Genomic DNA, 54132 nt, shown 5'->3' on the forward strand with positions numbered 1-54132 from the left:
GGTTTTTCTTTTGTTTCTTCCCCCGCCTTTTCCAAGAACGAAAACCCCGGGCCTCCCGGGTGCGCAAAGGCCCCCCCCCCGCCGTGGGGGGGGCGGAGGGGGGCCGGGGCCCTTCGGACGGGAGGGACGCGGGCGTCAGGCCTTGGTGACGTCCTCGATCTCGTCGTCGTCCTCGCGACCGGGGGTCTTGAGGTTGAACTTGGTGATCGCGAAGCGGAACAGGAAGTAGTACAGCGCCGCGAAGACCAGGCCGATCGGGATGATCAGCCAGGGCTTGGTGGCCAGGTTCCAGTTGAGCCCGTAGTCGATCAGGCCGGCCGAGAAGCCGAAGCCGTCGTGCACGCCCAGGCTCCAGGTGATGGCCATCGAGAGGCCGGTGAGCAGCGCGTGGATCAGGTAGAGCACCGGGGCGATGAACATGAACGAGAACTCGATCGGCTCGGTGACACCGGTCACGAAGCTGGTCAGCGCGACCGAGATCATCATGCCGAGCACGGCCTTGCGGCGCTCGGGGCGCGCGGTGTGGGCGATCGCCAGGGCGGCGGCCGGCAGGCCGAACATCATGATCGGGAAGAAGCCCGACATGAACTGGCCGGCGGTCGGGTCGTTGTGGAAGAAGCGCGGGATGTCGCCGGTCCAGGTGTGGCCGGAGGCGTCGGTGAAGCTGCCGACCTGCTGCTGGAAGAAGGTGTTCAGGAACTGGTGCATGCCGACCGGGATCAGCGCGCGGTTGGCGACACCGTAGATGCCGGAGCCGGCGGCGCCGAGACCGGTCAGCCAGTCGCTGGCGTGGGTCAGGCCGGTGCCGATCGGGCCCCAGGCCAGACCCATGACGACGCCGAGCAGGGTGCCGACGAAGGCCATGATGATCGGCACGAGGCGGCGGCCGTTGAAGAAGCCGAGCCAGTCGACGAGCTTCTTGCGGTGGTACTTCTGCCAGATCACGGCGCTGAGCAGGCCGACGACGATGCCGCCGAAGACGCCCGGGTTCTGCGGCTTTCCGGCCGGCAGTGCCGCGGTGACGGTGCCGTCCATCGGGAAGACGGTCAGCACGTTGTGGAAGACCAGGTAGCCGACCAGGGCGGCCAGCGCGGTGGAACCGTCCGCCTTCTTGGCGAAGCCGATCGCGACACCGACGCAGAACAGCAGCGGCAGGTTGCTGAACACGGCGTCACCGGCGGTGGCGAAGACCTCGGCGACCTTTCCCCAGCCGAGTCCGTCCTTGCCGAAGACGTCGGGCTGGCCGAGCCGGAGCAGGATACCGGCGGCCGGGAGGACGGCGACCGGCAGCTGGAGGCTGCGGCCGATCTTCTGCAGGCCCTGGAGGACGTTCTGGCCGAACTTCTTGGCGGGGCTTGGCGCGGCCGGAGCCGTGGCGGGCGCCGGTGCCTGCGCAGACTGACTCATGGGGGTGGGTTCCTAACGGCATGGCGGTCGGTCGGGGGATGGGCACAGGGGGCCAACCGCGAACTGGTCTACACCACGGGTGGTGTAGACCAGTTTCTAGCACGGGTGGAGAAGGCGGGGAACCCGGAAAGCGCCGTCGCGGGGAAGCGCTATGAAATCGAAACCTAGTCGGGGAACGGCGATCTTGATTACGTGTGCGATGGGGATTTTGGCTATTTGCGCAACAAAAAGAGCCCGCCGCCGCCGGGGTCGCGGTGGCGGGAGCTGAGAGTGACCGCGGTGTCGCAGATCCGCCTGACCGGGGCTTCCCGCCGTCGCGGTCGGTCGCCGCCGAGGAGCGCTTCGTCGGTGGCCGTATCGCGGCCGAATTGCCTTTCGAACGTCAGCCGGGCAGGGAAACAAGTCCTTTCCCGAAATGCCGAAGGCCCCCGACCGGCGGGTCCGGAGGCCATTGCGGGGTGCTGCCCGGGGCGCTCTGTTTCAGGCTTTGGTGACGTCCTCGACCTCGTCCTCGTCCTCGCGCCCCGGTGTTTTCAGGTCGAATTTGACGATGATGAACCGGAAGAGCGCGTAGTACACGACGGCGAAGCAGAGGCCGATGACGATGATCAGCCACGGCTTGGTGGCCAGCCCCCAGTTGATCACGTAGTCGATCAGGCCGGCCGAGAAGCTGAACCCGTCGTGCACCCCGAGCCCCCACGTCACCGCCATCGAGGCGCCGGTCAGCAGGGCGTGCACCGCGTACAGTGCCGGGGCGATGTAGGCGAAGGAGTACTCGATCGGCTCGGTGACACCGGTGACGAAGGACGTCAGGCCGACCGAGAGCATCAGGCCGTAGATCTCCTTGCGGCGGTGCAGCTTGGCCGAGTGCGCGATCGCGAGCGCGGCGGCGGGCAGCGCGAACATCATGATGGGGAAGAAGCCGGACAGGAACTGTCCGGCCGTCGGGTCGCCCGCCAGGAAGCGTGGGATGTCGCCGTGCACCATCGCGCCGTCGGCCTTGGTGAAGTCGCCGAACTGGAACCAGACGAAGGTGTTCAGCAGCTGGTGCATGCCGATCAGCAGCAGCGCGCGGTTGCACACGCCGAAGATGCCGGAGCCGCCCGCGCCGAGGTCGGCGAGGTCCTGCGAGAAGTCGTTGAGGCCGCGGCCGATCGGCGGCCAGATCCAGAGCGCGAGGACGGCGATCACCAGGCCCACCAGGGCGGTGATCATCGGCACGAGGCGGCGGCCGTTGAAGAAGCCGAGCCAGTCCACCAGCTTGGTGCGGTGGAACCGGACCCAGAGCCAGGCCGACAGCAGGCCGATCAGGATGCCGCCCAGCACCCCCGGATTCTGGTACGTCGCGGCCGCGATCTTCGCCGACGAGTAGTCCACGCACTGGCCGGTCCAGGCGTCCGGGACCGGGACCGTCCCGCCCTTGCAGTGCTCCGGGAAGGCGTGCAGGACCCTGAAGTAGACCAGGAAGCCGACCACGGCGGCGAGCGCGGTCGAGCCGTCCGCCTTCTTCGCCATGCCGATCGCGACGCCGACGCAGAACAGCATCGGCAGGCCGAAGGAGGAGTCGAGCAGCGCGCCGCCGGCGGCGGCGAAGACCCTGGCGACGTTGTCCCAGCCCAGGCCGTCCTTGCCGAACACGTCGGGCTGGCCGAGCCGGTTCAGGATGCCCGCCGCCGGGAGCACGGCCACCGGCAGCTGCAGCGAACGGCCCATCTTCTGGAGGCCGCCGTAGAAGGAGTGCCACCACGTCGTCTGCGGGGCTGTGGCGCCTGCCGAACTCATCCTTCGCCTTCCGGGAGCAGTTGCCGGCCGGTGGCCCCCTGCGGGACCCTCGGGCGGGGCTCAGGAACGCCCGGGGCCGGTTCTGCGTTCATCGGAGTACACATATATTGGTGTAGACCACCATCGGACGCAGGTCGCACTCCGGGACTCCGGCCCCGCTGATCGTCATCCTCGGGCGGCGATCGGGAGCCTGCCCGCCGGAGTGGGCCAAAAGTGGCCTAACGTGGCAAACCGGACCTGCGCGGGTGATGCTGGTCGCGCTGCCCGGCAGCACGACCGCAGCTGAACCCGCGTCAGCCGCACGGACCTCGCCGCCCCGCGGCCGAGGGACAACCCCCACAGCACAGCGCACGACGGCACCCGGCAGAGCGGCCGGCGAGCCGAGACAGAGGGAGAAATCAGATGGCCAGCAAGGCTGAGAAGATCGTCGCCGGTCTGGGCGGAATCGACAACATCGAAGAGGTCGAAGGCTGCATCACCCGCCTGCGCACCGAGGTCAAGGACGCCGCCCTGGTCGACGAGGCCGCCCTCAAGGCCGCCGGCGCCCACGGCGTCGTCAAGATGGGCACCGCGATCCAGGTCGTCATCGGCACCGACGCCGACCCGATCGCCGCCGACATCGAAGACATGATGTGAGCTGAACCACCCGGGCCCACCCATCGAGCCGCGAGGCTCACTCACCGAGCCACCCAGGCTCACCCACCGAGCCACCCGGGCCCACCCGCCCGGCCCGCCACCCCACCCGAGGGAACGGCGGGCCGCGGCGCACCCGGACAGCGGGCCCCGGCGCACCGACACCGCCCCGCCACCCGAAGCCACTACGCTCAGTGCCTATGTCACGCATCGACGGCCGCACCCCCGAACAGCTCCGCCCCATCACCATCGAACGGGGCTGGAGCAAGCACGCCGAAGGCTCCGTCCTCATCTCCTACGGCGACACCAAGGTGCTGTGCACCGCCAGCGTCACCGAGGGCGTCCCCCGCTGGCGCAAGGGCAGCGGCGAAGGCTGGGTCACCGCCGAGTACTCCATGCTCCCGCGCGCCACCAACACCCGCGGCGACCGCGAAGCCGTCAAGGGCCGCATCGGCGGCCGCACCCACGAGATCAGCCGGCTCATCGGCCGCTCGCTGCGCGCCGTCGTCGACCACCGCGCCCTCGCCGAGAACACCATCGTCCTCGACTGCGACGTCCTCCAGGCCGACGGCGGCACCCGCACCGCCGCCATCACCGGCGCCTACGTCGCCCTCGTCGACGCCGTCGCCTGGGCCCGCGACAAGAAGCTCCTGCGCGCCAAGGGCCAGCCCATCACCGGCGGCGTCAGCGCCGTCAGCGTCGGCATCATCGACGGCGTCCCCATGCTCGACCTCCAGTACGAGGAGGACGTGCGCGCCGAAACCGACATGAACATCGTCTGCACCTCCGACGGCCGCTTCGTCGAGGTCCAGGGCACCGCCGAAGGCGCGCCGTTCGACCGCGCCCTGCTCGACCAGCTGCTCGACCTCGGCAGCCTCGGCTGCGCGGAACTCGACCAGATCCAGCGCAAGGCCCTCGAAGGCTGAACCGGCGCGGGCCCCACAACCGTGATCCAGGTCGGACGCCCCGCCGCCCGGCCTGCTGTACAGGCCGGGCCCGGAGACCGTACGGTTCCCGCAGCACCCCGCTGCGGGAACCGCGCACCCCCCGGCGCGCGTCCCACACCACGGAACCCGCGCCCCACAGGAGGACCGGATGCCGTCCAGCATCGCCCGCCCCGCCGCCCTCGCCGTGGCCGGACTGATCGCGATCCTCCCGCTCAGCATGGTGAGCTGCTCCGCCGCACAGAAGGCCATCGACTGCGGCAACACCGCCGTGAAGATCACCGGCGACATCGCCGACGTCACCAAGGCCTACGACAACGCCAGCAACGACTCGGCCGCCGCCGGGAAGGCGCTGCAGAAGCTCAAGACCGACCTCGACCAGGTCGGGAAGAACTCCAAGAACACCGACGTCGCCAAGGCCGTCACCGACCTGCAGAAGCAGGTCGACAACGTGCAGCGGGCCGCCGACAAGAACCAGGTCCCCGACCTCAAGCCGCTCGGCGACGCGGCCGGCAACCTCACCTCGGTCTGCACCGGCTGACGGCCCCTCGACGCCGGATAGGGTGGGCGATATGTCCACCCGCCTGATCCTCGCCACCCGCAACCAGCACAAGGTCGCCGAGCTCCGCGCCATCCTCACCGGCGCCGGCCTCGACGTCGAACTCGTCGGCGCCGACGCCTACCCCGAGATCCCGGACGTCCCCGAAACCGGCGTCACCTTCGCCGAGAACGCCCTGCTCAAGGCCCACGCCCTGGCCCGCGCCACCGGCCTGCCCGCCATCGCCGACGACTCCGGCCTCTGCGTGGACGTCCTCAACGGCGCACCCGGCATCTTCTCCGCCCGCTGGTCCGGCAAGCACGGCGACGACCGCGCCAACCTCGACCTGCTGCTCGCCCAACTCTCCGACATCGCCGAGCCGCACCGGGGCGCCCACTTCTTCTGCGCCGCCGCCCTCGCCCTCCCCGACGGCACCGAACGCGTCGTCGAAGGCCGCCTCCTCGGCACCCTCCGCACCACCCCGGCCGGCGACGGCGGCTTCGGCTACGACCCGATCCTCCAGCCCCTCGGCGAAACCCGCACCTGCGCCGAGCTCACGGCGGACGAGAAGAACGCCATCAGTCACCGCGGCCAGGCCTTCCGCGCCCTCGCGCCGGTGGTCAAGGACCTCATCGGCTGACGCGCCGTCCGCGGAACGCCGAAGGCCCTCCCCGAGATGCTTCTCGGGGAGGGCCTTCGAACCTTAGGTGTAAGGCTAGTGCGGCCTGAGGGATTCGAACCCTCACGGGGTTTCCCCCACCGGATCCTAAGTCCGGCGCGTCTGCCTGCTCCGCCAAGGCCGCATGGCCTCCAGTCTAGGGCTTCACTTCCGGTGGGAACAGCGAGATTCAGCGCGGCGCCGTGCGCCTGTTCCTGTTCCGTTCGCGGCGCGCATCCGTGACGGAGCGGCAGTTCGGGCACTTCGGACACCGGGGCCGGTGGATGTTTGGCTGCTGATTACCAATTGGTACAGACCTATTGACCTATGTGGTTCAGACCACATAGCTTCTGCGCCAATTGGAATCCCCCACGTGCGTGCTCTCCCACAGGCACGCGCCGACACTCTCTCCCGGAGGACCGAGTGTTGATCCGAAGCACTGCCGAACGGCGTCCCACCGCCGTTCGGCGACGTAGGAGTCCGGCGGGCCGGGCTGGTGCGGCCTCGTTGGCGGCGGCGTCGCTGGCCGGGCTGCTGATGGCGACGCTGGGTGCGGCGCCCTCGCAGGCGGCGGCGGCCGTCGACAATGCGGCCTGTCGGCCGGACGGGCTGTACCAGACCCCGGGGGTGGACGTCCCGTACTGTTCCGTCTACGACACCGGCGGGCGCGAGAAGATGGGCGCGGACCACCAGCGCCGCATCATCGGCTACTTCACCGGCTGGCGCACCGGCAAGAACGGCGATCAGCCCTACCTGGTGAGCGACATTCCCTGGGACAAGGTCACCCATCTCAACTACGCCTTCGGGCAGGTCGGCGGCGACAACAAGCTGTCCGTCGGCGCGGACGGCCCGACCAACGAGGCGACCGGGATCTCCTTCCCGGGAGTGCCCGGGGCCGAGCTGGATCCGACGTTGCCGTACAAGGGCCATTTCAATCTGCTGACGAAGTTCAAGAAGCAGTACCCGAACGTCAAGACGCTGATCTCGGTGGGCGGTTGGACCGAGACGGGCGGCTACTTCGGGGACGACGGCAAGCGGGTGAACTCCGGCGGCTTCTACTCGATGACCGTCAACCCGGACGGCAGCGTGAACCAGGCGGGCATCGACACCTTCGCGGCCTCGTCGGTCGACTTCATCCGCACGTACGGTTTCAACGGTGTCGACATCGACTACGAGTACCCGACCTCGATGAAGGACGCCGGGAACCCGCTGGACTGGCAGCTCGCCAACTCCAAGCGGGGTTCGCTGGCCAAGGGTTACGCGGCGCTGATGAAGACGTTGCGGGAGAGCCTGGACAAGGCCGGTGCCGCCGACGGCAGGCACTACCTGCTGTCGGTCGCGGCCCCGTCGTCCGGCTATCTGCTGCGCGGCATGGAGACCTTCCAGGTGGCGCAGTACCTGGACTACGTCAACATCATGTCGTACGACCTGCACGGCGCCTGGAACAAGTACGTCGGTCCGAACGCCTCGTTGTTCGACGACGGCAAGGACGGCGAGTTGGCGGCCGCCAACGTGTACGGCACCGGGCAGTACGGCGGCATCGGCTATCTGAACGCCGACTGGTCGTACCACTACTTCCGCGGCGCGATGCCCGGTGGCCGGATCAACGTCGGCCTGCCGTACTACACCCGCGGGTTCAAGAACGTGCAGGGCGGCACCAACGGCCTCTGGGGTACGGCGTCCGCGACGACCTGTCCGGTCGGGGCCGGTCTGACCTCCTGCGGGGACGGCGCGGTCGGCATCGACAACATCTGGAACGACAAGGACGACGCGGGCAAGGGGTCCCCGGCCGGGTCGAACCCGATGTGGCACGCGAAGAACCTCGAGAAGGGCATCCTGCCCGACTACCTCGCCAAGTACGGGGTGACGGACACCGCGCTGCAGGGCACCTACGCCCGCAACTACAGCTCCGCCCTGGTGGCGCCGTGGCTGTGGAACGACACCAAGAAGGTGTTCCTCTCCACCGAGGACGAGCAGTCGGTGGGCGCAAAGGCGGACTACATCGTCAACCAGGGCGCCGGCGGCGCGATGATCTGGGAGCTCGCGGGCGACTACAAGTGGGACGCCGCCGCGAACGGCGGCAAGGGCGAGTACGTGCCCGGTTCGACGTTGACCTCGCTGATGTACGACAAGTTCAAGTCGGCGGCCCCGTACGGCGCGACCCGTTCGACGGTCGCGCTGCCGCAGCAGACCCTGCCGGTCGACGTGTCGTTCACCAACTTCGCGCTGGGCGACTCGAACTACCCGATCAACCCGAAGCTGCACATCGTCAACAACTCGACGCTGACCCTGCCGGGCGGCACCGAGTTCCAGTTCGACTACGGCAACTCGGCGCCGGGCAATGCCAAGGACCAGTCCGGGTTCGGGCTGCAGGTCATCCGGCAGGACAATCCGGGCCCGGGCAACGTGGGCGGTCTGAAGGGCACCTACAACCGGGTGTCGGTCAAGCTGCCGGGCTGGCAGTCGCTGGCGCCGGGCGCCTCGGTCGACATGGACTTGGTCTACTACCTGCCGGTGTCCACGCCGTCGAACTGGACGGTGAACGTGGGCGGCACGCTGTACGGGATCAAGGGCGACCTGACCCGGGGCGCGACCGACGGCGGTACGACCCCGCCGACCACGCCTCCCAGCACGCCGCCGACGACCCCGCCGACGACCCCGCCGACCACGCCTCCGACCACTCCGCCCACGACGCCGCCGACCACGCCGGCCGGTTGCGCGGGTGCGCCGGGCTGGGACGCGGGCACCACCTACGCGACGCCCACCAAGGTGTCCTGGAAGGGCCACTACTACCAGAACAAGTGGTGGACCAAGGGCGACGACCCCGCGGCCAGTGGCGCGTGGGGAGTCTGGAGCGACCTCGGGGCCTGCTGAGCTGACAGCGGCCCGTCGAGGTGAGGGACGGCGGTGGCGGCGCACCCGGTCGGGGGGTGTGCCGCCACCGCTTCGCCGTGTCGGGGCGGGCCGGTCAGGCCTCGATCTTGAGGTCGCGCAGCAGCTTGGCGACGTGGCCGGTGGCCTTGACGTTGTAGAGCGCGCGCTCGACCTTGCCCTGCTCGTCGACGATGATCGTGGAGCGGATCACGCCCAGGTAGGTGCGCCCGTAGTTCTGCTTCTCGCCGTAGGCGCCGTACGCCTCCAGGACCTTGTTGTCCGGGTCGGAGAGCAGGGTGACCTTGAGGTTCTCGGTCTCGCGGAACTTGCCGAGCTTCTCCGGCTGGTCCGGCGAGATGCCGATGACGTCGTAGCCGGCGCCCGCGAAGACCTCCAGGTTGTCGGTGAAGTCGCAGGCCTGCTTGGTGCATCCCGGGGTGAGCGCCTTGGGGTAGAAGTAGACGACGACCTTGCGGCCCGCGTGGTCGGCGAGGGACACCTGGTTGCCGTCGGCGTCGGACAGGCTGAAGGCGGGCGCGGTGTCGCCGGGCTGGAGACGCTCAGTCATGGGTGGACTCTCCTGGTGCGTGCTGCTGTGACGGGCGGTCGTACCACGGCAAACCTACCTCCGATGGTGGGTGGGGCCGCGCGGCCGTGCGCGGCAGCTGACACACTGGGTCAGTCGCACAGATCGCAACGGATCGCACAGATCAACATCGGCAAGTGAATGGGGTGGCCCGAGTGGGCGAGGCGAGCACGCAGGACAAGTCGGCGCGGACGACCGCCCAGATCGAGGCGGACATCGAGAGCACGCGCGGCCGGCTGGCGGAGACCCTGGACGAGCTGGCCGTACGCGTTCACCCGAGCACGATCTCCGCCCAGGTCAAGGCCAGGGCGGCGGCCGCCGTCGAGGAGAAGGCCGGCCGGGCGTACGTCGCCGCCAGCGGCATGGTGGACAAGGTCAAGGCGCAGTTCGTGGACGAGAAGGGGCAGCCGCGGCGGGAGCGGATCGTTCCGGCCGCGCTGGTCGGCGTGGGCCTGGTGCTGCTGGTCGCCTCGTCGCGCAAGCGCCGCAAGGGCTGACGCGGGAACACGCGTACGCGGGAAGCGCGGGTACGCGAGCACGCGGGTACGCGGTTGAGGGCCGGGCGCGGTGCGCGCCCGGCCTTCCGTATGCCGGGCCAGCGTCACGCTCCGCGCCCGGGAGCGGTACCTTCGGGACCGTGAGTACGAACGACGAGACCCGCTCCGACCACCCGCACGATGCCGTCCGGCACGACCGGCTGGGCGAGAAGCTGCCGATCCGGATGCTGCACGACCGCGTGCTGGTGCGCATCGAGGGCGGCGAGGGCGAGCGCCGCTCGACCGGCGGCATCCTGATCCCGGCGACCGCGGAGCTGAGCAAGAGGTGCACGTGGGCGGAGGCTGTCGCCGTCGGCCAGAGCGTGCGCTCGGTGGAGCCGGGCGACCGGGTGCTGTACGACCCGGAGGACAAGCTGGAGGTCGAGGTCCGGGGCGCCACCTACGTGCTGCTGCGCGAGCGTGACCTGCACGCGGTGGCCGCGACCCGCTTCGGTGACACGGAGGGTTCGACGGGGCTGTACCTGTGAGCGTCGGGCTGTACCTGTGAGCGCGGAGCGCCTGCGGTACTTCTTCGAGGCCGGGGTGGTCGGCACCGCCCTGTGGCCGGACGACGTGGACAGCCCGTACGGCTACCCGGCCGAGCTCGACCGCCTGCCGATCAGTACCGCGCTCGCGGCCGAGCTGGACGGGCTGTCCTCCCGGTTCCAGTCCTCGCTGGACTGGGACGACCCGGGCGGTCCGTCGCCGTGGTCGCGGGACGAGGAGGTCCGCTTCGACGCCGCCGCCCGGGCCGCCCTGGAGGCGCTGCGCCGGGAGCTCGGCCCGGGGTGGACGGTCGTGGACGGGCTCCGGCCGGTCCGGTGAGCGGTCGCCGGCCGGGGGGTTTCGGGTCGGCCGGGGGGTGAGGGTCACCCGGGGGCGTTCAGGCCAGCAGGGTGCCGCCGTCCACGGTGACGACGGTGCCGGTGGCGAAGTGCTGCCGCATCAGGTAGACGTACGCCTCGGCGGCGTCCTCGGGGTCGCCGATCCGGCCGAGGGGGAGGCCGGCGGCGGTCGCGGCGTAGAGCTGTTCGCGGTCGGTGTCGGGCAGGCCGGACCAGAGCGGGGTGCGGATCATGCCGGCCCGGACGGCGTTGACCCGGATCGGCGCGAGTTCGACGGCCAGGGCCCGGACCAGGGACTCGATCGCGCCGCAGATGCCGGCGGCGACGCTCCAGCCCGGTCCGGGCCGCAGGCCGGCGGTGCCGGAGGTGAGGGTGATCGAGCCGCCGGGGCGCAGCCGGGGGGGCGGCGGCGCGGACGGCGTCGAGGGCGCCGAAGTAGCGCAGGGTGAAGAAGCGGCGGGCGGCGTCGAGGTCGAGGTCGTCCAGGGGCATGAGGGCGAGTGGTTCGCCGGCGGTGAAGACCAGGTGGTCGATGGGGCCGAGGCGGTCGAAGAGGGCGGCGACCTGGGTGCTGTCGGTGAGGTCGGCGATCTCGGCGGTGGTTCCGGTGGGGAGGGTGGCGAGGGCGCGTTCGGCGCTGTCGGTCCGGCTGGAGGCGACGATGACCCGGTCGCCCTGGCGGGCGGCGAGGTCGGCGGTGGCGAGGCCGATGCCGGAGGTGCCGCCGAGGACGACGATGCGCTGGTCGGTGAGGGTCATGGTGGTGCCTTTCGGGCTTCGGGGTGTCGGGGTGCCGGCGCGGTTCCGGAGGAGCGCGGTTGGGGGAAGGTGCTTCGATCCTGTGTCGCGCGGGTCGGTGTCGTCCAAGACTTGTTCCGTCCGCTGTCATACCCTCGGGGTATCAGCGGAGGTCGGAAGCGGGAGGGCGGGCGATGGACGTCGATCTGCGGAAGCTGCGGTACTTCGTCGCGGTGGCGCGGCAGCTGCATTTCGGGCGGGCGGCGGCCGAGTTGCACATCGCGCAGCCGGTACTCTCCCGGCAGATCCGGGCGTTGGAGGCGGAGTTGGGTGCCCAGCTGTTCCGACGGGATCGGCGGTCGACCGAACTGACGTGTGCGGGGCGGCAGTTGCTGGAGGATGCGCCGCAGTTGCTGGCGGCGGCGGAGGCGTTGCGGCGCCGGGTGGGGCGGTCGGCGGACGACCGGGCGCGGTTCGTGGTGGGGTTCATGCCGGGGATCACGGTGACGGCCGTCGCGCGGGCGATGTGCGGGCGGCATGCGGGGTTGGCGGTGGAGGTGGTCCGGACGTCCTGGCGGGACCAGGCGCAGGTGGTGCTGGACGGCCGGGTGGACGTGTCCTTCGTGCGCTTGCCGGTGGACCAGCGGGGTCTGGCGTTGCGCCCGTTGTTCGCGGAGCCGCGGGTGGCGGTGCTGCCGGCGGGGCACCGGTTGGCGGGTGAACGGTCGGTGGTGATGGCCGAGTTGGGCGGCGAGCGGCTGCTGCAGGATCCGGATGCGGTGCCGGAGTGGCGGGATCTGCCGGTGCCGGGCGGGCGGCGGCCGGAGCGGGCCCGGCCGAGTGCGGACACCGTCGAGGAGAAGCTGGAGTACGTGGCGGCGCACGAGGGCATGGTGGTGCTTCCGTTGTCGGTGGCGGCGTTCTACACGCGCTCGGACGTGGTGCACGTGCCGGTCTCCGACATCGCGCCCAACCGGGTCTGCCTGGCTTGGGCGGCGGGGCGGACGTCGCCGTTGCTCGTGGAGTTCGCGGAGCTCGCGGCGGAACTGGCGGCGGGTGGCGCGGAGCCCGAACTGTCGGCGGTCGGGGCTAGGGTCCGGGTATGACGAGGCGTGTGCCGGTGATCGGTGATGGTGAGCGTCGGGCCCGACTGGGGCGGCGGCAGTTGCTGGCGCCCTCGGTGCGGGCGGCGCGGGTGGAGGACGTGGCCGACGCGGTGGTCGGGCTGCACGCGACGGACGCGGCCACGGTGTATCTGTCGGCGTGCGCGCGGCTGGCCGAGCCCTCGGCGGCGGCGGTGGAGCGGGCGCTGTACGAGGACGTCTCGCTGGTGAAGCTGCTGTCGATGCGGCGGACGATCTTCGCGGTGACGGAGGGCTTCGCCCCGTACGTGAGTTCGGCGGCGGCGCGGGCGATCGCGGCCAAGGAGCGGGCGACGCTGCTCAAGCACCTGCGGGACCACGCCGAGGGCTGGGACGAGGGGCGGCTGGCCGCGACCGAGCGGGAGGTGCTGGCCGCGCTGGCGGTGCGCGGCGAGGCGACGACCAAGGAACTCGGCGATGACGTCCCGCAGTTGCGCGAGACGATGCTGATGTCGGCGGGCAAGGCGTACGAGGCGAAGCAGAGCGTGGGCAGTCGGCTGCTGCGGCTGCTGGCCTCGGACGGGCACGTGCGGCGCTGTCGTCCGCGCGGTTCGTGGCTGAGCAGCAGCTACCCGTGGGCGCTGGTGCCGCAGTGGCCGGAGGTGCCGGTGCGGGAGGCGAAGGCGGAGGTGGTGCGCCGCTGGCTGGCCGCGTACGGTCCGGCGACGGTCGAGGACGTGAAGTGGTGGACGGGGTGGACGTTGAGGGACGTCCGCAGGGCGCTGGCGGACGTCGGCGCGCAGGACGCGGAGGTGTCGGGCGGCGTGGCCGGGCTGGTGCTGCCGGGCGATGACGCGCCGGTGGCGGAGCCGGAGCCGTGGGCGGCGCTGCTGCCCGCGCTGGATCCGGCGGTGATGGGCTGGCGCGGGCGGGACTGGTACCTGCGGCCGGAGGACGTGCCGGCGCTGTTCGATCGGGCGGGCAACGCCGGGCCGACGGTGTGGTGGTGCGGTGAGGTGGTGGGCGGCTGGGCGCAGCGTGCCGACGGCGAGGTGGTGTGGCGGCTGTTCCGGGACGTCGGGGCGGAGGCCGGGCAGGCGGTCGCGGCGGAGGCGGAGCGGTTGGCGGGGTGGCTGGGGGAGGTGCGGGTGACGCCGCGGTTCCGGACGTCGGTGGAGAAGGAGTTGGCGGCGGGGCGGTAGTGCCCGGTCCGGTGGTCCGGTCGGCGCCTACGGTGTCGGGGTGGCCGCCGGCCGGGTGGCGGGGCCGCCGGTGGCGGTGGGCGGGTCGGTGGGCCGGGGCGGCTGGGTCTGGGTGGGCCGGGCGGTGGGGCTGGGCTGTTCCTGGCTGGCGGTGGGCTTGGGCTTGGGGGGCTGCGGGCTGGGGGTGGTCGGGTCGGGGGCGGGGCCGGTGGCGGCTGGGGGGCCGCTGGGGGCGTGGGTGGGGGCTGTGACGAGCCCGGGGATGGTGGCGCTGGGCGCTGCGGTGGGGCCGGAGCCGTGGGTGAAGGTGGGGCCGGTGTTGGGGGAGGTGCTGCCGGTGGCGGTGGGCCAGGTGTCGGTGCCGGGGTTGTCGTGGCCGGTCTGCAGGTCGAACTGCTGGGTGGGGGTGCCGTCGAGGGCGGCGGTCATGTAGGCGGTCCAGATCTTGGTGGGGATGGCGCCGCCGTTGATGCGGGTGAGTCCGGCGGTGCCGGCCAGGGGTTCCTTGGCGTGGGTCTTCGGGTTTTCCCGGAACAGGCCGATGGTGGTGGTGAGTTCGGGGGTGTAGCCGGCGAACCAGGCGGAGAGGTTGGCGTCGGTGGTGCCGGTCTTGCCGGCGGCGGGGCGGCCGAGGTCGAGGGCGGCGGCGCCGGTGCCGCGGGGGCTGACGACGTCGCGCAGGACGTCGGTGACGGCGTCGGCGATGGCGCGGCCGATGGCGTCGGTGGGGTTGTGCTCGGGGGTCTTGGGGACGTCGATGGCGCCGCCGGGGTTGCTGCGTTCGAGTTTGAGGACGGACCACGGGGTGTGGGCCTGGCCGTGGTTGGCGAGGGTGGCGTAGGCGCCGGCGAGGTCGAGGGCGCTGGGGGTGGCGGTGCCGAGGGTCATCGAGGTGTTGGCCGGGTCCATGCCGCGGACGCTGTCGGGGATGCCGAGTTTGACCGCGGTCTCCCGGACGCGGGCGAGCCCGGCGTCCACGCCTTCCTGCGCGTACACGGAGTTGACGGACTTCACCATGGCGTAGCGCAGGCTGATGCTGCCGTAGTCGACGTTGTCCTCGTTGGGCGGCGCGTACGGGGTGGGGCCGCCGGTGACGGGGCGTTCGCTGGTGCCGTCGTAGTGGGACTCGGTGGTGATCGGGCGGCCGTCGAGGGTGTGCTGGGCGAGCAGGCCGGCGGTGAGGTCGATCGGTTTGAAGGTGGAGCCGATCTGGTTGTCCTGGCGCAGTGCGTCGTTGTAGGGCTGCTTGGCGTAGTCGGGTCCGCCGTAGACGGCGACGACGCGGCCGGTGGCGGGTTCGACGGAGGCGCCGGAGACCCGGACGTCGGTGTCGGTGGTGGGGCGGGCCCTGGGGTCGAGTTCGTCGGTGAGTTCGGTCTGGACGGCCTTGACGAGGGCGTCCTGCTTGGGCTTGTCGAAGGTGGTGGTGATGCGCCAGCCGCCGGCCTTGAGGGTGGCGGCGTCGATGGTGCCGGAGGAGATCAGGTAGTCGTCGGCGACGCCGACGAGGTAGCCGGCCTGGCCGGAGAGGCCGGTGGCGGGCTGGGGGTCGATCGGGTCGGGGAAGGTGGCGGCGGCGCGGTCGGCGGTGGTGAGGAAGCCGAGCTGGACCATGCCGTCGAGGGTGTAGTTCCAGCGCGCGATGGCCTTCTCGCGGTTGGCGGGGGTGGCGGTCTTGACGTCGTAGAGGCTGGGGGCCTGCAGCAGGGAGGCGAGGTAGGCGCTCTGGGTGAGGGTGAGTTCGGAGACGTCGACGCCGTAGTAGGCATGGGCGGCGCTCTGGATGCCGTAGGCGCCGCGGCCGTAGTAGCTGCTGTTGAGGTAGCCGGCGAGGATGTCCTTCTTGTCGCGCTGCTGGTCGACCTTGAGGGCGATGAGGAGTTCGCGGCCCTTGCGTTCGATGGTCTGGCTCTGGGTCAGGTAGTAGTTCTTGACGTACTGCTGGGTGATGGTGGAGCCGCCCTGCATGCCTTTGCCGGTCAGGGTGTTCCAGCCGGCCCGGACCATGCCTTTCAGGTCGATGCCGCGGTTCTGGTAGAAGGTGCGGTCCTCGGCGGAGACGGCGGCCTGCTGGGTCTGCAGCGGGATCTGGTCGATGGTGACGTCGGTGCGGTTGACGGCGCCGGTGTGGGCGATCTCGGTGGTGCCGTCGGCGTAGAGGTAGATGTTGTTCTGGGCGACGGCGTGGGCGTTGGGGTCGGGCACCGGGACGATGACGTAGAGCACGGCGAAGCTGCCGACGGCGAGCAGGAACAGCGTGGTGAGCGTGCCGAGGGTGACTCGCCAGGTGGGCAGGGCTCGGCGCCAGAGCGGGAGGGCGCGGCGGGCCTCGCGGCGGGCGGCCCGTCTGGCCTGGCGTCGGGTGCTCAAGGTCATGCCGCGATTATGTGCTATTTGACGTCCGATCAGCGGCGGGTGGGGGGCTGACGTGCGCTGTTGTGTGCTTCGAACGCCGTCCGGGCGCACGGTGCCGTGAGGTGTCGAAAATCGGGTGCGGGCGGTGGGGGTCGGAGGTACGGTGAAAGATGCGAACTTCATAGCGCACCCACTTCGGCAGCTCCGCCCGCCTGGCCCGGCACCCCCGGGTACGGCCGATCGGAGCCGCTGGGGCGTGTGTGGACGCGTGCGGGCAGCTCTCTGCCCGCATTTGTCGACAAGGAGACAATATGCTGAACGCTGCTCCCGCTGAGGCACGACCCCCCGCCGAGGCACGACCCCCCGATCCCACGGCGGCTCTCGCCGCCTCCCTCGGGCTGTACGCGGCCGTCGCCCGCGGCGCCTTCCGCCGCCACTCCACCTACCGGGCCGCCACCTTCGCCGGCATCGTCACGAACACCGTCTTCGGCTGCATCCTCGCCTGCACCTTCGTCGCGCTCTGGCAGGCCCGCCCCGGCCTCGGCGGCTACGGCCCGGACCAGGCCGTCACCTTCATCTGGGTCTGCCAGGCCCTGATGCCCACCACCGCGATCTTCGGGGGCGGGTTCGAGAACGACGTCCAGACGCGCTTCCGCAGCGGCGACATCGCCGTGGACCTCTACCGGCCCGTCGACTTCCAGGGCTGGTGGCTGGCCGGAGACCTCGGCCGGGCCGGCTACCAGCTGCTGGTCCGCGGCGGCGTGCCGCTGCTGGCCGGTGCGCTGCTCTTCCACTTCCGGCTGCCCGAACGGCCCCTGACCTGGTTGGTCTTCCTGCTCGCCGTGCTGCTCGCCGAGATCGTCAGCTTCGGGCTGCGGTTCCTGGTCGCGCTCACCGGCTTCTGGCTGCACGACTCCGACGGGGTGCGCTCGGTGGCCCTGGTGGTGGCGATGTTCCTCTCCGGGATGCTGCTGCCGCTCACGCTCTTTCCCGGGTGGCTCGGCGAACTCGCCCGGGTGCTCCCCTGGTCGGCGCTGGCCCAGGTGCCCGCCGATCTGTTCCTGGAGCATGCGACTGGCGCGGCCGCGCTCGGTCCGCTCGGCTTCCAGCTCGGCTGGGCCGCGGTGCTGCTGGCCGCCGGGCGCGGCGTGCAGGCGCTCGCGACCCGGAAGGTGGTGGTCCAGGGTGGCTGACCCCGGCCCCGCGCCCGCCCCCTCGGGCCGCCGGCGCACCGGCGCCGACCGTTCCGGCCCCGGGCGCACCCGTACCAGCGCCGAGCGCATCCGCTCCGGTGCGGCCCGAGCCCGCTGGGCCGTGCGCTCCTGGTGGCTGTGCGCCGCCATGTGGACCCGTTCGACCATGGCCTACCGGGCCTCGTTCGCGATGATGCTCACGGCCAACCTGGTGATCGCCTTCCTCGACTTCGCCGTGATCATCCTGATGTTCCGGCACACCGACACGCTCGGCGGCTGGAACCTGCCCGAACTCGGCTTCCTCTACGGCACCTCCGGGTTCGCGCTCGGCATGGCCAACCTGCTGGTCGGCAGCATCGACGCGCTCGGTGACCGCATCCGCACCGGGACCCTGGACGTGATGCTGATCCGGCCCGCCCCGGCCCTGGGCCAGCTCTGCGCCGAACGCTTCTCGCTGCGCCGGATCGGCCGCCCGGTCCAGTCTGCGGCGGTGCTGGCCTGGTCGCTCGCCGCGCTGGACGTGACCTGGACCTGGGACAGGGTCCTGCTGGTGCCCGTCCTGCTGCTCTGCGGCACGGCCATCTTCTGCGCGCTCTGGGTGGGCTTCGCCTGCCTGCAGTTCTGGTGGGGCGAGGCCGAGGAGCTCCAGAACTCCGTCACCTACGGCGGCGGCCTGATGCTCCAGTACCCGCCGACGGTCTTCGCCAAGGACCTCGTGCTCGGCGTCGTCTTCGGCGTCCCACTGGCCTTCGTCAACTGGCTGCCCGCCCTGCGCATCCTCGACCGGCCCGACCCGCTCGGCCTGCCCACCGCCTTCCAGTACGCCTCCCCGGTCGCCGCCGCCCTCTGCGTCGCCGCCGCCGGCCTCGCCTGGCGCGCCGGGCTGCGCGCCTACCGCGGCACCGGCAGCTGAACCCCCCGTCTGCACCCCGTCCGTCTGTACCCCCTCCGTCTGGATCCCCCGTCGCCCTTAAGGAGCTTCCATGGCACTGATCGAACTCGAGGACGTCCACCGCAGTTTCACCGTACGGGCCCGCGCCGGCCGGTTCAGCCGCACCAAGCGCGAGGTGCGCGCGGTCGACGGACTCAGCTTCACCGTCGACGCCGGCGAGTGCGTCGGCTACATCGGGCCCAACGGCGCCGGCAAGTCCACCACCATCAAGATGCTCACCGGCATCCTCGTCCCCAGCTCCGGACGGCTGCGCGTCGCCGGGGTCGACCCGGCCCGCCAACGCGTCGCCCTGGCCCGCCGGATCGGCGTCGTCTTCGGGCAGCGCACCACCCTCTGGTGGGACCTCCCGCTGCGCGACTCCTTCGAACTCGCCTGCCGCATCTACCGCATCCCCGACCGGCGGTACCGCGAGAACCTCGACCGCTGTGTCGAACTGCTCGACCTGGGCGGCCTGCTGGACACCCCGGTCCGCCAGCTCTCGCTCGGTCAGCGGATGCGCGGCGACCTCGCCGCCGCGCTGCTGCACGACCCGCAGGTGCTCTACCTGGACGAGCCGACCATCGGCCTGGACGTCGTCAGCAAGGGCAGGGTGCGCGAGTTCCTGCGCGAGGTCAACCGCGACCGGGGCACCACCGTGCTGCTCACCACCCACGACCTGACCGACATCGAGCAGCTCTGCGGCCGCGTCATGGTGATCGACCACGGCCGGGTGGTGTACGACGGCGGGCTGGAGGGCCTGCACGCCACCGGGCGCAGCGAGCGGACACTGGTGGTGGACCTCGCCGAGGCCCGGTCCCCGATCGAGGTGCCCGGGGCCCGGGTGGTCAAGATCGAGGGGCCGCGCCAGTGGCTGACCTTCCCGGCGCAACAGAGCGCCGCGCCGATCGTGGCGGCGGTCGCGGAGCGGTACCCGCTGGTGGACCTGTCGGTGCGCGAGCCGGCCATCGAGGACGTGATCGCCCGGATGTACGCGGAGGTCGCGATCGGCTGAGCGGGGCCGTTCCCCGGGCGGCTTCCGGCCGCTCGTCGGGCAGCTCGTCGGGCGGGTGGCCCGTTCTCCCGCCTCCCCGGCTGTCTCCCGCCTCCCGCCTCCCGGCCGCCGTGTGTCCGTACGGCGGCCGGGTGCCTGTTCTGGTCCCCGTCGCCGTGCGGGTGACGGTCGTGACCCCGGGCTTTCACGCCGAGTTGACCCTGCGTCGCACGCCGCGACCAGGACCGGAGGCCCACCGCCCGATGACCGTACCCGACGTGACCGTGGTGGTCGCGGTCTACAACACCATGCCGTACCTCACCGCCTGCCTGGACTCGCTGGTCGGGCAGTCCCTGGCGCCGGGGCGGCTGGAGGTGGTGGCCGTGGACGACGGCTCCACGGACGGCGGCGGGGAACTGCTGGAGGAGTACGCGGCCCGCCATCCCGGGTTGTTCCGGGTGGTGCACCAGCCCAACTCGGGCGGCCCGGCGGGCCCGACCAACCGCGGTCTGGCGCTCGCCCGCGGCCGCTACGTGCTGTTCCTCGGCGCCGACGACTGGCTCGGCGAGGAGGCGCTGGAGCGGCTGGTCGCGGCCGCCGACGCCTGGGGCTCGGACGTGGTGGTGCCCAAGCAGGTCGGGGTGAACGGGCGGTTGGTGCCGCAGGGGCTCTTCCACGCCGACGCGGAGTCGGTGGGCTTCGCCGACTCCGCGCTGGCCTGGGCGCTGGCCGACACCAAGCTGTTCCGGCTGGACCTCCTGCGGCGCCACGGGCTGCGCCGCGACGAGGAGTTGAAGGTCTTCTCGGACCAGCCGTTCACCCTGGAGGCCTGCCTGCGGGCGGGCCGGGTGTCCGTCCTCGCCGACTACGACTGCTACTTCCTGGTGCTGCGCGAGGACCTGGGCAACGCCACCGAGCGGGCCGGCGTGCTGGACCGGCTGCGTGGGATCGCCGCACTCCAGCAAGTGGCGGCCGAACTCGCCGAATCCGGCGAGGAGTTGGACGCCCTGCGGGCCCGCAGCTTCGGCTGGGACGTGCCGCGCCTGCTGCAGGGAGGATTCCTGCTGCTGGACGACGGGCTGCAGGAGCGGGTGTGCGCCGAAGTCGCCCGGCTGGTGGAGCGGTTCGGCGCCCGCGAGGTGTACCACCGGCTGCCGGCCGCCGCCCGGATGCGGCTCGAACTCGCCGCCGCCGGACGGCCGGAGGCGCTGCGCGACCAGATCCGGTACGAGGCCGCGCACGGCGGTCCACCGGTGGTCGTGGACGGCCGGCGGCACTACGCGGGCTTCCCGGCGTTCCGGGACGCCCGGCTCGGGCTGCCGGACGAACTGTTCCTGCTGCGCGAGGAGCCGCTCGTGCAGGCGGTTCCGCCGCTGAACGCCGCCCAGCAGCTGTGGCGCGGCGTCGTCCCGGCGCAGGTGCGGCGCGGGCTGCGACGCCACCCGGCGTGGCGCCGGCTGGCCAACTCGGTGAACGGAGGACAGGGATGAGCCTGGACGTCAGCGTGGTCGGGCCGGGCATGTGGGCCTGCCGCCGGTGATGCAGTTCGCGCTGAAGGGCCGCCGGGTGACCGGCGCGGACATCCCGCCCGGCATGGTGGACAGCGTCAACCGGGGCGTGCCGCCGTTCCCCCGGGAGGAGGGCCCGGACGAGGCGCTCAGGCAGGTCGTCGACGAGGGCCTGCTCCGGGCCACCACCGCTGACACCACCGCCACCGCCGCCGGGGCCGGGCCTCGACCGTGCTGCTGGACGGGCGGCGGTGCACGGACCGGGCGCGGTGGGCGGTCGAGAGGGTACGGCGGATCGTGCCGGGCGGGGCGTGAGGGGGCTTTCGGGAGAGCGGGCCGCAGGCCCGGGGCGCGTGATCGCGAGGCACGCCCCCGTCCGCGCCGGGCAACGGGCAGACTGGCGGGGTGAGTGACGATGCCTTCAGCGGGACCGGCCCCGGGGTCCGGTTCACCGCGGCCGACGAGCAGAAGAGACGCGGCGTCCGCCGGATGAAGACCATCGCGACCGGCCTGCTGGCCTTCGCGACCCTGGTCTTCGCCCTCTCCACCTGGGCCCAGGCGGCCGGCGCCGGGCCCTGGGCCGGGTACGTGGCGGCCGCCGCCGAGGCGGGCATGGTCGGCGCGATGGCCGACTGGTTCGCGGTGACCGCGCTGTTCCGTCGCCCCTTCGGCCTGCCGATCCCGCACACCGCGATCATCCCGACCAAGAAGGACGCCTTCGGCCGCTCGCTCGGCGACTTCGTCGGCGACAACTTCCTCTCCGGCCAGGTCGTGCGCGGGCGCCTCGCGGCGCTCGGCATCGGCCGCCGGCTGGGGGAGTGGTTGGCCGCGCCGGGCAGCGCGGAGCGGGTCACCAAGGAGGCCTCGGCGGCGCTGCGCGGCCTGCTCGCGGTGCTCCGTGACGACGACGTGCGGGCGGTCGTCGCCGAGGCGGTGACCCGGCGGGCCGCCGCCACCTCGGTGGCCGAGCCGATGGGCCGGATGCTCGGCAAGGTGGTCGCCGACGGGGGCCACCACGGCGTGGTGGACCTGGTCGCCGTCCGGGCGCACGACTGGCTGACCGCCAACCACGAGGACGTGGTGCAGAAGGTCACCCAGAAGACCCCGGGCTGGACGCCCAGGTTCATCGACCACCAGGTCGGCGAGCGGGTCTACAAGGAGCTGCTGCGCTTCGTCACCGATATCCGGGACGACCCGGACCACCCGGCCCGCGGCGCGGTCGACAACTTCCTCGCCGACTTCGCGACCGAGCTGCAGACCGACCCGGAGACCATCGCCCGGGTCGAGCGGGCCAAGGGCGAGCTGCTGACCCGCCCCGAGGTGCAGGAGCTGATCAACTCCACCTGGGCGGCCGTGCGCACCCTGGTGATGGGCGCGGCCGAGGACGAGGACAGCGAACTGCGCCGGCGCATCCGCGACGGCGTGCGCCGCTTCGGCGAGCGCCTGGCCACCGACCGCAAGCTGCAGGCCAAGGTGGACGGCTGGCTGCAGGACGCCGCGCAGTACCTGGTCGACACCTACCGGGCCGAGATCACCTCGCTGATCTCCGAGACGGTGGCGGGCTGGGACGCCGACGAGGCCTCCCGCAAGATCGAGGCCAACGTCGGCCGTGACCTGCAGTTCATCCGGATCAACGGCACCGTGGTCGGCGCCCTGGCCGGGCTGCTGATCCATACCGCGGCAGTCGCGCTCGGCGGGTGATCGCCCGACCGGGCCCGCCGGCTTGGGCCTATCCTGGGCCGGTGTCCGCGATACGCGCGTAGAAGGCACGGAGAAGGAAGAAGGGAACCACCGTGGTCCAGCCGGACGGAAGTCGGATCGGAAACCCCACCGGGAGCACCGGTAGCACCGGAGGCCCGAGCGGCATCGAGGCGTTCATCGCCGGGATGCCCAAGGCGGAACTGCACGTCCACCACGTCGGCTCGGCCTCGCCGCGCGTCGTCGCCGAACTGGCCGCCCGCCACGCGGGGCAGTCCAAGGTGCCGACCGACCCGGCGGCGCTCGCCGAGTACTTCACCTTCACCGACTTCGCGCACTTCATCGACGTCTACCTGAGCGTCGTGGACCTGGTCCGCGACGCCGAGGACGTCCGGGCGCTCACCTACGGCGTGGCCGAGGACATGGCGCGCCAGAACATCCGGTACGCCGAGCTGACCATCACCCCGTACTCCTCGGTCCGGCGCGGCATCCCCGACGTCGCCTTCATGGAGGCGATCGAGGACGCCCGGCTGCACGCCGAGAAGGAACTCGGCGTCGTGCTGCGCTGGTGCTTCGACATCCCGGGCGAGGCCGGTCTGGAGTCGGCCGAGATGACCGCCCGACTGGCCACCGAGCTGGCCCCCGAGGGCCTGGTCAGCTTCGGCCTGGGCGGCCCGGAGATCGGCGTGCCGCGCCCGCAGTTCAAGCCGTACTTCGACCGGGCACGGGCGGCCGGCCTGCGTAGCGTCCCGCACGCGGGCGAGACCACCGGGCCGGAGACGGTCTGGGACGCCATCCGGGTGCTGGGCGCCGAGCGCATCGGGCACGGCACCCAGGCGGTCAAGGACCCGGCGCTGCTCGACTACCTGGGCGAGCACCGGATCCCGTTGGAGGTCTGCCCGACCTCCAACATCGCCACCCGGGCCGTGGAGCGGATCGAGGACCACCCGATCAAGCAGATGGTGGACGCGGGCCTGCTGGTGACGGTCAACAGCGACGACCCGCCGATGTTCGGCACCGACCTCAACACCGAGTACGCGGTGGCGGCGCGGCTGCTGGGGCTGGACGAGTCCGGGGTGGCGGCGCTGGCCCGCAACGCGGTCGAGGCCTCCTTCCTGGACCAGGCGGGCAAGAAGCGGCTGGTCGGCGAGATCGACACCTACCTCGCGGGCTGGCAGCGCTGACGCCTTCCCCCGGATGACGCCTACCGCTGGCTGACGTCCCCCTCGTGGACCGCCCCGTCGACCCCTGGATCCGCCAGGTCGGCGGGGCGGTTTCCGTTGCGGCGCCGGACCCCTCCGCCCGATGGCGCCAAAGTGGCACCACTAGTGCCTCGACATGGCACCATCACTGTGCCATGCTGAAGCCATGGACCTCACGCCGTACGTCGAAAACCTCCGGAACGAGCTCGCGGTGGCCGCCGCCGCCGGCGGGGACGAAGCCCGGGCGCTGGCCGACCGGCTGACGCTCCCGCTGGAGTCGGCCGTGCGGCTGACTCTGCTCAACGCGCTCTCGGCCGCCATGGGCGAGGTCACCCGCGACCTCGCTCCGGGCTCGGTGGACGTGCGCCTGCGCGGGCTCGACCCGGAGTTCGTGGTGACTGCTCCGCCGGGCTCCGACAGCTTCCACGGCGATGTGCCGGTCATGGCGCCATCCGTGGTGCCGCCCGTGGTGCCGCCGATAGTGCCGCCGGTGGTGCCGGAGTCGGACGAGAGCGGCACGGCGCGGATCAACCTGCGCCTGCCCGCCAACCTCAAGGCCCGGGCGGAGGAGGCCGCCGGGCAGGAGGGCCTCTCCCTCAACGCCTGGCTGGTCCGGGCCGTGGCCGGCGCACTGGACGGCGGCCGGCCGGCCGCCGGCGTGGCCGCCGACTCCGGTGCCCGCGCCCCGCGCACCCTCGGCGGCCAGGGCTTCACCGGCTGGGTCCACTGACGCTTCCGCACCACCTGCACCCCACAGCCTTCGCACCTCCCACAGCCTTCGCACCTTCGACGTCACCCCCGCTCCGACCAGCGGGAACACCCACACGAGCCAAGAGGACGGGACAGCCATGCCTACGTACGAGACCGACGGACCGATCTCCGCTGCCTTCGAGTTCGAGATCGGCGCGGTGTGGATCACCGCCGGCAAGCGCACCGACGCCGTCGTCGAAGTCCGGCCCGCCAACGCGGCCAGGGAGGCGGACGTCAAGGCCGCCGAGCTGACCCAGGTCGACTTCACCGGGGGTCGGCTCACCCTCAAGGGCCCCAAGCAGCGCACCGTCTTCTCCAGCAAGAAGGGCTCGATCGAGGTCCTGGTCGAGCTGCCGGCCGGCTCCCAGGTGCACGCCGACTCCCCGATGGCGGACTTCGTCGCCGAGGGCCCGCTCGGCGACTGCCGGCTGAAGACCTCCCTGGGCCGGATCCAGGTCGACCGGGCCGACAGCGTGCGACTCAAGACCGACATGGGGGACATCCGGCTCGGCGTGGTCGCCGGGGACGCCGAGGTGTCCGGCTCCGGCCGGATCGAGATCGGCACCGTCGGCGGCGTGCTGACGGTCAAGAACAGCAACGGCGACACCGAGATCGACGAGGTGGCCGGCGAGCTCACCGCCAACGCCTCCAACGGCCGGATCCACGTCGGCCGTGCCGGAGCGGGCGTGGACGCCAAGTCGGCCAACGGCCACCTCCGGGTCGGCCGGGTGGTCCGGGGCAAGGTCAGCCTGCAGACCGGCGTCGGGGACGTGGAGGTCGGCATCGCGGAGGGCACGGCGGCCTGGCTCGACGTGCACAGCAAGCTCGGCGGCGTCCGCAACTCCCTCGGCGAGGCGCAGGGCCCGGGCGACGCTCGGGAGACGGTCGAGGTCGTCGGCCGCACCCAGGTCGGCAACGTCGTCATCCGGCGGGCCTGATGGCCGCGATCTCGGCGATCGGACTCACCAAGTCCTACGAGGACAAGGCGGTGCTCAAGGGCATTGACCTGGAGATCCAGGCGGGCACCGTGTTCGCCCTGCTCGGGCCGAACGGGGCCGGCAAGACGACCACCGTGCAGATCCTCTCCACCCTCATCCCGGCCGACGCCGGGGTGGCCCGGGTGGCCGGGCACGACGTGGTCGACGAGGCCGACGGGGTGCGGAAGGCGATCGGGGTGACCGGCCAGTTCTCGGCGGTGGACAACCTGCTCACCGCCGAGGAGAACCTGATGCTGATGGCCGACCTCAACCACCTCCGCCGTCGGGAGGGGCGGAGGCGGGCCGAGGACCTGCTGCGGCGCTTCGAACTCACCGAGGCCGCCCGCAAGCCCGTCGCCACCTTCTCCGGTGGCATGCGGCGCAAGCTCGACCTGGCGATGACGCTGGTCGGCGACCCGAAGGTGATCTTCCTCGACGAGCCGACCACCGGACTCGATCCGCGCAGCCGGCGCACGATGTGGGAGATCATCCGGGGGCTGGTCGCCGACCACGGGGTGACGATCTTCCTCACCACCCAGTACCTGGATGAGGCGGACCAACTCGCCGACCGGATAGCCGTCCTGGACGGCGGCCGGATCGTCGCCGAGGGCACGGCCGAGGAGCTGAAGCGATTCGTCCCCGGCGGGCGGATCCGGCTCCGGTTCGCCGACGCCGGCCGACTGGGCGTCGCCGCCGAGCTGTTCGACTACGCCGCCGCCGACCGGGAGTCCCTGTCGCTGGACATCCCGGGGGACAACTCCGTCCTCACGGTGAAGGCCGTGCTGGACACCCTCGACAGCGCGGGCGTCCAGGCGGAGTCGCTGGTCGTCGAGACGGCCGACCTGGACGATGTGTTCCTCACGCTGACCGGGGAGGGCGTGCGATGAGCACGACGACGAGCACGAAGACGAGCGTGACGACGAGTACGAGGACGGGCTACGTGGTCAGCGACTCGCTGACCATGCTGCGGCGGAACCTGAAGCGCGCGCAGCGCTATCCGGCGATGACCTTCTCGGTCGTGCTGATGCCGGTGATGATGCTGCTGCTCTTCAACTACGCCTACGGGACCGCGCTGGGCGCCGGCATCGGGGGCGGCAGCTACATCGACTACGTGACGCCGGGGATCCTGCTGATGACGGCGACGGCGGGCTCGGTCGCCACGGCGGTCGGCGTCTGCGTCGACATGACGGAGGGGATCGTCAACCGGTTCCGCACGATGGCGATATCGCGGTCCGCCTTCCTCGCCGGGCACGTGGTCGGAAGCGTGATCCAGACGGTGATCGCGCTGGTGCTGGTGACCGGCGCGGCCTTCGCCATGGGGTTCCGGACGAACGCCGGGCCGCTGGAGTGGCTGGCCGCCGCCGGGCTGCTGATGTTCGTCACCCTCGCCCTGACCTGGATATCGGCAGGCATCGGGCTGGTGTCCAAGACGCCGGAGAGCGCCAGCAACACGCCGCTGCCGCTGACCTTCCTGCCCTTCATCGGCAGCGCGATCGTCCCGCCCGACTCCATGCCGACGGTCCTGCGCTGGTTCGCGGAGTACCAGCCCTTCACGCCCGTCATCGAGACGCTGCGCGGTCTGCTGATGGGCACCGAGATCGGCACCAGCGCCTGGAGCGCCCTCGCCTGGTGCACCGGCCTGACGCTGCTCGGCTACTTCTGGTCGCGGAGCGTCTTCCACCGGCGGTGACGGGGGTACGGCCGGTGGATGCGGCCCGGGCGACGGAGCCACCGTCGTCCGGGCCGCAGGGCCCATGAGCGCGCCCGTAGTAAAGTCCGGGCAAAGGTTCACCCAGGGGGAGTACATGGCAGCGGCCGCGCGGCACAGACGAATCGAATGGTGGTTCAGGGGTGCGGCGCTGGTGGCCGCCCTGGTGTATCTGATCGGCCATCAGGCGGCGGGCTCGGGCGGTCTGGTGGAGGTCGAACGCTGGCTGAACCACCCGGTGCTGCTGCTCGGGGCCGCAGCGGTGATGCTCATGGTCTCGATGCTGGTGCAGTTCGAGTTCCGTGAGCGGTGGGCGCAGCTCGGCTGCGCCGCCATCGCGTCGCCGCTGATCGTGGTCGCGGTGGCGATCGGGGCCGTCACGTACTTCCTCGGCAGCGAGGGTCGGCTGATGGAGCGCAAGCCCGACCCGGGCAACCCCGAGCACGTCCTGACCGTCACCGACCTCGCCTGGTCCATCGACCCGATCTGCCGCGTGGAGCTGCTGACCGGCAGCGGCTGGACGGCCCGCCACTGGTACCTGGGCACCTGGGACGAGGGCGACGGATTCCTGAGGGCGGAGTGGTCCGGGGTGAACCGGATCACGGTGATCACGGAGCGCGAGGTCCGGGAGTACACCGTGGAACGGGACGGCAAGCCGGGCGAGCCGGAGGTCACGCCCCGGTAGGCGCCGGACTGCGGGGTGGGCCCCCGCGCGGCGCAGCCGCCACGCGGGGGACGGTGCACGTCAGGTGGTCACCAGCGGTCGATGCCCATGACCTTCGCCGCGTTGTGGATGGCGTTGTAGTGGGGGATCGACATGTCGGACTTCTTCTGGCCTGCGGGCAGGTTCTTGTCCGCCGTTCGGAATTCGTCCCGGGCGGAGGCGAGCAGGCTGGTGCCGTAGGAGACCGGGACGTCGTTCTTGCCGTGGATCGGGTGCGATTTGGCGGCGGTCTGGCTGCCCGCGTTGGCGAGGATGCTGCGGGCCTGGTTGTAGGCGTCGGCCTTGACCGTCTTCGGGTTGCGGACCTGTGCCTGCACCCCGGCCACCGGCTGCGCCTGCTCGGCGGCCATGGCGGCGGGGGCGGCGGCGATACCCAGGGCGCCGGCGGCAGCGGCGGCGACGAGGACGTTCCGGAGGATCCTGTCCATGGTGAATCCCTTCGCTAAGGAAATGTCAAAGATTCGCCACCGCAGCGGACTTGTGGTCGGTGCGGGTGCGAACGCCTTGGCCACTACCCCGGCCTTCCGCAGCGGAAAACCGCCTTCCGGTCGGGGCGGTTCGGAAGCGCTGCGATCCAGTCGTTTCTCGATCCGCGATGGTCGTATCGCCATACTGGCGCGATGGATTCTGAGCTTTACCCCGACGTCGCCGCCGCCGGGAGCCTGGGCGCCGTCCTGGAGCGGACGGCCGGGTGAGCCGGGACGAGGCCGGCCGCTGGGCCGGACTCCGGCTCCTTGACGACGAAGTGCGGTGGGACGACGTGTCCCTGTGGGCACTGGACCTGCTGCACGGCATCGACCTGCGGGCCGCGCCAGACGCCCCGTACCTGCACGACGAGGCGCAGGTGCGGGAATGGCCGGCGGAGTTGAGGCGCCGCCGGGGCCGATGAGCGACGGGTTCAGGCCGTCGCGGCGGCGGCGCCGCGCAGGCGGGCGGCGGAGCGGGACAGCAGCATCGCCGCGGACAGGACCGGGCTGAAGCCCACGGCGCAGGCGACGAGCACGTTGACCGGGGTCAGCCCGGCGGGGGAGGCGGCGAACGCGGCGAGGGCCAGGGGGGTGGTCAGGACGGGGGCGAGGAGGAGCAGGGTCGCCTGCTTCTTCTGCCGACGGGTCCACACCTGCGACTTGGTGACGCGGACGGCGGCGGTGACGGCGGAGGCCAGCGCGAGCACGGGCCCGACGACCGGGACCAGGAGCAGCGGGAACGGGAGCACCGCGAGGAGCAGCGTCACGTTCGTCCGGCGGCTGCTCTCCGGCTCGGGGCGGGTCAGGCCGTCCTCGGCGAGTGCGGCATCGGCGATCTGCCGGGGGCTGCCCAGCTGGTCCAGCACCTGGCGGACGGCGGCCTCGTCGGCCACATCGTGGTCGGCCAGGGAGATCTCGATGTGTTCGCGCAGGTCGGCGAGGAGTTCGCGGCGGCGGTCCTCGGGCAGCGGGGCGGTGTAGCGGGTGACCGCGTCGAGGTGGGCGCGGACCAGGGGGTGCTCGATGGGGCTGTTCACGGGTTCTCTCCCGGGTCGAGGACGTGGTCGACGGTTTCGCGGAAGGCGGGCCACAGCGTGGTGAACTCGCGCAGCGCTTCCCGGCCGGTGTCGGTGAGGGTGTAGTAGCGGCGGGACGGCCCGCTGGCCGAGTCCCGCAGGAAGGTGTCGGCGAGCCCGGCGCGGCGCAGCCGGGACAGCAGGGGGTAGATCGTGCCCTGGCTGGTGGCCAGCATCGGGAAGCGGCCGAGTTCCTGCAGCAGCTCGACCCCGTAGCGCGGGCCGTCCTTCAGGAGGGCGAGGACGCAGTACTCCAGCACGCCCTTGCGCAGCTGGGTCGCCACCGGCCCGTCCGGGTTTGTGATGCCAGGTACCATGCATCACAAGGTAGCAGGCGAAGCAAGGTAGCGCAGCGTCTGGGAGCAGACAGAAGCACCGGCCGGACAAGCCGGCCGGTGCAGTAGAGGGGGATCAGGCGTCGTACTCGCCGTTGCGGATGGCGGAGACGAGGCTGCGCCATTCGTCGGGGGTGAGTTGGGCGATGGCGTCGGGCAGGAGACTGCTGCGGACGTAGACGGCGTCGGGGCCCATGGCCACCTCGGGGCAGTTATTGCCATCGCCGCATGCGCTGGGCTTTCGCCAAGCGAGTTCTTCCACAGGGGCCTCACAGGCTATTCATGATGCTGGAGATCGCGTCACGGGAGGCCGAAGGATCGAGCGCGCGATCACGCATCGCCCCGAGGATGCTCCGGTAGTTCTCCAGCTGGTTCATCTCGGTCAGGAACGCTGGCGATCCTACGGAGTCCAGCTGGACTGTATCGAGGCGGGGCACGGGCCCACTCGCGTACAGCACTGCCTGACCTGCGCCCTTGAATCCCCCGGCCTTGAACTCCAGCACGCGCAGGGTCACATTGGGTGCTTCTGAGAGTACGAGCAACTGCTTCAGCTGTTCTCTGGCAACAGCTGCTCCTCCGAACTCCATGCGAAGCGCGGCCTCGTGCACAATCGCTTCGTAGTTGAGTGGATTGCTTCGCGTCAGCAGCTCGGCTCGCCGCATTCGGTTCTCGACTCGCGCTTCGATGTTCAGGGGCCGTAGAGGCGGATAGACCTCGCGGAAGATTGCTCGTGCTGTCTCCTCGGTCTGCATGAGCCCTGGTGCATGACAGATCTGGTACGTCACCAACGCACTGGCGTAGTGCTCGACCTCGGAGATCTCAAGAATTCCGGCAGGGACGAGGCCTCTGTGCTCCTCCCACCACCCCTTGGTCCGGTCGGCGGACATCTCGGCAACTGCGTCGACGTACTCGGAGTCGGCCTCCTCGTACTCGGCGGCGAGTGCGAGGACCCGCTCGGCACTGATCGGGTAGGTGCCCTGCTCGATCAGTGTGACCTTGCTCCGGTCCAGCCCGAGAACGGCAGCAGCATCTCCGGCCGTGCGCCCGGCGGCCTCTCGCATCTTTCGCAGCTCGATGCCGACGCGCTTGCGGCGTGCGGTTGGGGTAGGTGGCATTCCCCCAGCATCCACCGCTCTGGCGTGGCGAGTCCAGCGAGCAGATAGGCACATCTTCTTGAGTGTGCTGGCAAATTTGCCATCACATGCCCTACAGTCCGTGATGCACCGATCACCGAACGGATCGTCAGTAACGCCGCTCGGGCACCGAAGAACACCCATGCCCAGTGGGCTTGTTCACGGCGACGCATCCGCCGGTCTCACCCTTTCCCCTTCGGGAGATCCCTGTGCGCAACCTCAACTCCCCCTCCCTCACCCTCTCCCGCGATGCCCTCCGGGACGGGATGACCCTCGCCGGGTGGCCGCCCTCCTCCATCGCCGACGCCGAGCTCGCCATGGTCGAACTCATCGTCAACGCCTGGCGCCACGGCGGGACGACCTCCCCGGTAGTCCTCATCTTCTTCCTCGCCAACACCCTCCGGGTCACCGTCTCGGACCGCAGCCCGAGCCTCCCGGAGCAGCAGCCCCTCTCCGTCCTCGCCGAGTCCGGCCGGGGTCTGCAGCTCGTCGCCGGCCTCACTCACCGTTGGGGCGTCGACCCCCAGAAGCTCGGCAAAAGCGTCTGGTTCGAGCTGCAGCTGGACGGTGCCGCGTGAGCGCCCACCACCCCATCCACCCCGCCGACCCGGCTCTCCTCCACCTCACGCCCCGCCAGCTCACCGAGTTGATCATCGAACTCCGCACCGAGGGCCGCGAGTTCGGCCTCCTCTGGCCCTCTGCCGCCCCGGGTGAGATCAACCTCCACGGCCGCCGTCTGATCTCCGTCGGCAACATCCCGGCCAGCACCCTCATCAACCTCCTCACGCTCCTCCGCGAGTACAGGCGCAACCGTGATGCCCACCCCTGATGCTCGGGTCCCTGGCCTTCAGCCTCCTCGCCGCTCTCCCCGGCGCCGTCTGTGAAGCCCGCGCCCGATGCGATCCGCGTCGACCTCCCTGCTGGGTGGCGTCGAGGCTCCAATCACAAGGGCAGGAAGTCGGCTTGGCCGACTTCCTGCGCACCACCGTGTCGACCGTCCGTCAGCCCCCGGCCCCGGGGCCTGGACTACCGGAAGGCGGGCAGGTTGCGCGCGACCCAGTCGCGGAACGGCGCGGCCGGGCGTCGCAGGACCGCCGCCACGTCGGGGCTGATCGCCAGTTCGGCCGGGAGCGGGACCCCGAGGATGTCCAGGGTGCCGGGGATGACCTGCTCCGGCATGAACCGCGCCAGGTGGGCGTGGGCCTCCTCGCGGGACAGTTCGACGAAGGTCACCTCCTCGCCCAGGGCCTCGGCGAGGGCCGTGGCCTGCCGGCGCGGGCTGATGGGCTCGGGGCCGGTCAGCTCGTACGTGCGGCCTGCGTGCCCGTCCTCGCGCAGCACGGCCGCCGCCACCGCCGCGATGTCCGCCGGGTCGACGACGGGCAGCGCCACGTCGCCGAACGGGGCGAAGACCGTGCGCTTGGTGCGGACCGTCTCGGCCCAGGCGAAGGCGTTGGAGGCGAAACCGCTGGGGCGCAGGATGGTGAAGTCCCGCCCGGAAGCGCTCACGGCGGCCTCGAACTCCCGCAGGCGGGTGTGCGACGGCGCGTCCGGCCGGGTGGCGCTGACCTGCGAGGACACCAGGACGATCCGCTCGACCCCGGCGTCCGCGGCCGCGTCCAGCAGGGCGTTCGGGCTCTCGCCCCGGCTGTTGAGCTCGCCGCCCAGCAGGAGGAACAGCGCCCGGGATCCTTCGAGGGCGGGCCGCAGGCTCGCGGCGTCGCCGACGTCGCCCTGTGCCCAGCGGACACCGGCCGCAGGGTGGCCGGGCTGCGGTTGAGGCTGCGGCTGCCGCGACACGGCCACCACCTCCTCACCCGCCCCGGCCAGCAGCTCCACCAGCGTCCGCCCGATGTTGCCGGTGGCACCCGTCACTGTGATCATCGCGATCCCCTCCCGTTGCGCGTTGCGTGTCATGAGTTGCGTGTCGCCAGTTGTGAGTTAGTTGGCTGACTGAGAACGAACGTAGCATGCGCCCACCGGTGGCTGTCTATAGTGAGTTGGGTGACTGACTCAGTGAATCGGCGCGTACAGGCGTCGCAGAAGCGTCGGCGGCTCGCGGCGGCCGCCGCCCGGGTCCTCCACGAGCAGGGGGTCGAACGCACCACCCTCGCCGACATCGCGCGCGAAGCGGACGTCCCCGTCGGAAACGTCTACTACTACTTCAAGACCAAGGACGAGCTGGTCCGCGCCGCACTGTCCGAACACAGCGCACACCTCGACGAACTCGCCACCGCGCTCGACAACGTGGGAGACCCGCGCGACCGCCTCAAGGCGCTCGTCCAAGGCTGGGTCGACCGGCGCGACGTCGCCGCCCGGTTCGGTTGCCCGACCGGCACCCTGGCCACCGAACTCGACAAGCGGGCCGACGGAGTCCTCGACACGGAGGCCGGCGCCGTGATCCGGCGCCTGCTGGACTGGACCGCAGGCCAGTTCCGCGAGCTGGGCCTGCCCGACCCGGACGACCTGGCGCTCACCCTGGTCTCCGGCTACCAGGGCATGTCACTGATGGCCAACGCCCTGCGCGACCCGGACGTCATGACCCGCGAGGGCGCCCGCCTGCTGCGCTGGCTCGACTCGCTGGAGGCGCCGGAGGGGGCGCGCTGACCCGGCGCGCGCGCCGGAGCGGCCGGGGAACGGCCGGGGAGCGTGCCGTGGCCCCCGGCCGCAGGGCCGGGTGCTACCGGAAGTCCGCCGCGTGGTCCCGCACCCACGAACGGAAGTCGCGCGGTGGCCGCCCCAGCACCCGCTCCACGGTGTCCGTCACCCGCTCCGGCTCGCGCGTGAACGACTCCCACGCCCGCAGCCGGGACTCCACGAACGCCGCGTTCCCCCAGGCCGCCGTCAGCCGCTCGCGGGCCGTCTCCGGCGGCAGTTCCTCCCACCGCACCGCGATGCCCAGCTCCTCGCCGATGATCGCCGCCAGCTCGGCGTGCGCGAGCGACTCCGGCCCGGTGACCACGTACCTGCCGCCGTCGTGCCCGTCCTCGGTGAGAGCCCGCACCGCGACGTCCGCGATGTCCCGCTCGTGCACCAGCGAACGGCGCGCCTGCCCGTACGGCCAGCGGACCACGCCCTCCCGTACCTGGTCGGCCCAGGCGAGCAGGTTGCCCGCGAAGTCGATCGCCCGCACGAAGGTCCAGCCGAGGCCGGACCGTCGGATCAACCGCTCGATCTCCTGGTGGAAGATCACGGCCGGCTCGTCGTCCGCGAGGTCGGCCACGTCCGCCGACAGGTACACGACGCGCTTGGCGTGCCGGGCGATCAGCTCCACGGCCCGGGGCTCCACGGGCAGCCCGGGCCACATCAGGTAGACCGCCTCCACCCCGCCCGCCAGCGCGGGCTCCAGACTCTCCGGCACGGCCAGATCGCCCTGTACGGCCTCAACCCCCCTGGGCAGCACGGCCTTCGCCGTATCCCGCACCAACGCCCGCACCTCGTGGCGGTCTTCGGCCAGCGTGGCCACAACGTGCCTGCCCACACTGCCGTTTGCACCGATCACCAGAATCTTGGTCATGCCCGGCCCAACGCCGCCAGGGTGGGGGCTATGCCCGGGCGACGACCAGCCGCACTCCTGCCGACCTGCTCACCGCGTACTACGGCGCCCTCTACGCGGACATCCGGCTCGCCGAGCCGGTCCTGCTCTACGGCCCGCCCGGCACCGCCGACGCGGACCCGGGCGCGACCTTCACGGTCTGGCGGGCGGCCGGTGGTCAACCGCGCGGCTGCGTCGCGCACGTGATCGCCGCGTACGTGATCGTCGCGTACGTGATCGGCTGCCCGGGAAGGCCCTCCGCCTGCCCGGGCGTCCCTCTTTCGGTCGGTCGGGCTCAACCGCCCACGCGCACCACGTACTTCCCCGTCGCCCGCCGCTCCTCCATCGCGTCGTGGGCGGCCGGGACGGCGGCGAGGTCGGGCAGTTCGGTGACGGGCAGCTTCAGGCCGCCGTCGGCGAGGAGCTCGACGACCCGGCGGATGGCGCGGGCCAGGCGGTCGGGGGCGGTGGCGGCCAGGCCGCGGTGGCTGAAGCCGGTGATGGTCAGGTTGCCCGCCATCAGGCGGCCGAGCGGGGGCAGGTCGGCGACGGTGCCGCCGCCCGCGTTGCCGAACAGGACGATCCGGGCGCCGGGTGCCGCGACGGCGAGGTCGAGTTCCAGGGCCTCGGTGCCCAGCGCGTCGAGGACGAGGTCGACGCCCCGGCCGTCGGTGGCGGCCCGGATCGCCTCGGGCAGTGCCTCGTCGCGGGCGAAGGCGTGGTCGTAGCCGGAGGCGATGGCGGCGGCGGCCTTCTCCGGGCGGCCGACGGTGCCGATCAGCCGGCCGCCGCCGAGCAGCGGGACGAGCTGGGCGATGGCCTGGCCGATGCCGCCGCCCGCCGAGTGCACCAGGACGGTGTCGCCGGCGTCGAAGCGGCCGGCGTCGGTCAGCAGCAGCATCGAGGTGGCCAGGCCCAGCGGCACGGCGGCGGCCTCGCTCAGCGCCACGCCGTCCGGGAGGGGCACGGTGAGCGCGGCCTCCGCGACCACCACCTCCGCGAGGCCCGCGCCGACCGGTGCGGCCACGACCCGGTCGCCCACGGTCAGGCCGGTGACTCCCTCGCCGATCTCCCGGACCGTTCCGGCGACCTCCTTGCCGGGGCGGTACGGCCACTCGGCGGCGTACGCGGCGTCGCCGCGGCGGGTCATCACGTCCACGAAGTTCAGTCCGGCGTAGGCGACGTCGATCGCCACCTGGCCGGGCCCGGGGCGCGGCGCCTCGACCTCCCGGGTCTGCGAGTTCTCGGCTCCACCGGGTGCGGTCATCACCAGTGCGCGCATGTCGGTTCCCCCTCGACTACGATGTTCGACGAACTACGAAATTGACGCCGGGACAGTGGTACCACGTCGTTTCCATGGATGTCGAACATCGCAGATCAGGGAGGTCTGACCGTGCCCCGCAGTACCCGCCGCCGACCGGCGCTCGCGCACCCCGCGACCGAGGAGATCGACCTCCTCGACGTCCTGCACGCACTCTCCGACCCCACCCGGATGACCATCGTCCGGGTTCTGCGCGCCGAACCCGAACGGGCCTGCGGCACCTTTCCGGTGGATGTCGCGCCCTCCACCCTCAGCCACCACTTCAAGGTGCTGCGCGAGTCCGGCCTGATCAGCCAGCGCGAGGAGGCCAACCGCCGCTTCTCCGCGCTGCGCACGGTCGACCTGGAGCAGCGCTTCCCCGGCCTCCTCGACACCGTCCTCGCCGCCTACCTCCGTACGGTGCCCGAGCTCGCGGGCGGACCCGGGGGTGGACCCGGGGGCGGCGAGGCGGCCGAGGCGGCCGGGGGAGCCTAGCCGGGCTCAACGCCGCCGCCAGACCGCCCAGTTCTGCCGCGCGTCGGCCCGCTCGACGTACCAGTCGGTGGGGTGGCCGGGCCAGTAGGCCTCCGGCTGCTGCCCCGCCGCCGGCAGCGGGGTGACCAGGACGTTCGCCTCCGCCGGGACGGGCTGCCAGCGCGGGTCCCGGTACCAGACCCGGCCGCGGTAGACCTCGAAGGCCTGGGCGCCGCGCAGCGACCCGTCGATGTCCCAGGCGAAGACCACGTTGTCGTCCGCCCGGATCCCGGAGTCGCGGGTGAAGCCGGTGGCCAGGCCCTTGCGCCACTTCGCGTGCGGCTCGGAGACCTGCGCGGTGATCGTCGCGGTCGCGAAGGCGGCGAACAGTGCCAGGGAGAGGCCTATCGCGGGGAGCACCCGCCTGCCCCCGGAGGTGCGCACCAGGACCACCGCGACGAGGACGACCAGTGCGGCGGCGGTGGCCCGGAGCATGTTGAGCCGGCCCCAGTCGGAGGCCAGGAACGAGACGTCCGGCATGCCCCAGAGTACGAAGACCTCGTGGCGCAGCTTCGGACCGGCCGACTGGATCACCGTCTCGGCGAGCAGCAGCGTGAGCCCCGCCGTCGCCGCCGCCGTCCGGACCAGGGTGCGGCGTCCGCACCTGGCGAGCACCGCGGCGCCCACGAGGAAGGCCGCCGGGACGAGGTAGGAGGTGTAGCGGGCGTACACCCAGTCGTCGATCCGGCCGTCGGCCGGCAGTGCGGCGGCGGAAGCCAGGGCGGTCCCGAACAGCAGCGCCACCAGAAGGCCGCCGGTGATCCGGAGCGCCTGGGGGCGGCGGCGGTCGACCACCGCGCACAGGCAGGCGACGACGGCCAGTCCGCCGACACCCCAGGTGGAGACGGTGAAGCACCAGATCTGCCCGGCGGTCCGGGTGAGCGTGCGCTGGGCGGCCTCCGGGTCGGTCAGGCCCCGCCAGAGGAACCCGCCGACATCGCTGTTCTGGACGGCGAACTGCGCGTGCAGCCAGGCCGACAACAGCTGCGCGCCGAGCACGCCGAGGCCGAGCGTCGCGAACCCGGCGGCCGTGGCGCGCCACGGCGCGCGGCGCAGCAGCAGGACACCGAGGAACACCGCGGCGGTCAACGCCACCACCACGCCGCCGCGATCGTGCACGGCCATGGCGTAACCGGCGGACGCGCCCGCCCCGACGGCGTGCCAGGTGCGGCGCCGCAGCGGGCCGTCGGCGAGCCAGCCGTGCAGGCAGAGCAGCCAGGCGAGCACCAGGACGGGCAGCACGGCGTCGGTCAGCACGAACTGCGAGTAGAAGACCACCGGCGGCAGCAGGCCGGTCACGCCGCCGAAGGCGAACGCGAGTCGGCGGCCCAGGCCGAGCCGGCGCAGGGCGACGTAGGCGAGCGGCAGGATCAGCGCGTTGACCACGGCGTTGATGACCATGATCGCCTGGTAGGCGGTCACCGGGTCGTCGGCCAGGCGCAGCACGGGGGAGATCAGCAGGGGGTAGCCGCCGGGTATGACCACGCCGACCGGGATCTCGGTCGTCGGGCGGCCGGCGAGGACGCGCGCCAGGACGAGGTAGGAGTCCTCGTCGGGGTGGACGGACGGGAAGCTCATGTGCCGGACGAGGACGAGCCGGAACAGCAGCTCGGCGGCGTACCCGACGAGCAGGGCGACGCCGGGCCGGGCGGCGGTCCACCGGACGGTGGCGAGCAGGGCGGCGGTCGCGGCGGCGGTGAGCCGGGTGGTCGTGGGCCCGGCGGTTGTGGACTGGGCGGTCGCGGGCTGGGCGCTGGTGGGTCGGGTGGTGGTGAGTGGCGGCATGGGCCACACCCCTTCTGTCGGACAACTGTATATGTCGTTGGACAGAATATGTAGTCCGATTGGTTCCGAAGAAGGGGTGCGGCGTTTCGGGATCAGGCCCGGATCACGGGGCCGCCGGTGGCGGAGTGGTCGGGAGCAGGCTGGCCAGCGGATTGACGAAGACCCGGGACTCCAGGCACGAGGGGCCCGGGGACTGCATCAGCCCGGCCTCCAACTCGCGGAAGCTGTTGGCCGGATCGGTCTTGGCCAGCGGCAGGTAGATGAAGATCTCCGTGCCTTTCGGGAGCTGACGGGGGTGGACGGTCAGCACCATCGGGGCGTTGGCGGCCGGAAATCGATGTCCCACCCGGCGTTGAGGTCCACGTTCTTCGGCTGCTTCGGCCGCTTGGTCCTGCAGCCCGGCTCGCCCGCGTAGACCCGGGCGCGGATCCCGAACCGGTCCAGGTCGTGCTGCAGCTGGACCGTGTCCACCGGCTTGTTCTGCTCCAGGATGCTGAGCCGGACGACGCCCTCGGCGCTCTCCAGGGTGTACGCGACCGTGCTGGCGTTGCCCAGGGACCGGCCGGTGTCGTCGTTCGTGGCCCCCGGGTCGCCGGTCGCGAAGGTGAGGAGGGCCCCGGCCGCCGCGGCGGCCAGCCCCAGCGGGAGGGCCGCACGCAAGAGCAGGGTGCGCCGGCGGGAGGCGCGCCGGGGGGCGGGGGTCTCGGTGATGCTGTCCATCAGGTGGTCCTTCATCAGGAGGAAGCGGCCCTGGTCGAGTTCCGGGGCGGCCGCGGCCGGCAGCAGCCGGGCCATCTCCTCCCGACCGGCCCGGTCGGACCGGTCCCGGGGGGCGGCGCTCATCGGATCGTCTCCTTGGGCGGCCGAACCGCGGACGTGCGGTCACCTGGTACCTGTCCGGTGCTGCCCGGGCATTGCGCCGCTCGCGCGGAACGCGTTGCGGCCGCCGAGGCCGGCTCCCGCGCCGTCAGCTCCCGCAACCGGGCCGGGGCGCGCGACAGCCGGGAACGGATCGTCCCCATCGGCCTGCCGAGCGCCTCCGCGACCGCCGCGTGATCCAGCTCCTCCCACACGCAGAGCGCGAAGACCTCCCGCTCGGCCGGCCGCAACTGCTCCAGCGTGGCCTTCGCGGCGGCGCCCTGCGCCGGACCCCGCGGCGGGCACGTGCGGGTCGTGCCTCAGGCCGTGCGGGGGAGTGTCGCTGTCGCTGTCGCTGTCGTCGCCGTCCGGTGGCGGCGGTGGTACGACACGGCCACGGCGACCAGCAGCGGCGCCCAGGCGACGGTGGGCAGGTAGAGGAAGCCCACCAGGAAGTGGCCCAGCGGGGTCATGCCCGTGCCCGGCACGGCCCACCACCCGGCGAAGGGCGTCCAGAGCACGGCCAGCCCGGCGGCGCCGAGCAGGGCCGCGCGGACCACCGCGCGGGGACTGACCGGGCGCCCGCCGACGAACGGGACCCAGCGCGGTGGCACCGTGCCCCAGGGGCGGACCAGCCCGAGGGTGAGCAGGGCCAGGGCCTCGGTGAACAGGCTCAGGAAGACCGGCCACACCGCGCCCCACCCGGTGAAGCCCATCGCCTGGTAGCCCGCGTCGGTGTACCCGCCGTGCCAGCCAGCGACCAGCCCGAGCCGCCACAGCCCGGACGGCAGCGCGGCGACGGCCGCGACGTGCGCGGCCCGCACGGCCCACCGGGGCGGGGCCGGCACGGCGGCGGTGCCGGTAGCGGGGGTGCCGGTACCGGGGGTGCCGGTACCGGGGGTGACGTGGGTGGTGGCGGCGGGCTGGGTCATCGTCATGCCCCTACCGTCCCGCCCGGCACCGGCCCCCCGCGTCCACCCGGGGACGGGCTTCGCCGGCGTTCCTCCCCCGGGCGGGGGAGGAACGCCTCACCTGCCCCGCCCGGGAGGCCGGCTCCACTCGGGGCTTGGCGCGCTCAGCGCAGGCGCGAGGACGACAGGATCGACGCCAGGTGCGCGACCACCATGCCCCAGGTGATCACCGTGATCCCCGCGAGCGTCGCCCGCGTCGCGTCCAGGTTGCCGAGCCCGGCGTCCACCGCGGCCGCCGCCAGCAGCACCAGCGAGGCCTCGATGCCGTTGGTCACCCGGTGGATCTTGAACAGCGAGGCCAGCCGACGGGCCGTCGCGATGCCCTGGGAGCGCGGCTGAGTCGACTCCTCGTCCGCCGGGGCCTGCCCGCTGCGGGCGCGGGCCACGTCCACCAGGTCCGTCGAGGCCTTGAGCAGCACCACGCCCAACGCGGCCGCCAGGCCCGCCGACACCCACAGCTCCGAGCCGCCGCGCGCCGCCCGGACGCCCGCGCCGATCATCAGCGCGGCGTCCGCCAGGTACGCGCCCAGCCGGTCCACGTACACCCCGGCCATGCTGAACTGGCGCTTCCAGCGAGCCACTTCGCCGTCCACGCAGTCGAACAGCAGGAACAGCTGGAACAGCACGGCCGCCAGCACCGCGCCGGTCAGGCCCGGGATCAGCAGGGCCGCGCCGCCGCCGACCCCGCACACCACCATCACCCAGGTGAGGGTGTTCGGCGACACCGAGGTGCGGACCAGCTGCCGGGTGGTCCGCAACGAGATCCGCCGCATGTACAGCCGGCCCGCCCAGTGCTCACCGTTGCGGCTCTGCAGCTTGGCCTGCGGCTGGCACACCTCGCGCAGCTCGGCGAGCGCCGGAGCAGCCACCATGACGACATCCCTCCACCTGTCCCGAAACGATCACCACAGGCTACGGCCTCCGGGGAACGCCCCGACCAGCCGGTACGGCCCCGGCGGCCCGGCCGGACCGGCCACCACGGCGCGGCCGGCACGCCGTCCACGTCCCGGTCGACACTCCCGCCCCGGCGCGGCCGTACCGCCGGTGCAGCCGGGCGAAAACCGGTGGGCCGCCCGACGGCCCCCGGGCTAGGCTGCGCGGGTTCGCCGGAACCGGAAGCCCCGGGCCCGACCGCCCTTTCCCCGCAAGCCCGTTGACACCGCCGAAGCGGTCCGCGGCAGCCCGGGGGAACGTCCCGGATCGGTCCCGGAGCGGAACGAGGAGTACAGATCCATGGTGACCACAGACGGCCCGTCGCACAGCCCCGACCTGGCCCGACTGCTGGACGACCACCGCCCGCAGGGTCCGGTGGAGACCGCCGACCACGAGCGGGCCCGCCACCTCCTCGGCGCCGCCGACCCCTGGAACCGCGGCACCTTCCCGCTCCACTTCACCGCCTCCGCGCTGATCGTCCACCCGCCGACCCGCCGCGTCCTGCTGCGCTGGCACGTCCGCCAGCAGGCCTGGCTGCAGGTCGGCGGCCACGGCGACCCGGGCGAGACCCGGCCGCTGGACATCGCCCTGCGCGAGGGCCTGGAGGAGACCGGCCTCGCCGACCTCACCCCGTGGCCCGACGCCGCGCTGGTCCACCTCGCCGTCGTCCCCGTCCCCGCCTCGCCCGTCGAACCCGCTCACGAGCACGCCGACCTGCGCTTCCTCCTGGCCACCGACAGCCCGGACCTGGCCCGACCGGAGAACCCGGCCTCCCCACTGGAGTGGCTCACCGTCGAGGAGGCCCAGCAGCGCACCACCGAGGACAACCTCCGCGAGACCCTCACCCGCGCCGCCCGCCTGCTCCCGCCCGCCTGACGCACCTTCCCCCTGGAGACCACCGGATGCACACCGACCAGATCCTCATATTCGACGCCGACGACACCCTCTGGGAGAACAACGTCCTCTTCGAGCGGGCCATCGACGGCTTCCTGGACTGGGTCGCCACCCCGGCCGAGCGGGACCGCACCCGCTCCCTCCTGGACGACATCGAAGCCGCCAACTCCGCCGCCCTCGGCTACGGCGCCGCCGTCTTCCGGCAGAGCCTCGTCGACTGCCTCCAGCAGCTCAACGACGGCCGCACCGCCACCCCGGCCGACCAGGCCCGGATCGACGAACTCCTCGCCCCGCTGGGCAACCGGCAGGTCGAACTGATCCCCGGCGTCGCCGACACCCTCACCGCCCTCGCCGACCGCCACCACCTGCTGCTGCTCACCAAGGGCGACCAGGACGAGCAGCAGCGCAAGGTGACGGCGTCCACCGTCGACCACCACTTCCGGGGCATCCACATCGTGGCCGAGAAGTCGGTCGACACCTACCGGCAGCTGACCGCCGACCTCGGCCTCGACCCGGACCGGACCTGGATGATCGGCAACTCGCCCAAGTCCGACATCGCCCCCGCCCACCGGGCCGGCCTGCGCACCGTCTACATCCCGCACCAGCACACCTGGGTGCTGGAGCACGAGGACCTCGGCCCGGACGAGGCGACGCTGCAGCTCGGGGCCTTCCCCGAACTGCTGCGCCACTTCTGAGCAGGGGCTCAGCCGACGAGCGCGGCCGCCGGCACCGGTGACCCGCCCCGGTACAGCCAGGCCCGCTCGGCCGCCGACCACGCGCTCGTCGTCAGCAGGTACAGCGCGGCGGCCACCGGCACCAGCAGCGCGAACAGCACCGACCCGAACGACAGGAACGGCAGCAGCCCCGCCCCCGGCTGAGGGGTGGGCTGCGCTGCCGCCGCCCGCCGCGCCCGGCGGAAGTTGACGTACCCCACCGCCGCCATCCCCGCGTACAGCACCCCGAACACCACGACCTGCCCGGCCCCGTGCGCCCCCGTCACGTGCAGGCCCAGCGGCACACCGAACAGCGTGTGGTCGAGCAGGTCGTTCGGCGTGGTGAACAGCCGGTACATCACCGAGAAGAACGGGATCTGCACCAACAGCGGCAGACACCCCGCGAACGGCGACACCTGCTCCTTCCGGTACATCTCGGCCAGCGCCTCCCGCAGCTTCTCCGGCCGGTCCTTGAACTTCTTGTTCAACGCGGCGACCTTCGGCGCGAGCACGGACCGCGCCTTCTCCCCACGCGCCGCCGCCCGCGCCAGCGGATGCAGCGCGAGCCGCACGGCGACGGTGAACAGCACGATCGCCAACGCGGTCGGCAGGACGTGGGCGAAAGCGGCGACGACGGCGTGCGCAACGGCGACGGCCGGATCGAGAACGGCGAGAACGGACATGGTGAAGCGAGCCCTCCGGGGTCTCAGAACATGAGTGGTCGGCGGAGGACGGCCGCGAAGAAGTACGGAACTACAAGGGCTTACGCGGCCGCCAGGGCCGCCCCCGGCGCCCTGGGGCGTCGCCGGCCCCGGGCATCCGGATCACGCTGCGGAAGGAACGCCGTACGGAACGCCCGACGCCGCAGCACCCCGCTGCGCACCACCGCCGGCGCCCGCGCCCCCAGGAGCCGAGCCCCGGCCAACGCCCCGGCGACCGCCCCGGCCACCAACACCACGGCCGCAACGGCGGCAACGGACGCCAATGTCCCGTTGCTGCTCACCAGGTCCCCGGTCAACACCCGGAGCAGCCCGAGCAACATCGCGACAACAGCCATGGCCCCGCTCCTCCCTCGGTGTCTCGACGGCTCCGGACGTACAAGCAGGACGATCCTACGGCCAATCGGGTTCCCGCCGCCTCCGGATTCCGTCACGGCGAATCCCCGGCGTACACCCACACCCGCGTCCCCCCGTCCCCCTCCGCGGCCAACCAGACGGTAGCCGCGAGCCGCTTGCTGTGCCCGGGCAGCGGCTCGGCGATGAAGGAGCCCTCCTGCAATGACCCCGCCGCCTTGGGATCCCGTGCCCCCGCCCGCTGGAACCCTTCCAGTGGCCACCCGTCGAGGGTGGTGCCGGGGTCCGGCTTCACCGCGATCCCCAGCCCGGTCAGGAACCCCTGCTCCGCACCCGGCGGCAGGTGGAACGAGAGGAACGCCAGATCGTCCTGGAACCCCTTCAGGTACGCCCACCGCACCTCGCTCGCCGACGCGGGCGGCCGTACCCGAGAGAACTCCACGACGTACTCCGACGTGACCGTCGTCCACGACCCGGGTCGCCCGCTGCCCGCAGGCGGGTTCCGAACCAGTTCCCGCAGCCCGTACAGCCCTGCCACCGCGCTGACAACCAGCACCAGCGGCAGCACGACCCCCAGCAGCAGCGTCCGTCGTCGCTGCCGCTTCATTGCGCCTGCCTCCCAAAGTCGGTGGGTTCGTCGAGTTGGATGGTGATCGGCTTGGTCCGACCGACGATGTCGTACTCCTTGGCGAGCCCCGTCTGGTGCAGGCTCGCCACGTCCTTGTCCTTGATATCGGTGAAGGCGATAGGTGTGCCCTTGCCGGGGTCCCAGTTGTAGCGGTCCCAGACGTTGACCTGGTACTGCAGCGATACCTTGGGCTTGCCGTCCGGCCCCGGGACGGCTGTCACCACTCCCGACGTGAGGTACTGATGGCTTCCGATCGCCAGGTACCAGTTGCGGTCCTGGAACGTATGAGAAGCAACCGGACTCTCGACGGGGATCGAGACCGGCGCGCCTCCCGACTTCTCGAACGCTTCCAACGCGGCCTGACGCCAACTGGCCTTGCCGGCAGCCAGTTGGAGATCTGCCTTTGCCTGGAAGCCGGCGTCGTCACGAAGCATGGGCTCGACGGCCAGGTTGAGGGGTGTGCCGCTTCCGTCCAGGTAGTGCGCCATGTTGAGGGCAGCATTTGGGAGTCCGGCTAGTTCACCGCCGGCTACCAGAGCCAAGGCCTCCGCTCGCATCGTCTGTTCGGCAGCGCCCGGCTCACGGACTCCCCATGGCCCGGCCCCCTTGTCCGGCGACGACCACTCGTAGTCGGTCGGCCCCAGGACCCCGGCCTTGATCAGCTTGTCCGCATCAGCCGTGAGCAGCCCGGCCCGCACCGCGGGGTCGAGCCCGGCCCACCAGTCCTTCAGGGCCTTGGGGTCGGTCGGCATGCCGGTGGCCGCCTCCAGGTCGCTCGCGGCGTTCCGCACGGCGTCGGGATGCGTCGCCGGGTCGGCCTCCGTCGGGTCGAGCGCGCGCAGGGCTGCTGCCAGCGCGTTGTCGGCTTCGGTGGCCGCAGTCAGGGCTGCGGTCATGACCTGGACGTGCTGCTGCAGTTCGTCCCACTTCCGTTTCTGGTACGCGATCGCCTCGGGGTCGTTGCGTTCCTCGGGTGGCAGGTCGGGGAGGGTGACCGTGCCGTCCTCGGCCACGGTGGCGCCGAGGGCCTCGGCGTCGCCGATGGCCCGGAGCAGCTTCTGCTGGGCCTCGGTGAAGCCCTTCTTGGCGCGGTGCAGAGCGGCGGAGACGGCCAGTGCCTCGTAGTGGAACGCGTGCAGTTCGTCGGTGAGGAGCCCGATCTCGCGGACTGCCTCGTCGGCGGCCGCGCCGCTCCAGGGCCGGTTCCCGGTGCCCGGGGGTGCGTAAGGGCCGCCGCCGCCCGTCAGGGGCTGGAGGACGCCGGAGCGCATCTGGCCGGCGACGTGTTCCAGGTGGCCGGAGAGGCCGGTCCAGGTGTCGCCCGCGTGGTCGAGCGGATCGAGGGATGCGTGGCGGAGCAGGGCAAAGGTCACCATGGTTCACGGCCCCTTGAAGCCGGCGGCGGCGGAGTTGTCGGTCGCGTGGTAGCTACGGGCGGTGGCGTCCAGGCGGTCGGCGGTGAGGCCGAGCCGGTTGTCGAGGCTGGTCCAGCGGCCTTTCCACCAGGTGAGTGCCTGCGACAGCGCGGGGCCGCCGGCCCACCCGCCCGCCAGCGCTTGGACGGCTGCGGCGGTGTCGGGTTCGACGCGGCTGACGGAGGACTGCACCTCGCCGCGCAGCCGTCGCGCTTCGCCGGCGGCCTGGTGGAGCACGGCGGGCTGCACGAGTACGGGGGCGCCTGAGGCGGTGGCGCTCGCCCACGGGCCGGTCGTGCGGGGTGGGGTGAGCGGTCCCGTTGTCGGTGGACCGTCCTGGCCGTAGAGCCACGGATTCTGGTCCTTCTCGCTGGTGTCGGCCATGACAGAAGCCCCCCTCTGTGTGAACGATCAGTGGTCGAACCTAGCGGACGGGGCGCGGGGAGGAGGGGTTTTCGCAGGGATGCGCGAGGTGTAGCCATCGGTGCTACGCGGGGCTACCTTGGAAGGCATGAAGACGATTACCCAGCGGGAGTTCCGGAACAACTCCGCCGCGGTGATGGATGCGGTGGAGGCGGGGGAGATCTTCCACATCACCAGGAACGGGGTCGAGGTCGCCGAGTTGCGGCCGGTGTCCGGGCGGCGGCGGCTCACGGCGGAGGAACTGGTGGCGCGGCACGTGAAGCTGCCGCGGGTGGACTACCAGCAGATGCGCAAGGAGGCCGAGGAGGACTTCGGGCCCGAGGAGCTGGTGGGGGACGAGGGCGACGACCCGTTCGAGCGGCGGCGTGGCTGAGCGCCGGAGGGCGTCCCGGCGGCGGCCCGCCGGGGTGCTGGACACCTGTGTCTACATCGACCTGGCGCTGCTCAGTCCGGCGGACCTGCCGGTTGTGCCGGAGCTGACCGCTATCACGTTCGCGGAGTTGCAGCAGGGCGTGTCGATGGCCCGGGATCCGGCCAGCCGGGCGGCCCGGCTGGAGGTGCTGGGCGCGGCGATGGCCGATTTCGACCCGCTGCCCTTCGACGCGGCCGCCGCCGCCCGCTACGGGACGCTGGTCACCCTGACCATCGCCGCCGGGCGGCAGCCGCGGCCGCGGCGGATCGACCTGATGATCGCCGCCGTGGCCTCCGCCCACGGGCTGCCGCTGTACACCCGCAATGTGGCGGACTTCCGGGGGCTGGGTTCGGCGGTGGAGGTCATCGGGGTGTGAGGGCGGCGGGTGTGAGGGCGGCGGTTCCGTCCTGTTCGACCCGGTCGGCGAGGGCGCGGCCGCGGACCGCAGGGCCCTGCGCCGGCTGCGGCTGCGCAGCAGGACGATGTTGTTCGGGCCGCCCTTGCCCCGGTCGGGCCCGTGGCGGCGGCGACGGCCCAGCGCGGGCGGTCGGCCAGTCGGAGGACCAGCCGGCGCAGGCCGGAGTTCAGGCCGATGAGGACGGTGTGGAGGACGAGCAGGATGAGCCCGTCACCGCCGCCGCCGGTGCCGTCGACGTGTCGGAACGGGTCGTAGTCGTTCAGCGGTTGCGGGTGTTCGACGAGCCAGGCCTGTTCGCGCTCGTGGCGTTCCTCGACGCTGATCTGCCGCCCCCGCTGACTGCTCGTCCGCTCATCGTAGGAGTCGCGTTCGGGCGCCGGAGGGTTCCGACGGGGCGTTCGCCAGCCCAGGCGGGAGCGTTCGTCAGCCCCGGCGGAAGCGTTCGCCGGGGCTGACGGGAGCGCTCGTCAGTCCAGCCGGACCGTCGTCCCGGTCGCGGCGGAGGCGCGGGCGGCCTCCAGGACGGTGAGGGTGGCCACCGCGTCGCGCGGGTCGACCGGGGGCGGGGTGCCCGGGTCGGCCAGGGCGGCGGCGATGCCCGCGTAGTAGGCGGGGTAGTCGCCCGGGTCGGTCGGGAGGGAGATCGTGGACTCGTCGGTGCCGAGGGTGCCGTAGTGCGAGGGCTCGTCCGCTCCCCACGGGTGCGTGCCGTCGGGGCGCAGGCCCGCCCGCAGGTCGGTCTCCTGCGGATCCATGCCGGACTTGACGTACCCGGCGGTGTCGCCGAGCACCCGCAGCCGGGGACCGATCAGCGGGGTGATGGCGCTGGTCCACAGGTGCGAGCGGGTGCCGGAGGCGTGGGTGAGGGCGAGGAAGGCGTCGTCGTCCACGACCGCGCCGTCGCGCCGCACGTCGATCTCCGCGTACACCGTCTCGACCGGCCCGAACAGCGTGAGCGCCTGGTCGACCAGGTGGCTGCCCAGGTCGTACAGCGTGCCGCCGACCTCGGCCGGGTCGGCCAGCTCGCGCCAGCCCGGCTTGGGCTTCGGGCGGAAGCGCTCGAAGCGGGACTCGAAGCGGTGCACCCGGCCGAGCGCGCCGCCGCGCACCAGGCGGCCGGCGGTGAGGAAGTCGCCGTCCCAGCGCCGGTTCTGGAAGACGGACAGCAGGACGCCACGCTCCTCGGCGAGCAGGCACAGCTCCTGCGCCTCGGCGGCGGTGCCGGCCAGCGGCTTGTCCACCACGGTGGCCAGCCCGGCCCGCAGGGCGGCGCGGGCGAGCGGGGCGTGGGTGCGGTTGGGCGAGGCGATGACGACCAGGTCGAGCGCGTCCGGGTCGGCGAGCAGCTGCTCGGGGGTGTCCACGGCGCGGGCGTCGGGGTGTTCGCGCGCCAGCTGCTCGCGGCGCTCGGGGTTGGCGGTGACCACGGCGTCCAGCCGCAGCCCCGGCGTGGTGGCGATCAGCGGCGCGTGGAAGGCGGAGCCGGCCAGGCCGTAGCCGATCAGGCCGACGCGCAACGGCCGGTCGGGCAGGGGCCGGTCGGGCGACGGCCGGTCGGACAGGGGGCGGGAGGTCTGCGGGCTCATGCGGCCCACTCAATCACGAGGCGCCCGGTTGCTCCCGGTTTGGTGTGCGGCCACGGGGGAGTGCTCCCGAGTCCCGACCGTCTCCTGGCCGACTCCTGGCCGGCACGGTCCGGTGGGCGGGACGTGGTGCCGTCGGCCAGGTGTGCGGATTAGGCTGTGCCGCGTCAGGGCCCTCGCACGACCCAAGACGTTGCAACACTTCGGGAGACACGCACGTGGCAGACCGCAAGCCCATTGAGTCCTGGCTGACCGACATGGACGGGGTCCTCATCCACGAGGGCACACCGATCCCCGGGGCGGAGGAGTTCCTGCGCCGGCTGCGGGAGTCCGGCAAGCCCTTCCTGGTCCTCACCAACAACTCGATCTACACCCCGCGCGACCTCAGCGCCCGCCTGGCCGGGATGGGCCTCGAGGTGCCGGAGGAGTGCATCTGGACCTCCGCCCTGGCCACCGCGAAGTTCCTCAAGAGCCAGCGCCCGAACGGCACCGCCTACGTGATCGGCGAGGCCGGGCTCACCACCGCGCTGTACCAGGCCGGCTACGTCCTGACGGACAACAACCCCGACTACGTGGTCCTCGGCGAGACCCGCACCTACTCCTTCGAGGCGCTCACCAAGGCGATCCGCCTGATCAACCAGGGCGCCCGGTTCATCTGCACCAACCCGGACGAGACCGGCCCCTCCCCCGAGGGCGTGCTGCCGGCCACCGGCTCGGTCGCCGCGCTGATCACCAAGGCGACCGGCGTCGACCCGTACTTCGTCGGCAAGCCCAACCCGCTGATGATGCGGGAGGCCCTGAACACCGCCGGCGCCCACTCCGAGACCGCCGTGATGATCGGCGACCGGATGGACACCGACATCGTCGCGGGCATGGAGGCCGGCATGGAGACCATCCTGGTGCTCACCGGCCTGACCTCCGCCACCGACGTGGAGCGCTTCCCGTACCGGCCGACCCGCGTGGTCAACTCGATCGCGGACCTGGTCGAGCTGGTCTAGCCTCTGCGGTGCTGTCGTGGGCCCCGTTCCGGCCGTTCGCCGGGGCGGGGCCCCGCTTCGTACGTTTCGGCTCGCGGGGAGGCAGGGCGCGGATGAGTGCGACGGGGGAATCACCGGACCCGAAGCTACGGGACCCGGAGCTACGGGACCCGGAGCTAGGGGGCCCCGAACCGGCGGGCCCGGAAGCGGTGGGCCCGGAGTCGGCGGGGCCGGAGGAGAAGCGGGTCACCTGGGCGGAGCTCTACTTCGACCTGGTCTTCGTCTTCGCGATCACCCAGGTCTCCGGCCTGCTGCACCACCACCACGACGCGGCCGGCCTGGTCCGGGCGCTGGTGGTGTTCGTGCCGGTGTACTGGTGCTGGGTGGGCACCACCGTGCAGGCCAACATCCGGGACGTGGACAACGTGCGGGACCGCCTGGGCATCCTGCTGGTCGGTCTGGCAGGCCTGTTCATGGCGCTCGCGATCCCGGGCGCGTACGGCCGGCGGGGCGCGCTGCTCGGCGCCGCGTACTGGCTGGCCCGGGTGGTGCTGCTGCTCCTGCTGGCCCGCATCCCGGGCGTCTGGCGCGGCCCGTACGGGGTGGGTGTGCTGGTCAGCGGGCCGCTGCTGGTGGCGGGCGGACTGCTGCCGGACGGGCCGCGCCTGGTGCTGTGGGCGACGGCCGCGCTCTGTGACCTGGGCGCGCCGGTGCTGTTCCGGCGGCGGCTCGCGAGGGTCGCCTACCACCCGGCGCACATGCCGGAGCGGTTCGCGCTGTTCCTGCTGGTGGCACTCGGCGAGTCGATCGTCGGGATCGGTGGCACGGCGGCCTCCGCCCGGCTGGACGGGGCCGAACTCGCGGCCGTCGCGGTCGCGTTCACCATCTCGGCGGGCCTGTGGTGGCAGTACTTCGTGTACGCGGCCGACGCCATGCGGCACGCGGTGGTGATCGCCGACTCGCGCCGGGACGTGGTCCGGCGGATCTTCCAGTACGGGCACCTGGCGCTGGTCGCCGGGGTGATCGGGGTGGCGGTCGGCTTCGGGGAGACGGTCGCGGACCCGTGGCGGGCGCTCGGCCCGGGGTCGGTGACGCTGCTGTACGGCGGATGCGGACTGTACCTGCTGACCTTCGGGTACACGCGCTGGATGATGTTCCGTCAGGTCGCGACGACCCGGATCATCGCGGCGGTGGTGGTGCTGGTGCTGCTGCCCGCGATGGTGCGGCTGCCGGCCCTGGTGGTGCTGGCGACGCTGGCGGTGCTGCTGGTGACGCTCAACGTGCTGGAGCACCTCCGGGTGGAGCGCGCCTCGCGGTCCGCCGCCCGGGTTCCCGCAGCCGCCCCTGCTCCTGCGGCCACTGTTGCCCCTGCTCCCGTACCCACTCCCACTCCCGCCGCTGCTCCGGCGCCCGCGTCCGCTCCTGTGGAGTGAGTTGTCGGTGGGCCTGTGTAGCGTTCGGGGTGAAAGAGGGCGTGCGGCGCAGCAGCCGCGGTGTGGGAGGTAGATGTCGTGACGGACACGGTCGAGGCGGGCGTGGTCGAGGCCGGCGGGGGCGGCGGGCTGGAGCTGCCCGAGTCCTGGCGCGGGGTGCTGGGTGCCGAGGCGGAGAAGCCGTACTTCGCCGAGCTGGCGGCCTTCGTGGCCGCCCAGCGCGCGGAGCACGAGGTGTTCCCGCCGAGCGGCCAGGAGTTCGCCGCGCTGGAGGCCACTCCGTACGACAAGGTCCGGGTGCTGGTGCTCGGCCAGGACCCGTACCACGACAACGGCCAGGCGCACGGCATGAGCTTCTCGGTGCTGCCCGGCACCAAGACGCCGCCGTCGCTGCGCAACATCTTCAAGGAGCTGGACGCAGACCTGGGCGTCCCGGCCCCGGACAACGGCTACCTGATGCACTGGGCCGAGCAGGGTGTGCTGCTGCTCAACGCGGTGCTCACGGTCCGCGCGCACGAGGCGAACTCGCACAAGGCGAAGGGCTGGGAGAAGTTCACCGACGCGGTGATCAAGGCGGTGAGCGAGCGCGAGGAGCCGGTGGTCTTCGTGCTGTGGGGCAACTACGCGAAGAAGAAGCTCCCGCTGATCGACACCGAGCGGCACGTGGTGGTGCAGGGCGCGCACCCGTCGCCGCTGTCCGCCAAGCTGTTCTTCGGCAGCCGTCCGTTCTCGCAGATCAATGCCGCGCTGGACAGCTTCGGCGGCGAGCCGATCGACTGGCAGGTGCCCAACCTGAAGCAGGCCTGAGTTCGGGGCCGGGGCCCGTCGGGGGCGGGTCCTGATGTCGGGTGGCCGTGGGCCGGGCGGGTTCGATCTCCCGTTCACCCACGGCCACTTGGCGTTCACCGCTGGTGGCCGTTGGCCGGTCCCCGGTGTGCTTAGCTGGTGCCGTCCGGTCGTCGGACCGGTCCTGGGAGGGGCGGTACGTGCACGGGCTGAGGCGGGCGACGACGTTTCGGTGGGCGAGGGCGGGGGCCTCGCGGTGGGCCGTGGGGGCGGCGCTGGCCGGGGTGCTGGTGGCGGTGTCCGGCTGTAGCGGTACGGGCGGCGGCAGCGGTACGGGCGCCGGGCCCTCCTCCTCCAGCGTTTCAGCCTCCGGCGGAGCCGGCTCTGCCGGCGGGCCCGGGGGCCTTGCCCAACTGCCCGGACAGGCCTTCTACGTCTCCGACCGGACCAACGCTGCCCGGCAGGTGGCCGCGCTGCGCGGTCAGGGCCGGACGGCGGAGGCGGACACGCTGCTGCGGATCGCCTCCCAGCCCTCCTCGCAGTGGCTCGGTGAGCAGGGCGCCAAGGAGATCGCCGAGCAGGTGAGCCGCCGGGCCGCCGAGGCAGGCCGGACGGCGGTCTTCGTCGCGTACGACATCCCGCACCGGGACTGCGGCCAGTACTCGGCCGGCGGCGCCCCCGACGCCGCCGCCTACCGGGCCTGGATCACCGATGTCGGGCAGGCCCTCGGCGACCGCGGGGCCTGGGTGGTGCTGGAGCCGGACGCCGTCGCGCACACCCTGGACAACTGCGGCATCAAGGGCGACCTGGCCGCCGAACGGTACGGCCTGCTGGCCTTCGCCGTGCAGGAGTTGAAGAAGCGCCCGAACGTCCGGGTCTACCTGGACGCGGGCAACCCCGGCTGGGCGCAGGACCCGGACGAGCTGGCCGCCGCCCTGCGCAAGGCGGGCATCGCCGCCGCGGACGGCTTCGCCGTGAACGTCGCCAACTTCTACGACACCGACCGGAACGCGGCGTACGGCGCCCGGCTCTCGGCCGCGCTGGGCGGCAAGCACTTCGTCATCGACACCAGCCGCAGCGGCAACGGCGCGCTGGGCGGCGATTCCTGGTGCAACCCGCCGGGGCGCGCCCTCGGCGAGCGGCCGACCGCCGACACCGGCCGGGCCGGGGTGGACGCCTACCTGTGGATCAAGAACCCGGGGGAGTCGGACGGCGACTGCGGCCGCGGCGAGCCCCGGGCGGGCGAGTTCTGGCTGCCGTACGCGCTCGGGCTGGCGCAGGCGGCGCGCTGAGGCCGGGGATCCCGGCGCGCCGGGACACGGTCACCGGCTCACCGGCTCGGCGATGCACCGGACAGGGTCGCCGGCTCGGCGACGCAGCCGGCTCACCGACACGCCGGCTCGCCGACTCACGCGGTGACCTGGATCCAGCGGGCGACCGACGGGGTGCCGGCGGTGTCCGTCAGGAACAGCATGTACCAGCCCGGCGGCAGCAGGTTGGGGTTGCCGGGGAGGGTGAGCGAGACGCCGTCCGCCGTCCGTGCGGTGATGTCCAGGGCGACCGAGCGCTGCTCGACGTCCGTTACGTGGGTGACCGAACTCGGCCGGATCAGCTTGGCCGTGGCGACGGCGTCCGGCCGGGAGGTGCCGACGCTGACGGTGCCGCCGAGTTTCGCCGCCTGCGGCGCGGTGCCCACCTGCGGGCGGTCGCCGCCGCGGTACAGGTAGGGCGGGGTGTAGATCTCGATGCGCTGCTCGAAGCCGCCGGGCTGGGTCTCGGCCTTGTCGGCGAAGAGCGGGTTGGAGCCGAGCACGGCGACCCGACCGTCGGGCAGCAGCAGTGCCTCCGAGTGGTAGTCGCGGCCGACGGCCGGCTCGGCGGCGGTGGTGAAGCTGCCGGAATCCGGGTGGTACACCTGCGCCTTGAGCAGGTCGCTGTCGCCCCGGCCGCGGTAGCCGCTGGAGCCGCCGGTGGTGAAGACGGTGTCGTCCGGGAGGATCACGCTGTTGAGGTAGCGGGTGCCGCCGGCCGGCAGGTCCGGGCCCGGGGTGAAGGAGGGCCTGGCGGCGGAGAGGTCGGCGATGTCGGTGCGCGCCGTGGACAGCGGTGACTCGCCGACGCCACCGCCGCCGAGGACCATCACCTTCTGGGCCTGCGCGGGCGGCAGCAGCACCGAGGAGGAGGTCTCGGTCAGGCCCGGGTCGCGCAGGCCGGGGACGGGCTGGAAGCTGTTGTCCGACAGGTCCCACACGCCGGGCTCGCGGCCCTTGTCGGCGGGGCCGTAGCCGCCGTTGGAGCCGGAGTAGAAGAGCTTGCCGGAGGCGGTGAGGAAGATCGCCGGGTAGGTCGGGAAGTAGTGGTCGGGTGCCTTGGCCCAGGTCTTGTTCTTCGGGTCGTAGACCTCGTTGGTGTTGCCGTTGAGGATCTCGCCGGTGTCGTCCAGCCCGGAGACGGTGACCACCCGGCCGTCGCCGAGCCCGGTCAGCGTCGGGTACCAGCGGGCGTAGGCCATGTCGGTGACCGGCTCGTACAGCTCGGTGTCCGGGTTGAACTCGAAGGCGGAGCGGATGCCCTGGTACTCCTGCTTG

61 protein-coding genes, 1 tRNA gene and 1 pseudogene (1 of these 63 running past the window's edge) are annotated in these 54132 nt (G+C 72.2%); 35 read left to right on the plus strand and 28 right to left on the minus strand.

The genetic code is table 11. From position 1 onward, the window contains the following. Positions 1-135 precede the first annotated feature (135 nt). Both ACZ52J_RS20065 and ACZ52J_RS20070 read right to left on the minus strand, forming a co-directional pair. A complete protein-coding gene (locus ACZ52J_RS20065; protein ID WP_360496904.1) occupies positions 136-1407 on the minus strand; it encodes a PTS transporter subunit EIIC in 1272 nt (423 codons plus the stop codon). A gap of 480 nt (positions 1408-1887) precedes the next feature. Then, positions 1888-3189: a PTS transporter subunit EIIC gene (locus tag ACZ52J_RS20070; protein ID WP_465620408.1), complete on the minus strand. Its 1302-nt coding sequence runs from the start codon at positions 3187-3189 to the stop codon at positions 1888-1890. A gap of 402 nt (positions 3190-3591) precedes the next feature. On the opposite strand from ACZ52J_RS20070, the gene ACZ52J_RS20075 reads away from it, so the two are divergent. The 4 genes from ACZ52J_RS20075 to rdgB all read left to right on the plus strand — a co-directional run bounded on the left by ACZ52J_RS20075 (position 3592) and on the right by rdgB (position 5944). Further along, positions 3592-3825, plus strand: coding sequence for a PTS sugar transporter subunit IIB (locus ACZ52J_RS20075; protein WP_030284095.1), 234 nt, complete (start codon positions 3592-3594; stop codon positions 3823-3825). Between the two features lie 197 nt (positions 3826-4022). Then, the gene (rph, locus tag ACZ52J_RS20080; RefSeq protein ID WP_360496911.1) at positions 4023-4748 is read left to right on the plus strand and encodes a ribonuclease PH; all 726 of its coding nucleotides are present in this window, start codon (positions 4023-4025) and stop codon (positions 4746-4748) included. Positions 4749-4917: 169 nt separating this feature from the next. Continuing rightward, positions 4918-5307, plus strand: coding sequence for a hypothetical protein (locus ACZ52J_RS20085; RefSeq protein ID WP_360496914.1), 390 nt, complete (start codon positions 4918-4920; stop codon positions 5305-5307). 31 nt (positions 5308-5338) lie between these two features. Further along, on the plus strand, positions 5339-5944 hold the full coding sequence (rdgB, locus tag ACZ52J_RS20090; protein ID WP_465620411.1) for an RdgB/HAM1 family non-canonical purine NTP pyrophosphatase: 606 nt from the start codon (positions 5339-5341) through the stop codon (positions 5942-5944). A gap of 79 nt (positions 5945-6023) precedes the next feature. Here rdgB and ACZ52J_RS20095 read toward each other — a convergent pair. Continuing rightward, positions 6024-6107, minus strand: a tRNA-Leu gene (locus ACZ52J_RS20095). A gap of 392 nt (positions 6108-6499) precedes the next feature. On the opposite strand from ACZ52J_RS20095, the gene ACZ52J_RS20100 reads away from it, so the two are divergent. Further along, the gene (locus ACZ52J_RS20100; RefSeq protein WP_465620602.1) at positions 6500-8836 is read left to right on the plus strand and encodes a chitinase C-terminal domain-containing protein; all 2337 of its coding nucleotides are present in this window, start codon (positions 6500-6502) and stop codon (positions 8834-8836) included. A 94-nt stretch (positions 8837-8930) separates the two neighbouring features. Here ACZ52J_RS20100 and bcp read toward each other — a convergent pair whose 3' ends face one another. Continuing rightward, the gene (gene bcp / locus ACZ52J_RS20105) at positions 8931-9404 is read right to left on the minus strand and encodes a thioredoxin-dependent thiol peroxidase (RefSeq protein WP_360496920.1); all 474 of its coding nucleotides are present in this window, start codon (positions 9402-9404) and stop codon (positions 8931-8933) included. 173 nt (positions 9405-9577) lie between these two features. Between bcp and ACZ52J_RS20110 the strand changes: the two genes are divergently transcribed. The 3 genes from ACZ52J_RS20110 (at position 9578) to ACZ52J_RS20120 (ending at position 10783) form a co-directional block, all read left to right on the plus strand. After that, entirely contained in the window at positions 9578-9919 is a 342-nt protein-coding gene (locus ACZ52J_RS20110; protein WP_465620413.1) for a DUF3618 domain-containing protein, read from the plus strand. A 224-nt stretch (positions 9920-10143) separates the two neighbouring features. After that, complete coding sequence (locus ACZ52J_RS20115) at positions 10144-10446, plus strand: GroES family chaperonin (protein ID WP_049655715.1); 303 nt, start codon at positions 10144-10146, stop codon at positions 10444-10446. 16 nt (positions 10447-10462) lie between these two features. After that, the gene (locus ACZ52J_RS20120) at positions 10463-10783 is read left to right on the plus strand and encodes a hypothetical protein (protein WP_465620415.1); all 321 of its coding nucleotides are present in this window, start codon (positions 10463-10465) and stop codon (positions 10781-10783) included. A gap of 58 nt (positions 10784-10841) precedes the next feature. Here the strand turns inward: ACZ52J_RS20120 and ACZ52J_RS20125 are convergent, their stop codons facing one another. Together ACZ52J_RS20125 and ACZ52J_RS20130 are read right to left on the minus strand one after the other, a co-directional pair. Then, positions 10842-11198 carry an SDR family oxidoreductase gene (locus ACZ52J_RS20125; RefSeq protein ID WP_465620604.1) on the minus strand — a complete coding sequence of 119 codons (357 nt, stop codon included), beginning with the start codon at positions 11196-11198 and terminating at the stop codon, positions 10842-10844. A gap of 64 nt (positions 11199-11262) precedes the next feature. Then, positions 11263-11562, minus strand: a pseudogene (locus ACZ52J_RS20130) (SDR family NAD(P)-dependent oxidoreductase); the annotation flags it as partial. Positions 11563-11735: 173 nt separating this feature from the next. Between ACZ52J_RS20130 and ACZ52J_RS20135 the strand changes: the two are divergent. Together ACZ52J_RS20135 and ACZ52J_RS20140 are read left to right on the plus strand one after the other, a co-directional pair. Beyond that, positions 11736-12647, plus strand: a complete 912-nt coding sequence (locus ACZ52J_RS20135) for a LysR family transcriptional regulator (RefSeq protein WP_465620417.1) — start codon at positions 11736-11738, stop codon at positions 12645-12647. Further along, positions 12644-13825, plus strand: coding sequence for a winged helix DNA-binding domain-containing protein (locus ACZ52J_RS20140; RefSeq protein ID WP_465620418.1), 1182 nt, complete (start codon positions 12644-12646; stop codon positions 13823-13825). Before ACZ52J_RS20135 ends, ACZ52J_RS20140 begins: the two co-directional genes overlap by 4 nt. 27 nt (positions 13826-13852) lie before the next feature. Here the strand turns inward: ACZ52J_RS20140 and ACZ52J_RS20145 are convergent, their stop codons facing one another. Further along, positions 13853-16201: a transglycosylase domain-containing protein gene (locus tag ACZ52J_RS20145; RefSeq protein ID WP_465620420.1), complete on the minus strand. Its 2349-nt coding sequence runs from the start codon at positions 16199-16201 to the stop codon at positions 13853-13855. Positions 16202-16491: 290 nt separating this feature from the next. Between ACZ52J_RS20145 and ACZ52J_RS20150 the strand changes: the two genes are divergently transcribed. From ACZ52J_RS20150 to ACZ52J_RS20200, 11 genes are all read left to right on the plus strand, one after another. Further along, the gene (locus ACZ52J_RS20150) at positions 16492-17373 is read left to right on the plus strand and encodes an ABC transporter permease (protein WP_465620422.1); all 882 of its coding nucleotides are present in this window, start codon (positions 16492-16494) and stop codon (positions 17371-17373) included. Continuing rightward, positions 17366-18286 carry an ABC transporter permease gene (locus ACZ52J_RS20155; RefSeq protein ID WP_465620423.1) on the plus strand — a complete coding sequence of 307 codons (921 nt, stop codon included), beginning with the start codon at positions 17366-17368 and terminating at the stop codon, positions 18284-18286. The genes ACZ52J_RS20150 and ACZ52J_RS20155 overlap by 8 nt, the downstream gene beginning before the upstream one ends. A 70-nt stretch (positions 18287-18356) precedes the next feature. Beyond that, positions 18357-19316: an ABC transporter ATP-binding protein gene (locus tag ACZ52J_RS20160; protein ID WP_465620425.1), complete on the plus strand. Its 960-nt coding sequence runs from the start codon at positions 18357-18359 to the stop codon at positions 19314-19316. A gap of 242 nt (positions 19317-19558) precedes the next feature. Next, positions 19559-20785: a glycosyltransferase family 2 protein gene (locus ACZ52J_RS20165; RefSeq protein ID WP_465620427.1), complete on the plus strand. Its 1227-nt coding sequence runs from the start codon at positions 19559-19561 to the stop codon at positions 20783-20785. A gap of 423 nt (positions 20786-21208) precedes the next feature. Then, on the plus strand, positions 21209-22504 hold the full coding sequence (locus ACZ52J_RS20170) for a DUF445 domain-containing protein (protein WP_465620448.1): 1296 nt from the start codon (positions 21209-21211) through the stop codon (positions 22502-22504). Between the two features lie 116 nt (positions 22505-22620). Further along, on the plus strand, positions 22621-23685 hold the full coding sequence (locus ACZ52J_RS20175; RefSeq protein ID WP_465620606.1) for an adenosine deaminase: 1065 nt from the start codon (positions 22621-22623) through the stop codon (positions 23683-23685). Positions 23686-23869: 184 nt separating this feature from the next. Then, positions 23870-24433, plus strand: coding sequence for a toxin-antitoxin system HicB family antitoxin (locus ACZ52J_RS20180; RefSeq protein ID WP_465620450.1), 564 nt, complete (start codon positions 23870-23872; stop codon positions 24431-24433). A 118-nt stretch (positions 24434-24551) separates the two neighbouring features. Next, positions 24552-25391, plus strand: a complete 840-nt coding sequence (locus tag ACZ52J_RS20185; protein WP_465620452.1) for a DUF4097 family beta strand repeat-containing protein — start codon at positions 24552-24554, stop codon at positions 25389-25391. After that, entirely contained in the window at positions 25391-26317 is a 927-nt protein-coding gene (locus ACZ52J_RS20190; protein ID WP_465620454.1) for an ATP-binding cassette domain-containing protein, read from the plus strand. Before ACZ52J_RS20185 ends, ACZ52J_RS20190 begins: the two co-directional genes overlap by 1 nt. Then, a complete protein-coding gene (locus ACZ52J_RS20195) occupies positions 26314-27120 on the plus strand; it encodes an ABC transporter permease (protein WP_465620456.1) in 807 nt (268 codons plus the stop codon). The genes ACZ52J_RS20190 and ACZ52J_RS20195 overlap by 4 nt, the downstream gene beginning before the upstream one ends. A gap of 115 nt (positions 27121-27235) precedes the next feature. After that, positions 27236-27823, plus strand: coding sequence for a hypothetical protein (locus ACZ52J_RS20200; RefSeq protein WP_465620458.1), 588 nt, complete (start codon positions 27236-27238; stop codon positions 27821-27823). 68 nt (positions 27824-27891) lie between these two features. Here the strand turns inward: ACZ52J_RS20200 and ACZ52J_RS20205 are convergent, their stop codons facing one another. Continuing rightward, a complete protein-coding gene (locus ACZ52J_RS20205; protein ID WP_360496967.1) occupies positions 27892-28290 on the minus strand; it encodes a hypothetical protein in 399 nt (132 codons plus the stop codon). Positions 28291-28553: 263 nt separating this feature from the next. Between ACZ52J_RS20205 and ACZ52J_RS20210 the strand changes: the two genes are divergently transcribed. Next, positions 28554-28751 carry a hypothetical protein gene (locus ACZ52J_RS20210; protein WP_465620460.1) on the plus strand — a complete coding sequence of 66 codons (198 nt, stop codon included), beginning with the start codon at positions 28554-28556 and terminating at the stop codon, positions 28749-28751. A gap of 9 nt (positions 28752-28760) precedes the next feature. Here the strand turns inward: ACZ52J_RS20210 and ACZ52J_RS20215 are convergent, their stop codons facing one another. The 4 genes from ACZ52J_RS20215 to ACZ52J_RS20230 all read right to left on the minus strand — a co-directional run bounded on the left by ACZ52J_RS20215 (position 28761) and on the right by ACZ52J_RS20230 (position 30855). Continuing rightward, the gene (locus ACZ52J_RS20215; RefSeq protein ID WP_465620462.1) at positions 28761-29366 is read right to left on the minus strand and encodes a DUF1700 domain-containing protein; all 606 of its coding nucleotides are present in this window, start codon (positions 29364-29366) and stop codon (positions 28761-28763) included. Continuing rightward, positions 29363-29722 (minus strand): PadR family transcriptional regulator, encoded by a 360-nt coding sequence (locus tag ACZ52J_RS20220; RefSeq protein ID WP_360496979.1) that lies wholly within the window; start codon positions 29720-29722, stop codon positions 29363-29365. The genes ACZ52J_RS20215 and ACZ52J_RS20220 overlap by 4 nt, the downstream gene beginning before the upstream one ends. Before the next feature lie 94 nt (positions 29723-29816). Further along, a complete protein-coding gene (locus ACZ52J_RS20225) occupies positions 29817-30002 on the minus strand; it encodes a DUF397 domain-containing protein (protein WP_465620464.1) in 186 nt (61 codons plus the stop codon). A gap of 7 nt (positions 30003-30009) precedes the next feature. Continuing rightward, positions 30010-30855: a helix-turn-helix domain-containing protein gene (locus ACZ52J_RS20230; RefSeq protein ID WP_465620466.1), complete on the minus strand. Its 846-nt coding sequence runs from the start codon at positions 30853-30855 to the stop codon at positions 30010-30012. Positions 30856-31082: 227 nt separating this feature from the next. Here ACZ52J_RS20230 and ACZ52J_RS20235 point away from each other — a divergent pair, with 227 nt between their 5' ends. Further along, positions 31083-31451 carry an ATP-binding protein gene (locus ACZ52J_RS20235; protein ID WP_465620468.1) on the plus strand — a complete coding sequence of 123 codons (369 nt, stop codon included), beginning with the start codon at positions 31083-31085 and terminating at the stop codon, positions 31449-31451. After that, positions 31448-31702 (plus strand): hypothetical protein, encoded by a 255-nt coding sequence (locus ACZ52J_RS20240; RefSeq protein ID WP_465620470.1) that lies wholly within the window; start codon positions 31448-31450, stop codon positions 31700-31702. Before ACZ52J_RS20235 ends, ACZ52J_RS20240 begins: the two co-directional genes overlap by 4 nt. Positions 31703-31899: 197 nt before the next feature. Here the strand turns inward: ACZ52J_RS20240 and ACZ52J_RS20245 are convergent, their stop codons facing one another. Beyond that, on the minus strand, positions 31900-32757 hold the full coding sequence (locus tag ACZ52J_RS20245) for an SDR family oxidoreductase (RefSeq protein WP_465620472.1): 858 nt from the start codon (positions 32755-32757) through the stop codon (positions 31900-31902). Between the two features lie 120 nt (positions 32758-32877). Here ACZ52J_RS20245 and ACZ52J_RS20250 point away from each other — a divergent pair, with 120 nt between their 5' ends. Then, positions 32878-33480 (plus strand): TetR/AcrR family transcriptional regulator, encoded by a 603-nt coding sequence (locus tag ACZ52J_RS20250; protein WP_465620474.1) that lies wholly within the window; start codon positions 32878-32880, stop codon positions 33478-33480. A 73-nt stretch (positions 33481-33553) separates the two neighbouring features. Here ACZ52J_RS20250 and ACZ52J_RS20255 read toward each other — a convergent pair whose 3' ends face one another. Further along, complete coding sequence (locus tag ACZ52J_RS20255; protein WP_465620476.1) at positions 33554-34390, minus strand: NmrA family NAD(P)-binding protein; 837 nt, start codon at positions 34388-34390, stop codon at positions 33554-33556. 313 nt (positions 34391-34703) lie between these two features. After that, positions 34704-35690, minus strand: a complete 987-nt coding sequence (locus tag ACZ52J_RS20260) for a quinone oxidoreductase family protein (RefSeq protein WP_465620478.1) — start codon at positions 35688-35690, stop codon at positions 34704-34706. 111 nt (positions 35691-35801) lie between these two features. Between ACZ52J_RS20260 and ACZ52J_RS20265 the strand changes: the two genes are divergently transcribed. Next, positions 35802-36203, plus strand: coding sequence for an ArsR/SmtB family transcription factor (locus ACZ52J_RS20265; protein ID WP_465620480.1), 402 nt, complete (start codon positions 35802-35804; stop codon positions 36201-36203). A 6-nt stretch (positions 36204-36209) separates the two neighbouring features. On the opposite strand, the gene ACZ52J_RS20270 is transcribed toward ACZ52J_RS20265, so the two are convergent. From ACZ52J_RS20270 to ACZ52J_RS20295, 6 genes are all read right to left on the minus strand, one after another. After that, entirely contained in the window at positions 36210-38027 is a 1818-nt protein-coding gene (locus ACZ52J_RS20270; RefSeq protein ID WP_465620481.1) for a hypothetical protein, read from the minus strand. 103 nt (positions 38028-38130) lie between these two features. Further along, on the minus strand, positions 38131-38340 hold the full coding sequence (locus tag ACZ52J_RS20275) for a hypothetical protein (RefSeq protein WP_465620483.1): 210 nt from the start codon (positions 38338-38340) through the stop codon (positions 38131-38133). Next, on the minus strand, positions 38331-38870 hold the full coding sequence (locus ACZ52J_RS20280; RefSeq protein WP_465620484.1) for a hypothetical protein: 540 nt from the start codon (positions 38868-38870) through the stop codon (positions 38331-38333). The genes ACZ52J_RS20275 and ACZ52J_RS20280 overlap by 10 nt, the downstream gene beginning before the upstream one ends. Further along, complete coding sequence (locus tag ACZ52J_RS20285) at positions 38867-39145, minus strand: RNA polymerase sigma factor (RefSeq protein ID WP_465620608.1); 279 nt, start codon at positions 39143-39145, stop codon at positions 38867-38869. Before ACZ52J_RS20285 ends, ACZ52J_RS20280 begins: the two co-directional genes overlap by 4 nt. Before the next feature lie 60 nt (positions 39146-39205). Beyond that, a complete protein-coding gene (locus tag ACZ52J_RS20290) occupies positions 39206-39823 on the minus strand; it encodes a hypothetical protein (protein ID WP_465620485.1) in 618 nt (205 codons plus the stop codon). A gap of 137 nt (positions 39824-39960) precedes the next feature. Further along, positions 39961-40728, minus strand: coding sequence for a CDP-alcohol phosphatidyltransferase family protein (locus tag ACZ52J_RS20295; protein WP_360497014.1), 768 nt, complete (start codon positions 40726-40728; stop codon positions 39961-39963). A gap of 361 nt (positions 40729-41089) precedes the next feature. Here ACZ52J_RS20295 and ACZ52J_RS20300 point away from each other — a divergent pair, with 361 nt between their 5' ends. Both ACZ52J_RS20300 and ACZ52J_RS20305 read left to right on the plus strand, forming a co-directional pair. Beyond that, entirely contained in the window at positions 41090-41665 is a 576-nt protein-coding gene (locus ACZ52J_RS20300) for an NUDIX hydrolase (protein WP_360497016.1), read from the plus strand. Between the two features lie 26 nt (positions 41666-41691). Beyond that, positions 41692-42378, plus strand: coding sequence for an HAD family hydrolase (locus ACZ52J_RS20305; RefSeq protein WP_465620487.1), 687 nt, complete (start codon positions 41692-41694; stop codon positions 42376-42378). A gap of 8 nt (positions 42379-42386) precedes the next feature. Here the strand turns inward: ACZ52J_RS20305 and ACZ52J_RS20310 are convergent, their stop codons facing one another. The 5 genes from ACZ52J_RS20310 to ACZ52J_RS20330 all read right to left on the minus strand — a co-directional run bounded on the left by ACZ52J_RS20310 (position 42387) and on the right by ACZ52J_RS20330 (position 45896). Then, positions 42387-43079 carry a YidC/Oxa1 family membrane protein insertase gene (locus ACZ52J_RS20310; RefSeq protein ID WP_465620488.1) on the minus strand — a complete coding sequence of 231 codons (693 nt, stop codon included), beginning with the start codon at positions 43077-43079 and terminating at the stop codon, positions 42387-42389. An 80-nt stretch (positions 43080-43159) separates the two neighbouring features. Continuing rightward, positions 43160-43453 carry a DUF6412 domain-containing protein gene (locus tag ACZ52J_RS20315; RefSeq protein ID WP_360497025.1) on the minus strand — a complete coding sequence of 98 codons (294 nt, stop codon included), beginning with the start codon at positions 43451-43453 and terminating at the stop codon, positions 43160-43162. A gap of 92 nt (positions 43454-43545) precedes the next feature. Further along, positions 43546-44037, minus strand: coding sequence for a hypothetical protein (locus ACZ52J_RS20320; RefSeq protein ID WP_465620490.1), 492 nt, complete (start codon positions 44035-44037; stop codon positions 43546-43548). Between the two features lie 35 nt (positions 44038-44072). After that, entirely contained in the window at positions 44073-45473 is a 1401-nt protein-coding gene (locus ACZ52J_RS20325; protein ID WP_465620491.1) for a hypothetical protein, read from the minus strand. Between the two features lie 3 nt (positions 45474-45476). Then, a complete protein-coding gene (locus ACZ52J_RS20330) occupies positions 45477-45896 on the minus strand; it encodes a WXG100 family type VII secretion target (RefSeq protein WP_465620492.1) in 420 nt (139 codons plus the stop codon). A gap of 127 nt (positions 45897-46023) precedes the next feature. On the opposite strand from ACZ52J_RS20330, the gene ACZ52J_RS20335 reads away from it, so the two are divergent. The 3 genes from ACZ52J_RS20335 to ACZ52J_RS20345 all read left to right on the plus strand — a co-directional run bounded on the left by ACZ52J_RS20335 (position 46024) and on the right by ACZ52J_RS20345 (position 47220). Further along, the gene (locus tag ACZ52J_RS20335; RefSeq protein ID WP_360497034.1) at positions 46024-46308 is read left to right on the plus strand and encodes a type II toxin-antitoxin system Phd/YefM family antitoxin; all 285 of its coding nucleotides are present in this window, start codon (positions 46024-46026) and stop codon (positions 46306-46308) included. Continuing rightward, the gene (locus tag ACZ52J_RS20340) at positions 46301-46723 is read left to right on the plus strand and encodes a type II toxin-antitoxin system VapC family toxin (protein WP_360497036.1); all 423 of its coding nucleotides are present in this window, start codon (positions 46301-46303) and stop codon (positions 46721-46723) included. The genes ACZ52J_RS20335 and ACZ52J_RS20340 overlap by 8 nt, the downstream gene beginning before the upstream one ends. Before the next feature lie 227 nt (positions 46724-46950). Then, entirely contained in the window at positions 46951-47220 is a 270-nt protein-coding gene (locus tag ACZ52J_RS20345; protein ID WP_465620494.1) for a hypothetical protein, read from the plus strand. Positions 47221-47232: 12 nt separating this feature from the next. On the opposite strand, the gene ACZ52J_RS20350 is transcribed toward ACZ52J_RS20345, so the two are convergent. Beyond that, positions 47233-48351, minus strand: a complete 1119-nt coding sequence (locus ACZ52J_RS20350; protein WP_465620496.1) for a Gfo/Idh/MocA family oxidoreductase — start codon at positions 48349-48351, stop codon at positions 47233-47235. A gap of 215 nt (positions 48352-48566) precedes the next feature. On the opposite strand from ACZ52J_RS20350, the gene ACZ52J_RS20355 reads away from it, so the two are divergent. The 4 genes from ACZ52J_RS20355 to ACZ52J_RS20370 all read left to right on the plus strand — a co-directional run bounded on the left by ACZ52J_RS20355 (position 48567) and on the right by ACZ52J_RS20370 (position 52836). Further along, positions 48567-49346, plus strand: coding sequence for an HAD-IIA family hydrolase (locus tag ACZ52J_RS20355; protein ID WP_360497044.1), 780 nt, complete (start codon positions 48567-48569; stop codon positions 49344-49346). A gap of 92 nt (positions 49347-49438) precedes the next feature. Next, positions 49439-50758: a low temperature requirement protein A gene (locus ACZ52J_RS20360; protein WP_465620498.1), complete on the plus strand. Its 1320-nt coding sequence runs from the start codon at positions 49439-49441 to the stop codon at positions 50756-50758. A gap of 78 nt (positions 50759-50836) precedes the next feature. Next, positions 50837-51565 (plus strand): uracil-DNA glycosylase, encoded by a 729-nt coding sequence (locus ACZ52J_RS20365; protein WP_360497050.1) that lies wholly within the window; start codon positions 50837-50839, stop codon positions 51563-51565. Between the two features lie 242 nt (positions 51566-51807). Further along, on the plus strand, positions 51808-52836 hold the full coding sequence (locus tag ACZ52J_RS20370; protein WP_465620500.1) for a glycoside hydrolase family 6 protein: 1029 nt from the start codon (positions 51808-51810) through the stop codon (positions 52834-52836). A 116-nt stretch (positions 52837-52952) separates the two neighbouring features. Here the strand turns inward: ACZ52J_RS20370 and glxA are convergent, their stop codons facing one another. Further along, positions 52953-54132, minus strand: partial view of a radical copper oxidase GlxA gene (gene glxA, locus ACZ52J_RS20375; protein WP_465620502.1) — the 3' portion only. Its footprint extends 755 nt past the window's final position; the window shows 1180 of its 1935 coding nt (coding positions 756-1935); its start codon lies off the right edge, out of view — the gene reads right to left on this strand; its stop codon occupies positions 52953-52955.

The organism is Kitasatospora sp. NPDC034035 (assembly GCF_055575755.1).

Bases quoted from the DNA above. Each gene is read 5' to 3' on its own strand.
- ACZ52J_RS20310 (WP_465620488.1), bottom strand. From the start codon at position 43,079: ATGTCCGTTCTCGCCGTTCTCGATCCGGCCGTCGCCGTTGCGCACGCC.
- ACZ52J_RS20315 (WP_360497025.1), bottom strand. From the start codon at position 43,453: ATGGCTGTTGTCGCGATGTTGCTCGGGCTGCTCCGGGTGTTGACCGGG.
- ACZ52J_RS20330 (WP_465620492.1), bottom strand. From the start codon at position 45,896: ATGGCCGACACCAGCGAGAAGGACCAGAATCCGTGGCTCTACGGCCAG.
- ACZ52J_RS20230 (WP_465620466.1), bottom strand. From the start codon at position 30,855: ATGCCACCTACCCCAACCGCACGCCGCAAGCGCGTCGGCATCGAGCTG.
- ACZ52J_RS20275 (WP_465620483.1), bottom strand. From the start codon at position 38,340: ATGGTGCTGACCGTCCACCCCCGTCAGCTCCCGAAAGGCACGGAGATC.
- ACZ52J_RS20350 (WP_465620496.1), bottom strand. From the start codon at position 48,351: ATGAGCCCGCAGACCTCCCGCCCCCTGTCCGACCGGCCGTCGCCCGAC.
- ACZ52J_RS20165 (WP_465620427.1), top strand. From the start codon at position 19,559: ATGACCGTACCCGACGTGACCGTGGTGGTCGCGGTCTACAACACCATG.
- ACZ52J_RS20220 (WP_360496979.1), bottom strand. From the start codon at position 29,722: ATGGTACCTGGCATCACAAACCCGGACGGGCCGGTGGCGACCCAGCTG.
- ACZ52J_RS20200 (WP_465620458.1), top strand. From the start codon at position 27,236: ATGGCAGCGGCCGCGCGGCACAGACGAATCGAATGGTGGTTCAGGGGT.
- ACZ52J_RS20180 (WP_465620450.1), top strand. From the start codon at position 23,870: ATGGACCTCACGCCGTACGTCGAAAACCTCCGGAACGAGCTCGCGGTG.
- ACZ52J_RS20280 (WP_465620484.1), bottom strand. From the start codon at position 38,870: ATGAGCGCCGCCCCCCGGGACCGGTCCGACCGGGCCGGTCGGGAGGAG.
- ACZ52J_RS20135 (WP_465620417.1), top strand. From the start codon at position 11,736: ATGGACGTCGATCTGCGGAAGCTGCGGTACTTCGTCGCGGTGGCGCGG.
- ACZ52J_RS20260 (WP_465620478.1), bottom strand. From the start codon at position 35,690: ATGCGCGCACTGGTGATGACCGCACCCGGTGGAGCCGAGAACTCGCAG.
- ACZ52J_RS20360 (WP_465620498.1), top strand. From the start codon at position 49,439: ATGAGTGCGACGGGGGAATCACCGGACCCGAAGCTACGGGACCCGGAG.
- rdgB (WP_465620411.1), top strand. From the start codon at position 5,339: ATGTCCACCCGCCTGATCCTCGCCACCCGCAACCAGCACAAGGTCGCC.
- ACZ52J_RS20295 (WP_360497014.1), bottom strand. From the start codon at position 40,728: ATGGTGGCTGCTCCGGCGCTCGCCGAGCTGCGCGAGGTGTGCCAGCCG.
- ACZ52J_RS20245 (WP_465620472.1), bottom strand. From the start codon at position 32,757: ATGATCACAGTGACGGGTGCCACCGGCAACATCGGGCGGACGCTGGTG.
- ACZ52J_RS20270 (WP_465620481.1), bottom strand. From the start codon at position 38,027: ATGCCGCCACTCACCACCACCCGACCCACCAGCGCCCAGCCCGCGACC.
- ACZ52J_RS20065 (WP_360496904.1), bottom strand. From the start codon at position 1,407: ATGAGTCAGTCTGCGCAGGCACCGGCGCCCGCCACGGCTCCGGCCGCG.
- ACZ52J_RS20115 (WP_049655715.1), top strand. From the start codon at position 10,144: ATGCTGCACGACCGCGTGCTGGTGCGCATCGAGGGCGGCGAGGGCGAG.
- ACZ52J_RS20300 (WP_360497016.1), top strand. From the start codon at position 41,090: ATGGTGACCACAGACGGCCCGTCGCACAGCCCCGACCTGGCCCGACTG.
- ACZ52J_RS20070 (WP_465620408.1), bottom strand. From the start codon at position 3,189: ATGAGTTCGGCAGGCGCCACAGCCCCGCAGACGACGTGGTGGCACTCC.
- ACZ52J_RS20075 (WP_030284095.1), top strand. From the start codon at position 3,592: ATGGCCAGCAAGGCTGAGAAGATCGTCGCCGGTCTGGGCGGAATCGAC.
- ACZ52J_RS20085 (WP_360496914.1), top strand. From the start codon at position 4,918: ATGCCGTCCAGCATCGCCCGCCCCGCCGCCCTCGCCGTGGCCGGACTG.
- ACZ52J_RS20150 (WP_465620422.1), top strand. From the start codon at position 16,492: ATGCTGAACGCTGCTCCCGCTGAGGCACGACCCCCCGCCGAGGCACGA.
- ACZ52J_RS20160 (WP_465620425.1), top strand. From the start codon at position 18,357: ATGGCACTGATCGAACTCGAGGACGTCCACCGCAGTTTCACCGTACGG.
- ACZ52J_RS20255 (WP_465620476.1), bottom strand. From the start codon at position 34,390: ATGACCAAGATTCTGGTGATCGGTGCAAACGGCAGTGTGGGCAGGCAC.
- ACZ52J_RS20140 (WP_465620418.1), top strand. From the start codon at position 12,644: ATGACGAGGCGTGTGCCGGTGATCGGTGATGGTGAGCGTCGGGCCCGA.
- rph (WP_360496911.1), top strand. From the start codon at position 4,023: ATGTCACGCATCGACGGCCGCACCCCCGAACAGCTCCGCCCCATCACC.
- bcp (WP_360496920.1), bottom strand. From the start codon at position 9,404: ATGACTGAGCGTCTCCAGCCCGGCGACACCGCGCCCGCCTTCAGCCTG.
- ACZ52J_RS20145 (WP_465620420.1), bottom strand. From the start codon at position 16,201: ATGACCTTGAGCACCCGACGCCAGGCCAGACGGGCCGCCCGCCGCGAG.
- ACZ52J_RS20325 (WP_465620491.1), bottom strand. From the start codon at position 45,473: ATGGTGACCTTTGCCCTGCTCCGCCACGCATCCCTCGATCCGCTCGAC.
- ACZ52J_RS20100 (WP_465620602.1), top strand. From the start codon at position 6,500: ATGGCGACGCTGGGTGCGGCGCCCTCGCAGGCGGCGGCGGCCGTCGAC.
- ACZ52J_RS20290 (WP_465620485.1), bottom strand. From the start codon at position 39,823: ATGACGATGACCCAGCCCGCCGCCACCACCCACGTCACCCCCGGTACC.
- ACZ52J_RS20190 (WP_465620454.1), top strand. From the start codon at position 25,391: ATGGCCGCGATCTCGGCGATCGGACTCACCAAGTCCTACGAGGACAAG.
- ACZ52J_RS20185 (WP_465620452.1), top strand. From the start codon at position 24,552: ATGCCTACGTACGAGACCGACGGACCGATCTCCGCTGCCTTCGAGTTC.
- ACZ52J_RS20335 (WP_360497034.1), top strand. From the start codon at position 46,024: ATGAAGACGATTACCCAGCGGGAGTTCCGGAACAACTCCGCCGCGGTG.
- ACZ52J_RS20305 (WP_465620487.1), top strand. From the start codon at position 41,692: ATGCACACCGACCAGATCCTCATATTCGACGCCGACGACACCCTCTGG.
- ACZ52J_RS20195 (WP_465620456.1), top strand. From the start codon at position 26,314: ATGAGCACGACGACGAGCACGAAGACGAGCGTGACGACGAGTACGAGG.
- ACZ52J_RS20205 (WP_360496967.1), bottom strand. From the start codon at position 28,290: ATGGACAGGATCCTCCGGAACGTCCTCGTCGCCGCCGCTGCCGCCGGC.